Raw genomic sequence first — 56219 nt, forward strand, 5'->3', positions numbered from 1 at the left:
GGCCATGATCTCGCACCTCAGTAACTGTACGTAAGATCAGTATAGCTCGTGGTGACTGCTAATCATGGGTAATCAGGTAACCCTATGGTTTGTCCTCGCAAATGGGCAGGGAGTGAAAGTTGCAACTGCCACTGGGAACGACCGGTATCCATCCACCCCTGAGGCTTGGAGCGAACCACAGTCAAACTGGCGCCCGGTTTATTGACCAACAATTAGAAGCGAGCCAGTTCGTCTTCCGAGGACCAATTGGCAGGCTGCTTTCCCCTGGTGGATTGCAACAACCATTTCTCCAGATCTGAGCGTTTTAATGATATTGAGCAACATAGCCAATACAAACATTGAAATAATGAAAAATGACACTGTAATCGCACAGCGCCACCTGAGTCATTAGGTGTTAAGCTCATCAAATTTTCTTGGCACACCAACATCCAGAGAGCTATGGGGAGCCCTATTTAATGAGAAAACAGTTTTAAACTCTCTATACTCGCAGCAATTCAGCAACGATAACAAAGAAAAAAGAATCTTATTCAAGTCATTTTTATAACAATAGAAGTTTGCAAATCCAGAGTATCCAAAAGGAACAGTCTCAAATTGAACAAAAGCGGCTTTCCTAGCCACCTTTATTATATTTATTTTTTCTTTATTGAATCGTGTATATTCAACTATCTCTTCTTTCTTGAAGCCAGTGAAAAATACCGCAAAGAGCGCCATGCCACCTGCACCAACTAATGCTAACGGTCCCAATACAGCCATAGCCATCACGCAAACTACCACCCCCAACCAAGCCAACCCACGCACTATGGTGTAGGCCATTTCGGGAATGGCATCTTGATAAGTGGTGATTAAACCTTCTGTCGTTAGCCGATAATGGTAGTTTTTATCTGCTAGCCATAAGTAACGAGTAAAGGCTGCAACTATTGCCCCCATTATAATAGGAGCCCAACCTGAATCATCATCGCTATACACTAGCCATATACCAATAGACATCATAATACCAACTGGGATGGAAATGACTAGCCAAACAAAAGGTGTTTCTACCCTAATATTCCACTCATGTAGCGTAGGGGCTTCACGCACCATTTTCTGATTGGCATTAATTATACGTTGCTGCTCTTCCTGCGGCAGAAGATGAAAAGGGATGTCCTGCTCGCTCACCTCAATCTCCTCGTTCATGATTTATTCCCTTGCGTGCCAACTATTAGTGCAGGCATAGAGTTCACCTCACCACTGCGGGTATCCAATATAATGGGGCCGTTGCTATTACCGCTGCCCTTGAAGACAAGTTGCCGCTGTACCATACCACCCAGATAGCCCAATTCCAGTTTAATGGCCGAATTGGTATCAATCCCCAGCGGCAGGGTATAGACCATCTCATCCCAACGTCCGCGTTGTATCTCCAGCGTCCTGGGCCGCATGGCTTCCTGATAGCGCGCCAGATCCTCTTTGGAGCGCACCGGTACCATTTGACCGGCGCGAGCAATTGGCTGGCCGATGACCTTCAGCCCTATGGTCTGCCCTCGCAAGTGCGCAGGGAGCGAGAGTTGCAACTGCCACTGGGGGCGACCGGTGTCCATCCACCCCTGGGGCGCGGAGCGCACCACCGTCAGGCTGGCGCCCGGTTTATTGACCAGCAATTCAAAGCGAGCCAGCTCGTCTTCAGAGGACCAATTGGCGGGCTGTTTGCCCCAGGTGGATTGCAGCAACCATTTCTCCAGATCCGAGCGCTTAAAGATATTAAGCAACACTGTCAGTACCAGATAGGCGATACCCAGCACAAAGAGCCCGATAACCATCCAGGGGGCAAACACGGTACCAATTGCGAATCCCCCAACACCGCGACTCACCAGCGTAAGTAATACTTGGACCCCAAAAATGCCCGTTTGTCCCCAAAGAACATATTCCTTCGAAACCAGCAAAGTTCTTTCCATCTCGCTAATTAAAGGGTCTTTGCTAGCCAATGAGGCATCCCACGCTTCCAGTCCTGCTGCCACAGCACCTAACCCAGCAAACGCCAACATCCGTAGAGAAAAGGCTTTAACCCAGACAGCATGTTCACCGATTTTTGCATTCTTGATAGGTATGGACGTAAGAGCTTTTTCTCCCGCCTGTAATTTTTTAAGCTCTCCCCACACAGCCCCCTGATAGAGCGCGGCGATGGCATTACACGTCCAGGCGAAGGCCGAGCCCAACTGCATATTTGCCCGTTCCCGACCGATGGACTGGGCGTTTTGCGCCGTCCCTGCGATGACCACTGTCAGATTCCAGAGGTTGAGCAGGGCAACCAGCCCGCCAAAGGTCGCCAGATTGGGAATTCTCTCGTTCATGGCCGTGATGCGTTGATTCACGCCGCTACGTACGCTCGCCAGATAGTCACCAACATATTGTCTGGCTTGTTGCTGGTAGAGATCGCCTTTCAGTTTCACCAGCAGGGGCATTTCGCTGGCAATCAGGGTATCAAGCTGTTGCTGCAAGGTTTTTAGCTGACCGTTGATGGCCTTCACCGTGGTGCTGCGCCCGGGAGGGGGGGAGCTGATGGCCGACATCTCCTTGACTATGATCCAGACCTTCTGCTGGAAGCGGTTGTGGAGCATCCGATAGTCTCGGTTGACCTGCAGCGGCTGGTCGCCGAGCAGGGATTCCAGCAGTACCAGTCTGAGGTTGCCCGCCAGGCTGTTCTTCCAGGCATGGGGCAAGATGGCCGCCATGATCTGGGCGTGAGCCCCCTTGGCCATGGACTTTCCAGCCATTTTCATGGCTTCAATGACGGCTTCGATCGTCTGGAACCAGGACTTTTGCTTGAATCTCTCGTCCCCCAATAGCGTCTCCAGATCAGCCGTTCTGCCATAGAGGGCTGTCATATCCCCAGAGGAGGTGCTGAGCCAGACATTGTCTACCGTCAGCTCGCTCAATCCCTTGTGCAACGCGACATCAAAGCCATAAGGGGCCAGCGCCAGCAAGTTGTCGCGGCTCTTTTCGCCCAGCAGTTTCTCCAGCGCTTTCTTCCTCTCCTCCGTGCGGCAGCTAAGAGAGAGAACCGGCCCGGCCTCGGCAAACAGGGTCTGCAGATAGGCTTGTCCCTTGGGTGTTCTGTTGTCCAGACCAAAGGGCAGCGGATCGGCCTTGAGGCGGGTCACACCGTTGAACAGGTCTTCATGAGCCCGCGTCAGGGCCAGATCCAGCTCATTGAGTGGCACCTGATACTGCTTGATAAAGGCATTGAGCCCGCTCCAGTTGACCTCATCCTGGAAGGCTGCGCGCTCTTTCCATTGGGAAACCTGTTTTTGAGATGGATTGAAACCATATTGTTCCCGCAAGATTTTCAGCTTCTCATCAGCCCGTTTCTCCATGGGGGAGTTGAACCGCACCATCCCGGGCTCTGCCGTCATGCTCTCCATGTCGGCGAGGTAGCGATCCCCAAGATAATCATCCAGCGCCTCTTCAAAGGCCTGGGTCCTGGCGACATTGCCCCTGACGGAGGCGGGCAACTCCTTCTCGTCGAGCCGCACCCTGGCCAGGTTGCGCGTGACCTCCGCCATCATCAGCTTGTGGCTGTTGACCTTGATGGTGGCATCATCTTTCCCCAGCAGTGCTTCGCGCTTTGCGAGCAGTTGATTGACCTTCATGGAAAGGTCGGCAAGGTCGGCCAGCGGGTCCTCCAGAGCGACCACCATGGCGCTCTTGGGATCTGGTATGCCCGCCTTGTAGGCAGTCGGCGAACTCGCAGGTTTGTGAGCCAGCAACTTGATCCCCTGCTCGTCCTCTTCAGCAGGCTTGGCAAGAGGGGTAGAAGAGAGCACAAATCCCTTGTTGGACATCCCCAAGTCAGCAACCTTGTCGAGCACATCTGGCAGACCGCAATGAGGGGCTTTCATGGTGCTGGCAAAACTGCCCAGTTTCACCTGCCGCATCCAGGTGGTGCGCAAACCGCCGCTCTTTTCCATCTCATGCTTGATGCGCCCCGTCCAGCGCTGGGGAGAATAAGCGAGGGAGAGGGTATGGCTCGCCGGGTAGAGCAGATGCCCCTTGCTTCCCTTGCTCTGGCTGATGAAGGTCGCTCCCTTTATCTCGTACTCATCAAATGTCTTGGTCTTTTCGTCATAGACATAGAGCCAGCCATCGCGCAGTTGGCGCAAGGCATAACCGCTCTCTTTCAACTTGAGAGGCACCACAAAGCCTGCTCCGGCGGGGACTGGGTGAGGCTGCTTTTGTGGCGGGGAGAACGGCTCATCCAGGGCATAACGCACCGGGATGATGGCAATCTTCTTGTTCTTGAGCGGACAGACTCCTGCCGGGCTCTTGCTGTCGGTCGTGTTTGCACACTGGGCGGCTTGATTGGGCGTACTCATGCGTCTTGATCCTTGTTGCTCAATGCGGCAGCAAGCTCGGCGGCCTGCTCGATACGTTGCGAAGGGGTCTGGGGCGAACGCTGGGTAATCAACGCCTTGATCCGGGGATGCTCATCTTCATCAAACCAGCCACTGCCGAGATACCCCATCACATTGAAAAACAGCAGCAGATCCCGCTCGCTCTCGAATCCCTGGGCATAGGCGTAATCAGCCCAATGGGCAATCCAGGCCATGGGTTCTTGCAGCGTCAGCATGCGAGCCCCAAACCAGGTGTGCATGTGTGCTCTTATCCCATCGAGGGTGTTCAACCAGCTCACCTCTCCCAGACGGCACCACTGCACGTCGGAAAGTCGCAGACGTTCCCCCATGGGGGACCCCATTCCAGGCGCGGCAACCTTGTGCTGCCACACCTGCTCCTCCCCCTGCCGGGTCGGGATCCAGACTTGAGCCACCCCCTGCCAGAGCCAGGGTTCATCATCCATAAACAGCCGCCACATGGTCTCCGGCATGGCCAGCTTGAGCAAAATCCTGCTGCCATAGGGACTCTCCACCTCGATAAGCCCACGCAGTCGCTCGGCCAACGGCAACAGAGAAAGAGGGGACGATAACAGGTAACCCCATGATGCATTGCGGTTTTGCATAAACCAATCCAGCAGATTGGGCGTTGCACAGACCAGACAGGGGCTCACTTCTCGCAAGCTGTCCCAGGGGGCGTGAAGGTAAACGGGCTGATAGGAAGGCGATGGGTCCTGCTCGAACAACGCGCGTTCCAGCGCGGGAATGCGCGCCCCATCGAGCAACAGATAGAGTTGCTCTCCACTGTTCAGCTCGATGTCGGGACGCTCTGCGACGAAAGCCATGGCCATCAGCCACCCCCCTCCTGTCTGGCCAGTTGCTCACAGATCTCGCACACAGGTTCGGCAGACTTGAGCGTCGCAATCTGACGTGCGGGGTCCATGGGAGGCGGGGGCGCCACCACTTCAACCGCTCCGGGTTGGATCGGCATCTGGCCACCCCAGCCAGAGCCAGAACCCGGGCTGCCGCCTGAGTTCATCTTGATGGAGCCGCCCGAGAGGGTGACACCGCTCGGGTCGATTTTGACAAAACTCCCCCCCACCTTGAGTGTCAGCTCGGCACCCGCCTCCATCACTATCTTCATGCCCGCCTTGTGATGTACCTCGCTTCCAGCCTCAACCAGCAGGGATTGGCCGAGCTTCTGGTGCAGGCTGACATCCACGGTCAGGGAATAGTCGGCCTTGATGTGATCGCGTTTCTCTCCATTGACGGTGAGATAGTCATTGGCCTTGATGCGGGTCACCCGCTCATTGTCGATGTCCCTGTGTTCGTCGTGCTTGATATGCCAGGCGGCGTCGTTTTCGATAAGCACATTCAGGTCTTTCTGACCGTGGATGTAAATCTCTTCCTTGCCCGCCTGGTCTTCAAAGCGCAGCTCGTTGAAACCCTCCCCCTGGTGGGTTTCGGTGCGCAGCACGGTGCGGGTCTTGTTGGCCGGCAGCTCGTAGGGCGGCCGGTTGGTGGCGTGATAGGTGCGACCAGTCACGATGGGCTGGTCCGGGTCCCCTTCCAGAAAGCTCACGATGACCTCGTGGCCGATGCGCGGGATGGCCATCATGCCGTACTGACCGCCAGCCCAGCCTTGCGAGACTCGCACCCAGCAGGAGCTCTGGTCGTTGCTCGAACCATAGCGGTCCCACGGGAATTGCAGCTTCACCCGGCCGTGCTCGTCGCAGTAAATCTCCTCCCCCTCGGGACCCACCACCGTGGCTATTTGCGGGCCATCCACCATGGGCTTGTGGGGGGCTTCGGGGCTGCCGATGCGGGCCCGCCAGGTGGTGCTGGCTTTCACCACCCCGAACTCATTGTGATAGACGGTGGGGCCACTGCCCCCCTCCTCTTCCAGCGCCTGCGGCTGCAGGCCGGTGTGCTGGATGCGCACAATTTGCCAGTCGGTGTTGAGGCTACCGTTGGGATGTTCGGTGAGCGAGAAGCTCTGCCCCGGCATAAGGGCTGTGCTATTCGACTTGCCACTGCCCGCCACAGCATCATTGCGCAGGGCATCCAGCCGATGCTGGGCAAACGCCTTGCCGCTCTGGTCCGCTTTGTAGCGGCCCGGGTAGTCGAAGTGCTGGTAGGTGTCGCGCTGGTGGGTCAGCTCCGCCCCCACCTTTTTGTGGGAGAGGCCATAAGCCGGGGTCTTGAAGCTGTAGTCCTTGAGCTCTACATCCGAGGGGCGCACCGCCTCGCGGTAGTGGAACTGCCGCACATAGGGGCCTTGCTCGAGGGAACGATTGCCTAGGTTGAAGAAGAGTTCGGGGCCTTGAGTCAATGCCGCCGCGTCGTCGGCAAAGACGATGCGGTGCTTGCCCGCTTCAAACTCGTGGAAGTAGAACATCCCCTCTTCGGCGGCGAGGCGGTTCACGAAATCGAGGTCGCTCTCCCGATACTGGACGCAATATTCACGCTTGGCGTGCTCGTTTTTCAGGGCAAAGGCGTAGTCGGTGATGCCGTGCTCTTGCAAGAGGATACTGAGGATTTCATCGGGCTTCTGCGCCTGGAAGATGCGGGAGTTGTGGCGAAGTGACAGCCGCCACAGGGCTGGCTGCACCATGAGCTGATAGCGGGTGCGGCGAAAGCCGCGGTCCCCTTGCGCGAAGTCACTGACCACCCCGCACACCCGGCGTTGCAGCTCGCCGTTGTACCACACCAGCAGCTCGCACGGCTGGTCCAGCACGGCGCCAACGTCGATGTCGGGCTGGACACTTGCGAGCTCCAGGCGCAGGTTGAACGGCCGGTTGAGCGCTTCATCCAGCGCAAACTCGGCCACCACGAAGGTGCTCTCGGGCAGAGCCCCGACCTTGACGGTGAATTGTAATCCTGTGCTGTCTGCCATGAGGGCTCCTTAACCTGCCAGTTCGCAGCCCCGGGAGCTGCACGGATGACGTCTGAGATCAGGCGCGTCGCAAGATGGGTCACCATCGCCATCAGCATCGCGAGGGAAGGCACGGTGCAAACTGAGAAGCGCCGCTTTCATCTGACAAGGCAATCGTGGGAGGTGGCGCGACCGGCCTTCGTTGTGCTTTGCCATCCAGCCGCCATGCAGCCGGATGGCAAAACACAAAAGCTCCGACCACATCCGGTTGAATGGGTCGGAGAAAGCTTGCACAGGTCTGGTGACGGCTAACACGGCAGTCATCAGACCCTGGGGTGCACTACAAGGAACAACGGCAATCAATAAATCGGTGATCAGGCCTCGATCGGCGCGCGCCAGTCATCAGCACCAGAGGTGCCGGCAACGGTGTGCTCCCAGTCGATCTTGCGGTAGGCCATGGAGACCTGGATCAGCTGGGTGAAGTCGGACTTCGCCGGATCCTGGCAGTGGGGCATCTGGCAGTCGATGTCGACGATGGTGGCATCGGTCAGCACAGTGCTGAAGAAGTGCTCCTGCTTGCCCTCGACGGAGGTGCGGTACCATTTCAGGGTCACTTTCGGCAGCATCTCGCCGGAGGCCAGGGAGTTGTACATCAGCGGCACGGCCTTGTTCAGGGCAACGGTGAACTTGAACGGCTTGTGGACACGCTGACCCGCCGGCTGGCCGGATTGCGGATCGGTCGGCACGGTGACGACGTGCTGGAACTCTTGTACCAGCATCTCGTCTTCGTGGCCCTGCACGAAGATGTTGCCGACGGAATCGGAGGTGAAGGCACCGGCGGTGATGTTGCCCTGGGTTTTACCTTCGATGCTGATATAACATGGGGTTGGCATGGAATTGCTCCTGATGGTTGAACGGTTATGACACTCGCCCGAATCCGTTAGCAGCGTCCATGCCACTCTTTTTACCCATTACATTTCAATCAGTTATAAAAAAATCCCCCACAAGGCAGTACGCTCGGCGCAATAAGTTGTACTTTTCAACACGTTTGACCATCAGTCATTGCACTGGCAGTTCAATCTTCTGGTATGTGCGCAATTTTTTGCGCCAATCCGACGGGAACACTACTGTTCGTCCACATTGGCGACGGCGGCCAGCTCTACATTCAACCTCACCACCCCCTGTTTCAGCGCCCAGGAGATCGCCTGGCACTTGCTGCTGGCCCCCAGCTTGGTGACCACATTGTTCAGATGAAAGGTCACCGTGCGCGGGGTGATCCCCAGGATCTGCGCAATATCGCTCGTCTGCTTCCCTTCCGCCGCCCAACGGCACACCTCCAGCTCGCGCAGGCTCAGGGCATCATGAGAGGACTCCCCTACCAGGCAGACTCTCACCACCGCCTCGAAGATATGCATGGATAGCCAGCTGAGAAAAGGCACCGCAGAGAGCCACTGCGCTCTGGTGCGAGGTGTGCTGGTGATCAGGGAGAGCAGGCCCACATGACCGTTGGCCCCGTGCCAGGGAAACGTAATGCCGTCGCGCAATCCCGCCTGCTGCGCGAGCGTCATCACCGCAAGGCGCTCATCGTCACAGACCCCCTGCACCATGAGATCCGCCCACAGGATGGGTGTGCTCTGCTCCATGCCGCGCTGGACGACGGGATCGATGGCAAAGAAGTTGGCCTGGGTATAGGCGTCAACCCACTCCTGAGGACAACCATTGAAGATGGTGACATCCGTTCGCTGTATGGTGCTGGGAGACATCAGGGCCAATCTGAAGTAGTCAAATCCCGCCTGTGTCGTCAACTGGCGCAGCAACGCCACTATGGTGTGCTCATCGTCGGCCTGTTCGAACCGGGAGATGAGATCTAACGCGTAGCTTGTATCCATGTTGTCGAATTGTTTTCAAATGGTGTCAGCATTGTTTTTCATGAAACCCAATGGGAGCTGAATCACGTGCCAACAAATAGAAACGGAACCCGTGAAACCCTGATCTCAGGGCCCGCCACTAGCCTCGAGGGCTCGCTCTCGGCGGGATGGAGGGCATGACACAGAGCGAAATACCAATAACCAGAACTTAACTGCATTAAAATCACGAGTTTTTCCAAAAAACATCGCAATCATATAGCAGCACTCGGCGAGGAAGAGATAATAAACTTCCCAGATGAGACCTTGGTCACTGACAGGCCAATCGTTTTGTGTCCCGTCCCCCGTTTCTGGCCCTTTACGGGCTTCCCCGGCCTGGCACCGGCTGTTAACATGCGCCCCTTATGCCTGTTATGTGCTCTGGGGTGGCCGTCACGCCGCCCTGACCCTGCCCTGTGCGGCCTCTGCCGCCTGACTCCGGTTATGCCGACCGGCCGGTTTACCCGGCCACCAACAGCCAATGCAACCCTGTGATCCCCGCCATTTCCCCTGATTTGCGGGCCTGTGGCCATGGACCCTCAACGAGCGAGAAAATCCCCATGCTGGAACGTGCAAGACAAGAGTGGTTCTCCAACATACGGGGCGATCTGCTGTCGGGCATCGTCGTCGCCCTGGCGCTGATCCCGGAGGCCATCGCCTTCTCCATCATTGCGGGCGTCGACCCCAAGGTCGGCCTCTATGCCTCCTTCTGCATCGCCGTGGTCATTGCCTTCGTTGGCGGTCGTCCCGGCATGATTTCCGCCGCCACCGGCGCCATGGCGCTCCTGATGGTGACCCTGGTCAGGGAACATGGCCTGCAGTATCTGCTGGCGGCCACCCTGCTCACCGGCCTCTTTCAGATAGCGGCGGGCTACCTCAGGCTTGGCAGCCTGATGCGATTCGTCTCCCGCTCCGTGGTGACCGGCTTCGTCAACGCCCTGGCCATCCTTATCTTCATGGCCCAGCTGCCCGAGCTCACCAACGTCACCTGGCAGGTCTACGCCATGACCGCGGCCGGGCTTGGCATCATCTATCTGTTCCCCCTCGTTCCCGTGGTGGGCAAACTGCTCCCCTCCCCCCTGCTGTGCATCGTCGTCCTGACGGCGGTGGCCATCACCCTGGGCATCGACATCCGCACCGTGGGCGACATGGGCGAGCTGCCCGATACCCTGCCGGTCTTCCTCTGGCCCGACGTACCCCTCAATCTGGAGACCCTGGCCATCATCTTCCCCTACTCAGCGGGGCTGGCGGTGGTGGGACTGCTCGAGTCCATGATGACGGCAGCCATCGTCGACGAGATGACCGACACCCCAAGCGATCGCAACCGCGAGTGCAAGGGTCAGGGGATCGCCAACATTGGCGCCGGTCTGCTGGGAGGCATGGCGGGGTGCGCCATGATTGGCCAGTCCGTCATCAACATCAAATCCGGTGGCCGCGGCCGCCTCTCCACCTTCGTGGCGGGGACCCTGCTCATCCTGATGGTGGTCTTCATGGATGAGTGGATCCGTCAGATCCCCATGGCCGCCCTGGTGGCCGTGATGATCATGGTCTCCATCGGCACGTTTTCCTGGGAGTCGGTACGCAACCTGAAGAGCCACCCCCTCTCCACCAACCTGGTGATGGTGACCACTGTCGCCGTGGTGGTCGCGACCCACAACCTGGCACTTGGGGTCTTCGTGGGGGTGCTGCTCGCCTCTCTCTTCTTCGCCCACAAGGTTGCCCGCGTCATGCTGGTCAAGAGCGACAGCGAGCGCAGCGGCGCCGTGCGTACCTATCTGGTGCGGGGCCAGGTCTTCTTTGCCGGCGCCGAGCAGTTCCTGGCCGGTTTCGATTTCAGGGAGGAAGTGGAGAAGGTGGTCATCGACCTGACGCACGCCCACTTCTGGGACATCACCGCCATCACGGCCCTCGACAAGGTGGTCATCAAGTTCCGCCGCGAGGGGAAAGAGGTGGCGGTCATCGGCCTGAACGACGCCAGTGCCACCCTGGTCGATCGCTTTGCCATCCACGACAAATGCCAGGAGGGAGAGCCCCTGCTGGCCGAGCATTGATCCCGGCGCCCCATGAGAGCGCTGCTTGCAAGCCATAAAAAAAAGCCCGTCTCTCCCCATGAGATGGGCTTTTTTTGGGCTGTTGGATCACAGTCAACACACGCGCCTCGGCTCGCCCATCCTCAACCGATGCGGCAATGCGGGGTCATGACCTGCCGTCAGGGTGCAAGAGGGGCCAGGAAAGCAGGAACAGGGTGCCGCCCCGCCCGCCGGATTGGCAGACCGCACTGCCGCCGTGGGCCTCGGCAATCGCCTTGACCACCGCCAGCCCGAGCCCGCTGCCGCCACTCTTGCGCGAGCGTGACGGATCCCCCCGGCGAAACGCCTCGAAGATATGGGCGGCGACCTCCTCGCTGATGCCGGGCCCTTCGTCTTCCACGCTCAGGATGCACTGGGGGCCCGAACGATGCAGGCGCACGGTCAGCATGCCCGGCACCGCGTGCTTCTGGGCATTTTCCAGCAGCGCCATCAGGGCCTGACGGATGCGAAGAGCATCACAACAGACCCAGAGCTCGGCATCGAGCTCCCGCTTGAGGGTGAAACCGCTCGCGGCCAGAGGGGTGGCAAACGCCTCAAGCACCACGGCAAGCTCGTCGGCCAGCCTGATCTCCTCTCGTTGCAGCTCCAGGTGGCCGCTGTCGTTGAGACTGAGTACCCGCAAGTCTTCGATCAGGTGGGTCAATCCCTCCACCTGGCGCAACAAGCCTTCAAAGAGCGCACGCTCTGGCGGAAATACCCCTTCGGCCAGCCCCTGCAAGCGGCCACGCAAGATGGTCACCGGGGTGCGCAATTCGTGGGCGATGGCGGCATTCCAGAACTCCCGCTCGCGGGTCATGCTTTGCAGTCGCTCGGCCATGGTGTTGAAGTCCCGCACCAGTTGCGCCGTCTCCCCGATCGCCTGTTCATCCAGCGGCACGCGCGCATCGAGTTTGCCCTCTGCCACCTCGCGCAGGCTGTTCGCCACCGAATTGAGCGGGGTCAGGATGCGCCGAGAGAGGCGCACCGCCACGTACAGCGCCATCCCCAATGCAATGAGAATGGTCGAGCCGATCCAGATCATCTCGACCCTGGAGGGCATCCAGCTCTCGGAAATGCTGCCAGGCACATAGGTCACGGCAATGGCGTAGAACACATAGGTGCCGATCACCGCGAGGCAGATGATGCCGAGCGCCATCAGCCCCAGGGAGCGGATGATCTGCCTGCGCAGGCCGGGTGCCGATGTCACGCATCGCCCCCGAAGCGATAGCCGACGCCCCAGACACTGGCGGGCACCCCCTGGATGCCCTGTGCCTCCAGCTTCTTGCGCAGCTTGCTGATGTGGCTGTCCACCGTGCGCTCCTGGGTATCCCCCTCCGGCAGGCAGTGGGTCAGCAGTTCGGCGCGGCTGAACACCCGCTTGGGTGCCCGCATCAGAGAGGCGAGTAACTTGAACTCGGTCAGGGTCAGATCCAGCATCTGCTGCCCCTCATCGCGGCAAAGGCTGGCCTCGTGGCTCTCCAGATCGATCTGGAAGGGGCCGACCCGCAGCACCCGGGCCGTGGTCTGTTTCGCAGCCTGGCTGCGTCTGAGCACCGCCTGTACCCGAGCCACCACTTCGGCCGGGTTGAAGGGTTTGACCACATAGTCATCCGCCCCCATGCGCAGCCCCATCAGCTTGTCGAGGTCCTGATCCAGGGCGGTCAGCATGATCACCGGCGTGTCGCCACGGGCCCGGATCTCGCTGAGCACCTGCCAGCCATCGAGCTGCGGCATCTGCACATCCAGCAACAGGAGATCGGGTTTGCATGTCTGGTGCATGGCCAGGGCTTCGCGGCCATCGGCGGCATGCAGGGTGCGCAATCCGTGGCGTTGCAGGTAAGCGGCAAGGATGTCGGCAATCTCGGCTTCATCCTCTGCAATCAGTACCAGTGACTGGGCCGCCAGGTTGGCGGAAGCAGGAAGATACGACATGGTCGGACTCGAAAATGGTGGGCTTGAACTTTATCACCGCCTCCATGGATTCTCCACAAAGCCTCGAATCATTCGCAATAGCCCCTCTCCATAATGCCCGTTCGATGTGCTCTCGCGGCAGCACCATGCCCGGGAGACGGTTTAACGAGGTGAGTATGATGTTTGTCAAACAGCGGTATGCGGGCACCCTGCTCGCCGTCATTGCCGTATTCGGATTGGCAGGTTGCGATGGGGGGTCGCAAGCGCAAGATGCGCCGACCCTTCCTCAGGTGTCGGTGATGACGCTGGCAGGGCAGGACCTGGTCATCAGCGAGGATCTGCCCGCCCGGGTAGCCGCGCTGCGCAGCGCCGAAATTCGGGCCCAAATCAGCGGCATCGTGCAGCGCCGCCTGTTCGAGCAGGGCGCCGAAATCGGCGCAGGTACCGTGCTGTTCCAGATAAATCCGGCCCCCTTCAAGGCGGATGTCGACAGCGCCGCCGCCGCATTGCAGCGCGCGGAGGCCGTGCTGGCCCGCGCCCGTATCCAGATTGACCGTCTGGTGCCGCTGCTGCGCACCGAGGCCATCAGCCGCCAGACCTATGACGATGCCGTCTCCCAGCGGGATCAGGCGGCCGCCGACGTGGCTCAGGCCAGGGCGACCCTGGCCCGACACCAGCTGAGCCTGCAATTTGCCAGCGTGGAGGCCCCCATCGCCGGGCGCATCGATCAGGCGCTGGTGAGCGAAGGAGCCCTGGTGTCGCCCACCGATACCACCCCCATGGCCAGGATCCAGCAGATCGATCAGGTCTACGTCGATGTGCGCCAACCTGCCTCGGTACTGGAAGCCCTGCGCCAGCAGGCAGGGTCGACGGCGCCTGAACTGGCGGTGGACATCCTCGGCAGCGACGGCAAGCCGCTCGGCATGCAGGGGCACATCCTCTTCTCCGGCATCGAGGTGGATGCCGGGACCGGCGACGTACTGCTGCGGGTACTGGTGGACAACCCGGAGCGGCGGCTCTTGCCCGGCCTCTACGTGCAGGCGCGCATTCCCCGGGCTCACTATGCCAACGCCCTGAGCGTGCCTCAGCAGGCGGTGGTGCGCACATCGGGCCAGACCAGCGTGTGGGTGGTGGATGGCCAGGGGCAGGCACAACTGGTTCCGGTCAACACCGCTGAGCTGATGAATAGCCATTACCGCATCACGTCCGGACTCAGCGCCGGACAGCGGGTGGTGATCGAGGGGATCGACCGCCTGACCCCGGGGACGCAAGTCATTGCCCATCCCTGGCAATCCCCCGCCGTCAGCCAGCAGGCTGACGGCGGTAACCGTTGAATCGGAGACATTTTCATGCCGCAGTTTTTCATTCATCGCCCGGTGTTTGCCTGGGTGATCGCCCTCTTCATCGTGCTGGCGGGGGTCATCGCCATCCCCAAGCTGCCCATCTCCCGCTATCCCTCGGTGGCGCCGGTGTCGGTGACCCTCTATGCCACCTATCCGGGCGCCACGCCGCAGACCCTGAACGATGCGGTGGTGAGCCTTATCGAGCGCGAGCTGTCTGGGGTGAAGAACCTGCTCTACTTCGAGTCGTCGGTAGATGCCTCCGGCAGCGCGCAGATCACCGCCACCTTCAAGCCGGGCACCGATCCGGAGCTGGCCCAGATGGACGTGCAAAACCGCATCAAGGCGGTCGAGCCTCGCTTGCCACAGGCGGTGCGGCAAACCGGCCTGCAGGTGGAGTCCGCCTCGTCCGGCTTTCTGATGATGGTCGGCATGACTTCACCGGATGGCCGCTTCGATGAGGTCGCGCTGAACGACTACATGGCCCGCAATATCGTGCAGGAGCTGCGCCGCATCGACGGCGTGGGGCGAGTGCAGCTGTTCGGCGCCGAGCAGGCCATGCGCATCTGGGTGGATCCGGGCAAGCTCGCCGCCTACGGGTTGACCATCAGCGAGGTGGCGCAGGCCATCGAGCAGCAGAACGTGCAGATTGCACCGGGGCGCCTCGGCGACGAACCCGCCCTGCCTGGCCAGCGACTGACGGTTCCCCTCACGGTACAGGGGCAGCTGACCACTCCCGAGGCATTCGCCGCCATCGTACTGCGGGCAGGTGCCGATGGCGCCAAGCTGGTGCTGGGTGACGTGGCCTGGGTCGAGCTGGGGGCGCAATCCTACGCCTTTTCCAACCGCGAGAACGGCGTGGCCGCCACCAGCGCTGCCATTCAGCTCTCCCCCGGCGCCAACGCCGTGCGCACCGCCGATGCGGTGCGCACCCGTCTCGCTCAGCTCGCCCCCACTCTGCCGGCGGGCATGGCCTATTCGATCCCGTTCGACTCGGCCCCCTTCGTCAAGGTCTCCATCGACAAGGTGATCCACACCCTGCTGGAAGCCATGGTGCTGGTGTTCCTGGTGATGTTTCTCTTCCTGCAGAACCTGCGCTACACCCTGATCCCGGCCATCGTCGCCCCCATCGCCCTGCTTGGCACCTTCGCGGTGATGCTGCTGGCCGGTTTTTCGATCAACTCCCTCACCATGTTCGGCATGGTGCTGGCCATCGGCATCATCGTCGACGACGCCATCGTGGTGGTGGAGAACGTCGAGCGCCTGATGGCCACCCAGGGGCTATCGCCCAGGGAGGCGACATCGCGGGCCATGAAGGAGATCAGCGGGGCGGTGATCGGCATCACCCTGGGGCTCACGGCGGTGTTCATCCCCATGGCGTTCGGCAGCGGCTCCGTGGGGGTCATCTACCAGCAGTTCACCCTGTCGATGGCGGTGTCGATCCTGATTTCCGCCTTCCTCGCCCTGACCCTGACGCCGGCGCTCTGCGCCACCCTGCTGCGTCCGGTCAGCCCGAGTCACCATGAGAAGCGCGGCTTCTTCGGCGCCTTCAACCGGGGCGTCGAGCGACTCACCGCAGGCTACGGCGTTCGGGTCACCCGGCTGGTCGGGCGCAGCGGACGCGTGATGGCTATCTTCGCCGCCCTCTGCGCCGTGCTGGCCATTGTGGCCACCCAGCTGCCCTCCTCTTTCCTGCCGGACGAGGATCAGGGTTATTTCATGACCTCCATCCAGTTGCCGACCGGCGCCACCAGCGAGCGCACCCTGGCCGTCATCAAGGAGTTCGAGGCCCATGTGGCCTCTCGCGAGGCGCTCGACACCAATCTGGTGGTGCAAGGCTTCAGCTTCTCCGGCGCCGGCCCCAATGCGGCCATGGCCTTCACCATGCTCAAAGACTGGGACCAGCGTCATGGCGCCACGGCTGCCGAAGAGGCTGAGCTGGCACAGGCCGCCATGGCCAACAGCAAGGAAGGCACCGTGATGAGCCTGCTGCCGCCCGCCATCGACGAACTGGGCACCTCTTCGGGTTTCACGCTCTTCCTGCAAGACAGGGCTAACCGGGGGGACGCCGCGCTGCTGGCCGCCCAGGCGCAACTGCTGGCACTGGCGGCCCAAAGCGAAGTGGTGAGCGATGTCTATCCGGACAGCCTGCCCCCCGGCGAGAGCATTCACCTCGAGATCAACCGGCAGAAGGCCGAGGCCATGGGACTCTCGTTCACCAGCGTGAGCAGCACCCTGTCGGCGGCGATGGGATCGCTCTATATCAACGATTTCCCCAACGGCGGGTACATGCAGCAGGTCATACTGCAGGCCGACGCGTCGGCGCGCATGCAGCTCGATGACGTACTCGGCCTGCGGGTGCGCAATGCCAGCGGCGGCATGGTGCCCCTGCGGGAGGTGGTGACGCCGACCTGGCGCCAGTCGCCGCAACAGATGATGCGCTTCGAGGGCTTCCCCGCCGTGCGTCTCTCCGGGAGTGCCGCCCCCGGGGTGTCCAGTGGCGCCGCGATGGCGGAAATGGATCGCCTGGTGGCGCAACTGCCGCCAGGCTTTGCCCTGGCCTGGACGGGACAGTCGCTGCAGGAGCGCCAGTCGGCGGCCGAGGCCCCCCTGCTGATGCTGCTGTCGGGACTGGTGGTGTTCCTGGTGCTGGCCGCGCTCTACGAGAGCTGGTCCATCCCGCTCTCGGTGATGCTGGTGGTACCGCTGGGTCTGCTCGGCGCCGTGGCGGCGGTGATGCTGCGCGGCATGCCCAACGACGTCTTCTTCAAGGTGGGCATGATCACCATCATCGGCCTGTCGGCCAAAAACGCCATCCTCATCGTGGAGTTTGCCCGCCAGTTGCATGGCGAAGGACGCTCGCTGCTTGATGCCGCTGTGACCGCCGCCCGCCTGCGCCTGCGCCCCATCCTGATGACGTCGCTCGCCTTCACCCTCGGCGTGGTGCCGCTGATGCTTGCCAGTGGTGCCAGCGCCGAGACCCAGCATGCCATCGGCACCGGCGTGTTCGGCGGCATGATCAGCGGCACCCTGCTGGCTATCTTCTTCGTGCCGGTCTTTTTTGTCTTCGTCATCGGCACCCAGACGCGTATTCAGGCCTGGCGGGCCAGACGAGCCACGCAGCGGAGAGCGTCATGATGTTGCCCCCTGATGTCTGGCGCTCGGCAATGCCGGCAGGGGGCTGCAGGGAGTGGCTCTCAGCCCTCACTTCCAGTGTCATCACGGGCGCTGTGGTGGCGGCCAAGGTGAGAAGGCATGGGCTGGCAGGAGAGCACGGGAGGCGGGATTATCGTCACTGGCGGCAGCAATCTAACGGCCCAGACAATGACAGCGTTCAGACAACAGAGGCCATCGAGACCGTGAAAGAGACAGGCTCGGCGTTCGAGCCAGACAACCACCGGACTGACGGGCAGCCTGGCCGTGCTCGTCCGCATCTTGTTGGCCACCATTGTAGGAACTGACGGGTGGGAGAGCCCCGCTCAGGTTGTCACTCAATGGCACCTGCATGTAGGTGCGCGAATACGAAAAAGCCCAACTGAATAAATCAGTTGGGCTATATATATGGCGGAGGAGGTGCCCGCCGTAATTAAGTCCAATCAACTCCACACCAATCCAGCAAGCCATTTACTATCAGTATATTAGAAACAAACACAGTCCAATCCATCCCAATCACATATTACCACTGCGCATGCTTGGTGGCATACTGAGTGGCATATTCAATTCTCAAGGAGGTTACCTGATGGCAATCCTCACCGATACCAAAGCCCGCAACATCAAGCCTGAAGATAAGCCCCTTGCTCATGGTGGCGTCACCGGGTTGACGCTACACCCCTCTACCATCAAGGGCAGAGGAAAGTGGGTGTTCCGCTATGTCAGCCCACTGACGAAGAAACGACGTAACGCTGGCCTCGGGACTTACCCCGAGATCTCTATCGCTGACGCTGCTCGAGACGCCCAGGCAATGCGGGAACAGCTGGCGAATAATCTGGACCCACTAGAGATCCGGCTGCAGGAGCAGAACAAGCCGAAGATCCCGACGTTGGAAGCATCCGCCAGACTCGTCTACGAAAGCTTGTTACCTGGTTGGAAGAACCCAAAACACGGCAAGCAATGGATCACCACATTGGAACAGTATGCCTTTCCTGCAATTGGCACTATCTCCATTGATACCATCACCCCAGCTCATATCGCTTCCGTTTTGCAACCGATATGGCTGACGATCCCGGAAACGGCAAGCCGTGTTAAACAGAGGCTACACGCAGTCATGGCTTGGGCATGGGCCCATGGCTATACCTCTGCAAACCCAGTGGATGTGGTAAGCCACCTATTACCGGCTCAACCCAGCAAATCTGTGCGTGTAGAACACCAGCCTGCAATGCCTTGGCGTGATATCCCTGCATTTGTGCAAAAACATCTGAGAACAACGCAACAGTACGATGTAACCCGCTCCATGCTGGAGTTCTTGATCCTGGCTGCTTGCCGTTCAGGTGAAGTCAGAGCCATGAAGTGGTCAGAAGTCGATTTGGAGGCAAGGGTCTGGACTTTGCCTGCCGAGCGTATGAAAGCCAAACAACAACATCGTGTTCCGTTATCTCTTCGTGCCGTCGAAATCCTGAAAGGGTTAAGGGGATTACATGACGAGTTGGTATTCCCATCCCCCAGAGACCAAGTACCGCTCTCAGACACAGTGTTGACGATGTTTCTGAGAAGAGCCAAAGCAGGGAGTTGCACACCTGGCCGAATGGCCACTGCTCATGGCTTTCGTTCTAGCTTTCGAGACTGGTGCAGCGAGCAGGGCTATGCGCGGGATCTCGCTGAACGAGCATTAGCTCACACAGTGCAGAACAAGGTAGAAGCCGCCTACCACCGCACGGACTTGCTGGATCAGCGGCGTCCAATGATGGATGCGTGGGCTGAGTTTGTATCCGGTAATTCACCAACTGAATAAGAAGGAAGCGGCCCACCAAGGCCGCTTCCTTCTATGTTCTTTTTTTTAGCTTTTCTTAGCCGTTGATGACATCTTGCCAAACCAGTGCTCAGAGAGTTTCTGCGCTTGTTTGACTTCCGGCTTGGTCATCGCGGCCTCGAGTTCATCACGGGCCCGTACAGCCTCAGGCATTCCTTCTGTCGCCGCCAGTGACAGCCAAGCATAAGCATGCACCCGGTTACGAGGTGCCCCCAAGCCTTCCTCACGCAATGTCCCCATTCGGTATTGGGCTTGGCGGTCGCCCTGCTGGGCCGCTAGGCGATACTGCTTGAGAGCAAGCGCGTAATCCTCTTTTCCCCCTTGTCCCAGACGCAGCATTTCACCGTAGGTGTACTGGGCGAGAATGTGTCCTTGTTGGGCGGCCTTGGCATAACTGGCTCTGGCCTGCGCCAGTTCACCTTATTTATGCTGTAAATCCACCAGCTCGAACAACGCCTTGGGTACGCCACCGTCAGCAGCCTTCCCTAACCAATAGATCTGCTGTTTCCGGTCTACCTGCAGCACCCGCAGTAGATACTGCTGCCCACCCTTGCTGGGTACTCGTTGCTCATCGAACACAACGATCCCGGACAACGCTCGAACCCTGGCAAAATCTCGCTCTATGGACCAAGGCGAGACGCCAAACACGTCTGCGGCTTCACGGGCGCTGATTGCTCGCGGCTGTTCGTGCAGCCAATGTGCTTACTTGCAAGTAACGCGGCAAAGGTGGATTCGGATTGATAGACATGTAATTCCGTCATTACGCTGGGTGATGGGTAGGCACATTGGACTACCCATGGAGCAATTTGTTCAGGTAATCACAATAAACTTCCTGGCTAACTACTTGTCAGCAAGGCTTGGGCTTCGTCGCGTATCGCACAATATCGCTGTGTGAGGAGTGATCGTTTTTCAACTCGCCAACCGCCATATTTAGCTAGCCAGCGCCTGGGGCAACGTGGATCCCAACTATCAATGGCTTCGCGTAATCGCGCATCCAAATCGGTACGCTCTGCGTCTAAGTCTTTTATGGCTGGCATCAGGATCGGCTATGAGGAACTCGGTGGTTATCGTAGTGCTGACGAGAGGAATTGAACTGGTGACCTACTGAGCTAAGCCAGCATCATGCGCATGCTAAAGGATGTTTTGAATAATGTCATTAGAGCTGGCCTCTGTCATGCGACAGATCATTACCTAGTATTCCTGGTTCGTCACAACGAGAGCTGGCACTAATTAGCCACGAAGCACGTAAAAAGGAAGGCCACACCGTGAGGGCATGGCCTTGTCTATTTAGATGAGGAAGTCATCCAGCTGACGACCTTGCTCGAGTTGCTCAGCCAAGAACTTGGGTGTACGGCCCTGACCGGTCCAGGTTTTCTCTACGCCATTCTCAACGTAACGGTATTTCGGGGGCCGAGGTGCTCGTTTCGCTTTAGCCGCAGTCGCTGCTGCTGGGGCACAGCCTACCAACTCAGTCGGGTCAATACCAGCCTGAGCCAACATCGCTTGGAACTCAGCCAGCTTTTGCTGACGTTCTGCATTGGCTGCTTGCTCTTTCTCTGCGTGCTCCAGACGCTCCAGATAAATCGATTCAATCTTCTCGTGGGCTTCTTGGAGTTGTTCCAGAGACAACTCACGCATTGCTGCACGTAGACTACGGATGTTCAACAGCACTTTCAGAAATTCACTCATAGATATCCTTAAATTAAATACGCAGGGATTGTTCTATAGCATACTAATGAGCACTGACGTGCTCAAGCGTCTTATCGTACTTGACTGCAACCGAAGTTGCGTTGTCCATCAGCAACCTTCGTTCTTTGTTTACTCAGATAAGCCATACGAAATAAAAATGCACTGAAATTTTCATCTAAGTTTCGCGCTGAATTACGGTCAAACCTGTATTGTGGATTTGCAGGGAAGTTAACCAGCGTTGCATTATCAGGGTATGGGAGACCCAACGCGCTGCACCACGCCTTCTGGATCCGAGTCCCCATGTTGTTGGCATCATAATCCCGATAATCTCCCAAGAAGGCATAAACATCTTTGTTAAACAGCAGCATCAGGTGGTAATGAGGTGATGCCGATGACTCCTGCTCCCGACACCAGATAAAGGCCGGTAGAGATGGAGTACCACGTCGCTTCTGACGATAATGGTCCGCACGTAGTTGGCTTTTCAGGGACTCCATAAAGCGAGTGATCACTGATGAATCTGAACGCTGTAAACAAGTCAGCGTATCCGTATCATCTTCAGGCGACTCACTAGCAAAACGCAGATCCACACGTAGAGCATAAACACGAGGATACCTAGCCAGGGTACCGGAAACAACATCTAAGCTACGCCTCAAATAAGCACTATTCATAGGGCCGTAACTATCTGTGTATAATCTAGTAAGCGCTTTCATCTTCAATACTGAATTTTTTAAGTGATTCAACATAGGAGTCCCTACCTTGGTGAATAGACACGGAGGTATAGTTATTGAATTAAATAAATAGATGTGCTTTTTGCTTAAGTAAATACACCATGCTCTGGATGCTATCCATAGTGGTACATGCTTAGAGGCATGTAGTCTTCATGCTCCTCTCATCGTTAGATTGCATAGCGTATGCTGCTGAACGTTAGTAGTGTGCATGGCTATGGATGTATATAATGGAGTATGTATTGTTATATATAATACATATACCGTGCTATACATTATTTAATCAGACTGACACACAACCTGAACATATCTATACATACACTGAAATATAAATATATGGTTCCTAATTCAGATGCAGTAATGACACATCCATATATAACAACACTCTTAAGTTACTTAAGGTGAGGTATCGCAATAGTTAATGCTGCATCTTACTGCATGGGTATGGGATATACTCTTATCATCGTAATTGACTTCTCATGTCCATCAACGGTCTTTCAAAAAGTTCAACTGATGGTATCCCTAAATGGCGTCTTCCACGATACTCTACAAGTTCGTTAACATAAATCCTATCTTGAGTGCGTACTGAAGAGCGCCTAACAAGCCTAGGGTATTTCTTCCAAGATAAAGAAATATAGATTGACTGTTTCTTTTTAAAGCAAATGATATCTCCTCGAGCAATAAGAACTTCTATTGCATCTTCTAGCTTATTCAAATTACGAACGCAATGTGGCCCACTTCGTCTAATGTCACCTTTCAGAAGCAGCTCATTATTCCAGTTATGAATAATCCACTCCAGTAACTTATTCACATGTGTCTCGTCCACGAACTCCCGAGCCTCGGGCGATCTAAAGATTATTAATGCTTGATGCAAATATATTTCAGCCAGTTCAATGGCAGTCTGCATAGTCTCATGAGTCACAAGTGCGTTTCTGTAGTCTCTATTTTTAAACACATGAAGTGCCGCCGCGATTCTCGAAGCCTGCTCCATAAACTTTGAACCAAAATCTTTATAGTGTTCCAAATATTCCCCGCCCCTCATTGCGTATTCAATGTCATTAAACTTGTCATTCCAAATTTTCTTAGCACTCTCTGTTAAATTCAGGCAATGGCGTTCCTTGCCTTGTGCTCTCATCTCGAGCCCTTCTTGCAGTAATGCATCAATCCTTGAGCTAAATCTACCTAATTTAATTTTATCATCTAGTGATGCGCTATCATCCCTATCTTCTTGACGATAGCCAATCTCTGACTCAGGCTCACACAGTAGAATTCGAGCGTCTAATCCAGAGCTTCTCATCGCATCACCATTACTATCTCTGAATATTCTATATATATCAGGCTGGATTTGCATGCTCAAAGTCAAACGAGCACCTTCAATATGAACTTCAGGGGCATTGGCTCTGTCAACACGTATAGTTTGACCTGACCATAGTGAGTTAAACAATGCATTATCTTTCATCAAGTCACTCGACAGTAGTGTCCCAGCTTCATCGGACACCAGAGCTAATGACGTATTCTTCTCAGCTAACATCGACTTCAGTTTTGCGACTGTTATATCCTCAGCTAAAATCCTCTTAACTACCGGAGCTATAGGCATATTTGAATGATGAGTGTGCCATGCCTCTATTATAATGGGCTGCTCATCACCTTTTTTATGCATCTCATCTAATTCCTTCCTTAACACTTTTTTCTTTATATTCCACAATTCCAGTTCGATCTGATATTTCTGCTGTGCAGCATCTACCTGCTCAGCTAAGCATTTTTCAAATTCACGAACTGGTTTCATCAGTAGCTTATCGACCGTGCTTTTTCTCTCGCCAGAAGCAGCTAGAATTAGAGTGTAAAGTGATGCCGGTATTTTCATCTCACTTTTGGGGCTAATATCTACCAACTGCTGCGATGCGATAGCTATAACAGACAACATTTGAGTCAAGATCATAAATCTCGGGGCCTTTGTTCTATAGGCGACGACATCCAGTGGATCCCAAAGGGACTGATCTAACCGCTCAATGACAGTTTCAATGGCTCTGTGTTGATTCATTTTTGACCTCCATTGTTTGACTACTTTGTGACCTGGTTGCGATCCATTGATTGACCTCGCTCTGACGCCAGCCGATCGCTGACTTGCCAAGTTTTATCGCCCTGGGAAAGCTGGGGTCATGCCGAGCAGACTTGGCGTTTAGCTTGTCATAAATTGTTGATCTAGCGAGGCTAATCATCTTTGTAAGCTCAGGCATCCTAATGATGCGGTCTATTGCTTCTTGCATTATGTGATGTCCTTCTAACGTCTGATTGAATGAGCTCGCATTATGGCGAGCCTATCGGGTAACGTCATGGGGGCAAACTACGGCTACAAAAGGTAAATCATGAAAAAACATCTCTTCGCAGCACTTATCTACTCTGTAGAAAAAACTCTTGGACTCAGAAGCAAGGCCCGCCCAACCGAGGAAGCCAGCAAAGCTAGCTTTGATTCACATCGTAAAGAATTACAAACAGAAACTGCCCCAAATGATTCCACTCGAAGACTAGAAAAGATATTCAAGCTGCTGCATATTGGTTGCGATTTGCCACCAAAAATGGATGTAAATCATTTTGATATAATGGAAAGCGTGTACTACGCTCTAGCTAGACAGCCTAATGTTCTTGATGTCCTATACGAGGACCCCATCCAAAATTATATTAGCAACGCATTAATCCCTTTAATTTGCGTTGACATTTATATTTTAAAAGGTTACTCAAATGAAAACTCAATCTATTATCATCTTGACCGCATCCTTGCAATGGATAATTTAGCTACCTTTGATGGCAATAAACAAGAACTCAGAAAAACCACAGCTCAAAAATATGTGCGCGAATATATAAATCATCACTTCAATAAGCATGCAGATATACTTAACAAAACCAATTTCAAGAATAAAGAACAGTTAATTCCTGAATTGCTCAATTATTTGGGTGTGTTTTATAAAAAAGACAATCAAACATGTGCAAAACTACATGAGAAACTTGAACCTTGTAATGAAAGGCTTTTTAGTACAAAAATTGACAATTCGTCATTTAGCATCCAGCCAATAATCGCCGCTTATACTGCCATCATAATTCTGCAGGATATCGCGAATAAAACCAGCATGATTGCTCATTTTTATAATACATATAACCTTCTTATCGAAAAACAAAGCCCAATACTTAACGACTTATATTTAAGCCTACACGCAGCACTGAGTGAAAACTATGAGGACTTAAACCTTAATGAATCATCCATTTACTTACATGATGGAAATGAACCAGAAATAATATTAAGCAGCAAAAAACTGATGTATTTAGAAAAAATAACCTCTTACATATTTGAAATGTTTGGGATTTGCACTCTATCTGATTCAGAGCTAGATTTGATGCCACTACTAGTAGAAGAATCATATCTAGGTAAAATGGTCTCGCTTCCTCCTCAATTTAGTATACCTATGGCTATTGTTGACAAGGATGCATCATTAGAGAATAAGGCAAACCATCTTGAAATGCATGTGATTTCATTTGATCATTCTAAGGTCGCTACTATTGCAGGGTTAATGTATAAAGAGACCAATAAATTTCAAAAGTTCTTCATGCAATATATACCTCTTATTGAAGCACTCGACTGCATAAAACATAACGAACCAGATGCAGCATTAGATATAATTAATAATGTGCAACATGAAGATCGTTTATCGTTTGGGTTTATTAAGCATTCACTAGCCGTGCTTAAAATAGGGTTGATGTACATCTTAAAGCCAAACAGCATTAAACACCAGTCATTAAACGAACAGGTTACTGACATAATAAACCATCAAGGCATTATTTCTATTCCTGTCCTTGCATCACCCAATTTATTAGAAATTAATAATGCCGGATGGCTTTCTATACCTGAATATGAAGAATGTTCTATTGTTTCTGGCGGCAACACATATAACTCGGTCGTAGCACAAGCCATCTATATTTATAATTTCACCGTCGCACGACACACCCCCTCGCGCAATCCAACGACAAACGAACCTATCAAAAACACGTCATCATTGACTCATCCAAATCTCAATTACTCTTCGTCATTGATTATCCGTAACCTGCTTAAAGACCTGAATGAGGTCTCAGGAAAAATATTAGCCGGACTTGATAAAGTCAGCATCGATGTAGATCCTAAAGTTCCTGAGGGCCCTGCAACATTTGCAAACGAATTGGTTAGAGAAAATGTTGTTTCTAGAGAAGAATTAAATGACAATCTAATCCAAGGAATTACAGGATCTTCTCTCGGTGTTTGTCTCTTGGACTATTCAACCATCATATTGTTCTTGTTTGTTCCTGGGGATGATGTTGCTAATATTATAGCGTTAGGTGAAAAGACTAATGTTGTAGAGTTATTGTTCAGGTATAGACATCCTTTACCTAAGGAAGGTGAGAATAATTCACTAAACACAAAAAATGCATCTGTAATCAGTTGAACTGAAAGAACTGAAATTTTCAGTTTCTTTGAAGGGGTACTTATTCGTACCCTCTCTAGTGAATAATTACTTGTTGATATACATTAATTTCAAATATACCTGCGAGAATTGTTTGAATACGTTTTTATTTTAATGTATTGTTTTCAGGGATGGAGTAGGTTGCCAAAACGTGGATTGAGGCACTGGTGACATTACAGCGCCACAATCCCACAGCATCAATTCAGGTGTATGGTTACTTCTTCTCCCACCTGTCATCATGACTCCAACAACTAATCAAGTAAGCTCTATCCAGATACTTTCAGATACGAATATCAAAAATATCTGGAATATCAAAAGTTGCGCACACTAATGAGTCTCAACAATGTTACTGGCAGCCGTCGTGTAATCTCATATGGCACCGCTTGGTTTTTAATCTCTATAAATGGTGTGTTGCGGCTATATGGCATTCCCTCTGCCTCCATTCAAATAAATTTCAGATATATATTCTCTCCGTGAACATACCTCTGGGATTGCGCTATGCAGTCCCATTTTCATTGGAGATTGATATATGGCTCACCTCATCGATAGCATTGCCTACACTGGCCAGACGCCTTGGCACGGCCTCGGCAATATCTTGCCCCCACAACAATCCTTGGAGATCTGGCTTAAAGCTGCCGGAATGGACTGGACCATCGAGCAGAGCGACGTAATGTTTAATGTTGCTTCCGATGCCCTTCATATTCGCCCCTATCGTGATAGTAAGGTGCTCTTCCGCTCCGATACACTCGAACCGCTCTCGGTGGTCTCCCAACGCTATAACGTGGTACAGCCCCATGAGGTGCTGCACTTCTATCAGGATTTAGTGGAAATCGGCGGCTTTGAATTAGAAACCGCAGGCTCACTTAAAGGCGGTCGAAAACTATGGGCGCTGGCCCGTACCGGCCAAGACTTGAAACTCAAAGGCAATGACCTGGTGAAGTCCTATCTGCTGCTGGCGACCAGCTGTGACGGCACGCTTTGCACCACGGCGCAATTTACCTCATTGCGAGTGGTCTGTAATAACACCCTTCAGATGGCGTTGCGTAATAGCACTGGCGCAGTCAAAGTTTCTCACTCGACGACATTTGACCCAGCTATTGTCAAAGAGGAATTAGGGTTGGGACTTTCCCACTGGGATGAATTCAAAACCCAGACCAAAGCATTGGCTGCCCGTCCTGTCGCCTCAGAAGAGGCGCTACGTTTCTTTAGCGATCTGCTGGCCCAGCCATTAGATGCCGACAATCAAATTATCCTCACCCGACCAGTCCAACAGCTCCACGAGCTATATCAAGGCGCAGGCATGGGCTCGGAGTTAGCCAGTTCCCAGAATACCGCTTGGGGTTTAGTTAATGCGGTGACCGAATACGTCGACCATCACCGCCGTGCCCGCAGTCAGGACTATCGCCTGGACTCTGCCTGGTTCGGTCAGGGTGCTCAGCTAAAGTCTCAGGCCCTCAACCAGGCCCTTACTCTGCTGCAGTAATCCCCGCTCTACCGATTCATCTCATTTACCCGTCATAGACCCCTACCCAGCCATCAGGCCGGGCAGGGACGTTTATGCCGTCAAGCAGGAGTCACGATGAAAGCAAAAGCCAAATACGGTCAGGCCATTCGTTTAGCCTCCACCACCGACCTCTCTCGCGAACAGTGGCTGGCGATCCGCAAGCTGGGGCTAGGCTCGTCCGATGCCGCCGTGGCGGTGGGCCTCTCACCCTATAAATGCCCGCTGTCGCTATGGCTGGAAAAGACTGGTCGCAAGGAGCCGGACGATATCTCTCAGAAAGAAGCTGTGTTGTGGGGCATCGAGCTCGAACCGGTGTTGGCACAGGTCTATGCCAAGCGCACCGGCTACCGGGTGCGCCGGGTCAATGCGGTACTCCAGCACCCCGAACACACCTTTATGCTCGCCAATCTCGACCGGGAGGTGGTGGGCCACCCCGACGGCCCTGGCATCCTCGAAATCAAGACCGCCAGCTATCACAGTGCCCCGCAGTGGGAAGAAGGTGTGCCGGTCGCCTACCAGTGTCAGGTACTGCATCAGCTTGCCATCACTGGCCATGCTTGGGCAGAAGTGGCGGTACTCATCGGTGGTCAAGATTTTCGGATTTACCGCATCGAGCGCGACGAGGAGAAGATCCGGGATCTCACCGAGCGAGAAGCGCAGTTCTGGCATCAGGTCATCAGCGGTCAGCAGCCCGAACCCGATGGCTCCGAGGATGCGGGCTCGGCGTTGGCCTGGCTATTTCCCCGCGATGACGGGGAGACCGTCGATCTCTCCGATTCTCCCGAGTTCAACCAGCTGTTCGGGGAGTTGCTGCATCTGCGTGAACATAAGGAAGAAGTGGAGTTGCGCGAATCGCAGATCAAGCAGCGCCTACAGGCCACGCTAGGCGAGGCCACGGCAGGACTCTTTGCCGACGGCAAGATCACTTGGAAACGCAGCAAGGATCGGCTGGCCCCGGACTTGGAACGGCTCGGCCAGGATCACCCCGACCTGCTCAGCCACTATGTCAAACCGGTGCCCGGCTCACGCCGTTTCACCATTCAAGCAGTTCACGCTGTCAGGAGACACACACCATGATCAAAGGACTGGCGATTACCCCGCCCGTGATTGGGCGGATCTGTATTGGCAAGCTGGTACAGAAAGAGGGGAAATGGGTACCGGAGAAGGACGACAGTTTCACCCTCACCACCCAGGTACAGCAGAAAGGGGGATGGTTGCTCCATCCCTTGCATCAACAGTTCGCTCAAGGGCATGAGCAGGCCAAGATCCGCGCCATTCCGGTACGGGTGCTGTTCAATGACAGCGATCTGAACCTGCGGGCAGAGTACAGCGCCTTTGACCGCCAAACCGGACGGCCGCTTTGTGTCGGCAATGGAGAGGTGGCAAAACGGGTGGGGGCGCAAGGGATGGAGGAGGTCAGTTGCCCCGGTCCGGAGCGCTGCCCTTATGGCCAGCAGCAGGGCTGCAAGCTGTACGGACGACTGAACCTGTTTGTGGAGGGACAGGGGGATGAACTCGGCAGCTTTATCTTTCGCACCACCGGCTATAACTCGGTACGGACCCTGGCGGCACGGCTCAAGTACTTTGAGGCGGTGAGTGGTGGCCTGACTCGCTACCTGCCGCTGACCTTACGGCTGCGGGCCAAGAGCACCACCCAGTCCTACCGTACCCCGGTCTACTACGTGGATTTGACCCTGCGCGATGAACTGACCCTGACTGAGGCAGTCTGTCAGGCACGGCAGGAAGCGTTGCTGGATGATGAGGCGGGACTGACGATTAGCGAGATGGAAGCCGTGGCGCGGGCGCTACTGCGCAATGGTCAGTTCGAGGAAGTGGATGAAGAGGTGCCAATGCTGCTGGAAGAGTTTTACCCCCAGGTGGAGGAAGGGGAGCATTCGACTGCCGAACCAGCACCGCAAACAGTGGCCCAGCCACGGGGAACGCGAGCACGGGCATCCCCGTTAACCAACAAGCTAGGCAAGGACGCCACACCGGCACCCGGTACACCCTAACTCAGGATTTGGCCAGGCGCTCGACCAACCGCTCAAATGTCTCCAGCAGCAATGCCCGGTCGTCGCTGTCCAGCCGGGCGAGTTTCTGCCCCAAGACGATACCCTGCTCAGTTGGGCGCGGGCTGGTTTCGCGCAAGAAATCGGCCAGCTCGCACCCAAACAGCTGAGCCAGTTCAGCCAGCCGGGCAATGGTCGGCACCACGATACCGCGCTCCATCCGAGAGACGGCTTCCATCCCGATATTAAGGTGCTCTGCCACCTGATCCTGGGTCAATCCCGCCTGCTGGCGCTGCCGCCCGATCGCCTTGCCCACGCTTTTAGCCAATAGCTCACCTGGGCCTGGGATTCCCGTACCCTGACGTTACACAAATAGAATCGTCACTTTTCCACACTGATAACAGGGCACCCACGAGGTGCCCTGCTTCGTTTTTATGTCTGACCACAAGGAGTTAACTTCATGTCTCGATTCACCCCAGGCGATCATCTGGTGACCGCTCACCTCGGTTATACCCACCATGGCCTCTATGTCGGGGGCGACCTTGTCATCCACTATCAGGGGCCTAATCTCGGCCTACCCGGTGAAATCGTGATGACCTCTTTGGATGAGTTTTCCGATGGTAAGCCGGTCTGGTGCAAATTTTGCCCTGTCAGGCGGTATGACCGAACAGAGAGCCTCGAACGTGCCCGTACACGGCTGGGCGAGCATCGATACGATGTGTTGTTCAGTAACTGTGAACACTTCGTGATGTGGTGCATCCACGGTATCCACCACTCGACACAGGTTAGTCAGGTAGCAACGGCGGTGGCGAAAGCGGCCCTTCGTACTCCACAGACTACTATCATTCCCCCAGCTATGACCGTGTTGAGCCGCGAGCGCACAACGTCTGATTACATAACGCTCGCCACCTCTGCTATCACCCTGACCACCCTCGCGACATCGCCAAGCTGGGTCCCCCTGGCAACCGGCGCATTAGCCGTTCACGCAGTCAGCCGCCTCTGGTCCTGGCTCACCGACTGATCCACTACCGCTACCTCACACTTTCAAGGAACACTACCATGACGATTCCCTTTCACCGGGACGGCTTTGCCCTGCCTGCTTGTCAGGCTTTGCTGGCCCTGCTCAGCCAAGAAGCCGAACATACCGATCTCGATCTGGGGCGCTGCACCCAGCTAACCTTCAACTTCCGCAATCCCGGCTACAGTGTCGAACAAGGTGGCGTGCACCCGGTCGAGATCCGCCTGATCCGTGGGCTAGATGGCTGGCTGTTCGATTACGTCACCGACTTCAGCTACCAGGGGCTCGGCCATGATGCCGAGCTCTGCAAGGAGATCGACTTCAACTTCCTCGATGGGGAACACACCATGTTGGGCTGGGGACCGCTGCGGCTGGCCGAAGCGCGGGAATTGTTCGATATCTGGCAAAGCAACTTCATTGCCTACTGCCGGTTGGAATGCTTCAGCGTCACGGTCGCAGGAGATTAGGAGGTCACGATGACCCAAGAATTAGCTCTATCCCACTACTCACGTCAGTGGTTGGGCCTGGTCGCGGCCAAAGCCAAACTGCAGCCGACTCACCAGGGCGAGCGCTGGTTGCTGCATCTGACTCCTGGTAGCCCAAACGCTCGCACCGTTACACTGCACCTGCGCTGGTATGGGGGGCAGTGGCAACTGCTCTCCCTCACCAATGCCGAGGACTGGCGCACCATGAGTCAGCCCGTGGATGAAATCTGCGTGGACCCCAAGCGCCAATGTTTCTGGCGCTGCCAAGCAGGCCCCATCCCGCTCTCTGAACAGCCTCGTGTACTGGGCAGCTTTCTGGCCGACTTGCAGCGTACCTGCATTCATCTCGGCTATCGCGTGGAGAGTGACTCCTTACCTCAAGAGGAGACACACGATGCCCAACCAACCGATCGCCGTTGAGCTTGAAGCGATTAATCGAGATGGCGAGACGCAGGTGGTGCGCGACAGTGGCCTGACAGTTCAAGGCTACAGCGTCTACCTACGGGCGGTAGAGACCAGCGGGCTGGCACTGGCTACCTGGGTAGCTGACTACGACACTATCGGCCCAGCTTACGAACTGGCAGAGCGCTTGAGCCTGGCGCTGGCCGTCCCGCTCACCATGCTGGTCCCCGAATCGCTGATGCCGGTGAAGCGAGAGCCCACAGCTACAACAGGCCCCACCACGGTCAACTGACCCCCCTCAAAGAGAACCAACAACCTTTCTATCTTTGACCCCGACATGCTTCCTGCGTGCCGGGGTTTTGCTTATTTGGAGACCCAATATGCGTTACCACAAACTCAAAGCCGGAGAATGCCCCGGCACTTATGTCGTCACCGAACCGGTGACCGAGCAAGACCTGTTGCGTATTGCCAATCAGATTGCCCGTAAACGCCTGGCCAAAGGCACTGCCATTACCAGTACCACTGAGGCCGCCGAGCGGCTGCAAACCCTGCTGCAGGACCGGGAGCATGAAGTGTTTGGGGCACTGTTCCTCGACTCCCAGCATCGCGTACTGGCTTTTGAGGAGCTGTTTCGTGGCACCTTGGACAGTGCCAGCATCTACCCACGGGAAGTGGTCAAGCGGGCCTTGCTGCTTAACAGCGGGGCCATTATCGCGGTCCACAATCACCCCAGTGGTAACCCGGAACCCAGCTACTCTGACCGGGTCTTTACCCAAGCCCTCAAAGAGGCCTTGGCGCTGGTGGATGTCCGGTTGCTTGACCATCTGGTGGTCGGTGCTGAGGGCTTAGTCTCGATGGCCGAAAGAGGTCAGCTATGAACCAGACCCCAGGCAAAACCCACCTCACCGCCCTCGATATCCTCATCGAGTTGCGCTGTTGGCTGGCAGACAACGTCGAGATGCAGACCGAGCCCGCCATCGTGGCTCACCTGCCTAACGGCTCCCTGCTCACCCAGGCCGATAGTATCGAGGCTATTGATGCGCTGCTGCATCAGCTGCGCCATTAGTCCGTTCCAAAAGAGAAATGAGCGATGCGATTACCTAACCCCTATTCCCTTGAGGAAACCCTGAGCAAGCTGCGCCATCGTCTGGCTACTGCCTGCAACGAGGAGGCGCTGGCATTACTGGAAAAAGCCGTCACCAAGGCGCGTGATGACGAGGGTTATGCCAGGCAGCTTGAAGAGGCCTTGCTGCGGGGATCCACCATCGAGATCCGCGAATGCCTCAGCTGCTTTGGCGACTACTTCGAGTGCTCCCGAGACGCACCGCCCTATTACCTGCATCACGATGCCGTCAACGGCATTGATTGTGCGCTCTACGCCATCCTGTTTGATGCGGCTTACCCAGACGCAGAGCAGGCGCACGAATAACGCCAGCATCCCCAAACCCGGATCATCCGCGCCAACACCATGATCCGGATATTCCGATCCCCCCAGCAAGGCCACCTCACTACAGGTGGCCTTGTTCATTTCAAGGAGTCACTCAATGTCTGCCTTCATGATTGACCGCAAGGATTACCTAGCCTTTGCCGTGCAGCTACATCGCTTTTGCAATGCCCCCATGCCACCGCACTACACCCTGGAGCTACTGCGCACCCTCTGGTGGCAGCCGCCAGCAGACACGACCAGCACCTGGACGTGGCGGGTTGACCGGCTGGTACGGTTGATGATGCTCGCCAATCGCCGTGCTGTTTGGCATCGCTATCAGCTTGGGCGTCAGCAGGGCCACAAGGAACCACATCAGCACCGCTCGAACAAGCTGGGGCCGCTTAAACCTGCCCATCGTTACCACCAGGCACCACTCACCGATGCCGAACTGGTAGCCCTCTACAAATTCACCTGCTGCGCCCTGTACCAGTCGAGCGAATGGAGCGGGAGTCCTGAGCAGGCCCCACGGCTGGTGAAGGTAATACAGCCGTTGCAGCAGGCGCTGGCGCAAGACGTGCTGACCCGGCTGTCACTGTGGGAGCAAGCACCCTGGGGAGAGATGTGATGGATCTCTACATCACCCTGACAGTGGCAAGCTCGCCACCGAGTTCAATGGCCCACCTAGCCCAACGTGTCGCCGATGACATGGCACACCTGCATCACCGTCTAGGGGATGGGGTGAGCGATGAACTGGGTATCAGTATCAGCTATCTGGTCGAACAGTTTGCGCTGCTGGCAGCTGCTTACCGTTCACCGGAGGAAAAGGAGAAACATCAATGATTGAGTTCAATGACAGCTTTAGCCAGGCCGCCGTCGCGGAGGCCATGTGTGCTCACTCAGGGCTTGCCAAGCTCATCAGTCAGCAGTTGATGCTGCCGGGCTTTGCCTATGCCCACGATGTGGAGGGGCGACGTATTGGTGGCCCGCTGGTGGCCCCCAACCCTGTGTTGCACAAGACCACGCTCTTTGTCAGTCCACGGGATATGCGTGAGCACCTGCCACGAGAGATTAACTTCACCCGCTTTCGCTGCGCCTGTAATGCAGTGGGTCAGCCGGTCGGCGAGTGGCAACGGGTAATTGTCGGGGCCTACGTCAACCATGGTAGTAATGACAAGCCGGATTGGAGTAGTCACACCTGAGCCACGGCCACCAGCACACACAAGACCTCTCACAGCCCCTCACGCCGAGGGGCTGTTTGCATTTGAAGGAAGCCCAACCATGCATGACTTACGTGATTACAAGACTCTGTCCGCCCGACAACTCACCGCCGCTATCGGCCAGCTCAACCACAACACCGCACCGAAGATAATGACCCATCTGGTATTGCGGGCCAGGCAGTCGCAACCGCTCGGTAATGGCCGTAGCAGAGCCAAGGCCCTCAAGCTGCTGCGCCGGGTCAAGAAAGCACACAAGGCGGGGCGTATCCCGTTTGAGCTCACCGTGACGGGTTGCCGCATCGACCGTGGCAGCCATCAGGCTGACCGTTACTACTACGACCGGACGCTGCTGGCCCAGGGCTGGCAACAATACGATACCGAGGAAGACGCCTGGTATTTCGGCATCTGGATTCACACAGAGAAGTTGGAGACCTTTACCTACGCCGAAGGGGATACCAGCCATGTGATTGCGCCAAACGTTGAGGCGTTTCGTGCCGAACTGGCGCGGCTCTATCAGTACCACCCGCAAGCCCCGGCGTTTATCAGCATCGACCCGGAAGCGGGCACGGTGACCCACCACTTTGAAGCCAAGCCGGAGGTGTGAGATGGCGAAGAACATCACCATCAAGGTGCCGGGCAAGCATCCACAGACCGGCGAGCTCACCACCTTTGAGCTCAAGGGCCAGCGCATGGATATCGACCTCGGTGGGCAGGCCGTGCCTTTCCTTATTCATGGGAGGGGGATAGGCACCTCGCTCACCCACATCCCGAGCGGCTACCGCATAGCCCTGCTCGGTGGCTGGCTGACCGCGCGTTACGCCATGCCTGAGAATAAGCCCAGCAGAGCGGCCTGCGCCCAGATGGCCATAGACCGGCTGGTAGCCCAATACGGCTCGCGGCACCTGCTGGACCGACTCAACTGCAAGCCGATTATCAATCAGATGTAACAACGCACAGCTCAAGTGCTCACGCTCATCAATGCTCAGAGGGAGCGACAGCCCAGACAACAAGGAACGATGCAATGACCAACACCCTACCTACAACACCTAATCCACTGGCAAGCCATTCGGTGATGCAGATGCTGGATGTCGCCATGAGTTCCATCATCGGCGACTACGATGACGCAGACCTGGTACCAGAATGGCAATGGGTCAAGCAAATGGCCTCCCATGAACATGTCGGCGTGAAGGATGACTCCGCCTACGAGTACACCCTGAACCTTGCCATGGATCTCGATACGATCCCGCCAGCGCTGCAACCCTTGATCACTGCAGCCCAGCAGGCAGGAGTGAACTACATCCTGTTTTACAACGGCTAACCACCGCGACCATCTCATCGCTCATCCACAAACAACATAAAGGGCCAGCCCTCACAGGCTGGCCCCTTGCATCATTGGAGTCACCGAACATGACCCGTCTTATCACCGGACTCGAGGTGCATCGCTATGCCCCCGAGCTCAACAAACTGCACCTGCGAAACCGTCAGACACTACCCGCTCCCGGCATCACCACCATCAAGCAAGCCAAAGCCCGCCTGTTTGGCCGCTGGCAGCCAGGGCATCAGGTGACCATCACCGTGAGCCATCCCGACTACATCAATCTCTCCCGGCTCTACCGGGGGCGACTGGCAAACTTGACCGAACTCCCAGAACACCTGACCAAGCTGCGCCAGCGCCACAACGTGCCTGGCACTATCATCCACACCCAGTTGAGGTATCGCTAATTATGACCACAACCCATCCCACATGCTCTGCTACACAGCAACCTGAGGTCCCAGCTCTCACACCGCTCCCCAGCAGATGCTGGGGTCTGCCGCGTGATATCTCTCCATGCTTTGGCGCTCGTCTGATACAGAGTCGCTACCGACTCGATTTTCTACCCGATCGAGCCAGTCTGAGCGGTGAGTGGAGTGAGGTGCAGATAGCCAAGCTCGACCTGGCTTTCCCGGAAATCATCAAGGCACTGGAAGCCAAGCTGCTGACCGGCGAACTGGATGCCCAACGTCAGCACTGTATCACTATCCAGCACGGCGGTTTCTCCTGCGAAGCCGATACCTTGGGTAGCCACGGCTATGTCTATGTGGCGCTTTACTCCGCCCTCACTATTTAGGAGGAAGTGGGAAGGCTGTGCAAGCAGCCTTCTCACATTTTCGATGTTAATCAGATGGCGTCAGTTACCTGAACGTGGGTCATTTTTCCGGTATGATGCACATCATTTTCATTAGAAGTTCCGCCTCCTAACTTGCGAGGCGACACACAGGAATCACAGCATGACAAGCATTCAACAACGCGCCGCCCTGCAACGTCAGATCTGGGCCATTGCCAACGAGGTACGCGGTGCTGTCGATGGATGGGATTTTAAGCAGTATGTACTGGGTGCCCTGTTCTATCGCTTTATCAGCGAGAACTTTGCCAGTTACATCGAAGGCGGTGATGACAGCGTCAACTACGCAGAAATACCCGATAGCGTGATCACTCCGGAAATCAAAGAGGATGCCATCAAGACCAAGGGCTACTTTATCCGCCCCAGCGATCTTTTCGTGAATGTGGCCAAAAATGCCAATAGCAACGACAGCCTCAATACCGATCTTGCCCACATCTTTGCTGACATTGAAGCATCGGCTAACGGTTACCCGTCAGAGCGAGACATCAAAGGACTGTTCGCTGACTTCGATACCACAAGCAACCGCTTGGGTAACACGGTAAAAGATAAAAACGCCCGTTTGGCTGCTGTGCTTAATGGCGTGGCCAAGCTGGATCTTGGTGATTTTGAAGAGAATGATATCGATCTCTTCGGCGATGCCTACGAGTTCCTTATTTCCAACTATGCTGCCAACGCCGGTAAATCCGGTGGTGAGTTCTTCACCCCCCAGCATGTATCCAAGTTAATCGCTCAGCTTGCCATGCATGGCCAAAGTAGCGTCAACAAAATTTACGACCCGGCTTGCGGCTCCGGCTCGCTGCTCTTGCAAGCCAAAAAGCACTTTGACGCCCATATCATCGAAGATGGCTTCTTCGGGCAAGAGCTCAACCACACTACCTACAACTTGGCGCGGATGAACATGTTCTTGCACAACATCAACTACGACAAGTTCAACATCCAACTCGGCGATACGCTGCGCGAACCCCACTTTGGCGACGACAAGCCGTTTGATGCCATCGTTTCCAATCCTCCCTATTCGGTGAAGTGGATAGGTTCGGATGACCCGACACTGATCAACGATGACCGTTTTGCCCCCGCTGGCGTGCTCGCCCCCAAATCCAAAGCCGATTTTGCCTTCGTGCTGCATGCGCTCAGCTACCTCTCCGCCAAAGGCCGCGCCGCCATCGTCTGCTTCCCCGGCATCTTCTACCGTGGCGGGGCCGAGCAAAAGATCCGGCAATATCTGGTGGACAACAACTATGTGGAAACGGTGGTCTCGCTGGCACCCAATCTGTTTTACGGCACCACCATCGCCGTGAACATTCTGGTATTGGCCAAAAACAAAAAAGAGACAACCATCCAGTTTATAGATGCTAGCGGTCCGGACTATTTCAAAAAAGAGACTAATAACAACGTGCTGCTGGACAGGCACATCGAGCAAATCATGGAGGTGTTCGACAGCAAGGCCAATGTCGATCACTTCGCCAAATCGGTGCCCCTTGAGCAAGTTGCCACCAACGATTACAACCTCTCCGTCAGCAGCTATGTGGAAGCGAAAGACAACCGTGAAGTGGTGGATATCAGCCAGCTCAATATCGAACTGAAAACCACGGTTGCCAACATTGATAAACTGCGCAAAGAAATTGATACCATTGTTGCCAAAATCGAAGGGACGACGATTGAAGAAACACCGACCGAGGGCATGGAAAGCGAAGGAGAGGTAGCATGATGTTAGAAAATAAATTAAACATCACCAATCAGGTTGAACTTGCCAAAGCTGAGGAGAAAATCAGTAAGCAAAAGGCTAAGCTACTTTTCGACTCTGGCGACATTAACAAGGCTGATGTTGGAACGTTTTCCGGGCTTAGCTTTATTCATGGCTATCTGTTTGGTGACATCTATCACTTCGCTGGTAACATCCGTGACGTCAATATCGCCAAGGGTAATTTTCGTTTTGCACCACTGATGTATTTGGACGTATCGCTAAAGCATATCGATGGCATGCCACAAAGTACCTTTGATGAAATTATCGAAAAATATGTCGAAATGAACATCGCCCACCCATTTCGTGAAGGCAATGGCCGTGCTACGCGTATCTGGCTAGACCTGATGCTCAAAGCCGCGCTTAAACAAGTAGTGGATTGGAACTTGGTGGATAAGGAAGAGTATCTTTCTGCGATGCAGCGCAGCGTAGTGAAAGACCTGGAAATAAAGGCGCTGCTTAAACAAGCGCTCACCAGTCAGATTGATGACCGCGCCTTGTTCATGAAGGGTATTGATGTCAGCTATTACTACGAAGGTTATAGCGAATTCAAGACAGAGGAGCTGTAATCATGAGCCATGTGGACTTTATCGAAAAGTTGCTAAATGGTGTTAATGTTGAATGGAAAACACTAGGAGATATTGGCGAGCTAATTCGTGGCAATGGATTGCCAAAATCGGATTTTACAGCCTCAGGGGTCCCTGCCATTCATTACGGGCAAATTTACACTCTCTACGGGCTTTCAACAGAAACGACTAAATCCTTTGTTTCTCATGAGACAGCAAAAAAACTAAAAATAGTAAATGATGGAGATGTTGTAATTACCAACACTAGTGAAAATTTTACTGATGTGGGTAAGGCATTAGTCTATTTAGGTAAAAAACCAGCTGTTACTGGTGGTCATGCAACTATTTTCAAACCAAGTAATGGTATCCTCGGGAAATATTTTGCTTATTTTACTCAAACGGCTACATTTGCAAACGAAAAAAGAAAGTATGCAAAAGGAACAAAAGTAATTGACGTATCAGCCACTGACATGGCAAAAATTCAAGTTCCCATCCCTTGCCCAGACAACCCGAAAAAATCGCTGAAAATCCAAACTGAAATCGTGCATATTTTGGACGCATTTACTGCGCTTACCACCGAGCTTACCACCGAGCTTACCACCGAGCTTACTGCACGGAAAAAGCAATACAGCCACTACCGCGACCAGTTGTTAAGTTTTGAAGAGGGTGAGGTGGAGTGGAAGACGTTGGGGGATGTGTGCGACTTCAAAAATGGATTCGCTTTTAAAAGCAATCTATTCAAAGAAACAGGACTGCCAATCGTAAGAATAACCAACATAAATGGTTCAGGCGTCGACATGGCGGATGTTAAGTATTTCGATCCGTCTGACTATAAAGAAAACACCCTAAGCTACGTGATCGACAGTGGTGACATTTTGATAGCAATGTCTGGCGCAACCACTGGGAAAATCGGCTGCTTTAACAGCAATAGAACTGCCTACCTGAACCAGCGAGTAGGGAAATTCATATCCAAAAGCAACGCTCTAAACAATCGCTATTTGTATCATTTTTTACTTTCAAAGACCGATGCAATATATGTTCTAGCTGGCGGTGGCGCACAGCCAAATCTAAGCTCCAAGGCGCTTATGGAAAAGATTTTGATTCCAATACCGTATGCAAACGATTCCACCAAGTCGACTGCGGAACAGAAAAGAATCGCAAACATCCTGGATAAGCTAGACACGCTGACAAACTCCATCACGGAAGGTTTGCCGCGTGAAATCGAGCTGCGCCAGAAGCAATACGAATACTATCGCGATTTGCTGTTAAGTTTCCCCAAGACAACAGCAGAGCCCGCACCTGCTGCTGTGGAGAAATAACATGGACAAGATAGCTCAAGTCAAGCAACTGGTCAGCGAGATCAACCGCTTGCATCGTGATTTTTCGAATGACTTTTTCGAGACCGGAAAAATCGAAAAGATCAAGCTGTCCAGAACCATCAAGCATGTGCCGCCCGCGCATATTTACCGCTACCGCCTCGCCCTGCACGAGAGCGTCAACGATTACCTGATGACGGCGGAGATCGACATCAAGTACTTTTACCGCGTGAAGACGCGGGAAAGCATTGACGACAAGATCGGGCGTTTCGCCAGCCGCGAAGACCAATACCCGGTCAACAACTGGCTGAATGATATTTTTGGCGCCAGGATCATTCTGTCCGCCACTGAAATCGAAACCGTACTGGATTTACTGGATGCATGGCAGGATGAACTAGGCCTGAAAAACTGGTATTTGCGCGACAAGGCCGGCTATCGCGGCCTGCATGTGTACTTCAAGAACAAGAGCAATTACTTTTTCCCGTGGGAGCTGCAAATCTGGGATGCGGCAGATATTCAAAGCAATATCGACAACCACGAGAAGTTCAAGCGCCTGTTCATGTGATTTTTTGCCACGGCCATTCAAAAACCAACAAGCTGTGGCGCATCGAATCCGGCTTTAACCATGAAGCCCACAAGGCCGGCAAAACAAGGGTGAAACAGCATGAGCGACTACAAGACCATCGCCGAATCGAAAAATTTTATTGTGCTTGAGAAGTACAGCAAGGACTGGAAGGTGGCAGACAGCTACCAGAGCGAGAACGATCTGGAGTGCGAGCTGATTCAGGATCTGCAAAACCAGGGCTATGAATACCTGGCCGGCCTGAATTCTGCACAAGCCTTGCTGGCCAATGTGCGCGTGCAGCTGCAAACCCTCAATCACGTGCAGTTTCTTGATGCCGAGTGGCAGCGCTTTGTGGAAACCTTTCTGGATACACCCAGCGACAGCATTGTCGACAAGACCCGCAAGATTCACGACAACTATATCCACGACTTTGTGTTCGACGATGGCCGTATCCAGAACATCTACTTGCTGGACAAAAAGAACATCGCCCGCAACAAGGTACAGGTGATCCGCCAGTTCGAGCAGACCGGCAGCCACGCCAACCGCTACGACGTGACGATTCTGGTCAACGGCCTGCCGCTGGTGCAGGTGGAGCTAAAAAAGCGCGGCGTAGCGATCCGCGAGGCCTTTAATCAGGTACACCGCTACAGCAAAGAAAGCTTCAACAGCCAGCACTCCTTGTTCAAGTATCTGCAGCTGTTTGTGATCTCCAACGGCACTGACAGCCGCTATTTCGCCAATACCACCGTGCGCAACAAGCACAGCTTCGACTTCACCATGAACTGGGCGAAGGCGGATAACAGCCTGATCAAGGATCTGAAAGACTTTACCGCCACCTTCTTCCAGAAGCACACCCTGCTGAATGTGCTGCTGCACTATTCGGTGTTTGATGTCAGCCATACGCTGCTGGTGATGCGCCCCTACCAGATTGCCGCTACCGAACGCATTTTGTGGAAAATCAAAAGCAGCCACCAGGCTAAAAACTGGAGCAATACCGACAGCGGCGGCTTTATCTGGCACACCACCGGCTCGGGCAAGACGCTGACCAGCTTCAAGGCGGCGCGGCTGGCGACCGAACTGGACTTTATCGACAAAGTGTTTTTCGTGGTGGACCGCAAGGATCTGGATTACCAGACCATGAAGGAATACCAGCGCTTTTCGCCGGACAGCGTGAATGGCTCGGACAGTACCGCCGGCCTTAAGCGCAACCTGGAGAAAGACGACAACAAGATCGTCGTCACCACCATCCAGAAGCTCAACAACCTGATGAAGAGCGAGGCGGACTTGCCCATCTACGGCAAGCAAGTGGTGTTCATCTTCGACGAGTGTCACCGCAGCCAGTTTGGCGAGGCGCAGAAGAACCTGAAGAAGAAGTTCAAGAAGTTCTGCCAGTTTGGTTTCACCGGCACGCCCATCTTCCCCGAGAACGCCTTGGGCGCAGAGACCACGGCCAGCGTGTTTGGCCACGAGCTGCATTCGTACGTGATCACCGATGCGATCCGCGACGAGAAGGTGTTGAAGTTCAAGGTGGACTACAACGATGTGCGCCCGCAGTTCAAGGCCATCGAGACCGAGCAGGACGAGAAGAAGATCAGTGCAGCCGAGAACAAGCAAGCCCTGCTGCACCCGCAACGTATCCGCGAGATCAGCCAGTACATCCTGACCAACTTCCGGCAAAAGACCCACCGCCTGCACGCTGGCAACAAGGGTTTCAACGCGATGTTTGCCGTCAGCAGTGTGGATGCTGCCAAGCTCTACTACGAGTGTTTCAGGGAACTGCAGAAGAACAGCGACAAGCCGCTTAAAGTGGCGACCATCTTCTCGTTCGCCGCCAACGAGGAACAGGACGCGATTGGCGACATCCAGGACGAGGGCTTTGACGTGTCTGCCATGAACAGCAGCGCCAAGGAGTTCCTGAGTGCGGCCATCGACGACTACAACGCGCTGTTCAAGACCAACTTCAGCGTGGACAGCAACGGCTTTCAGAACTACTACCGCGACCTGGCCAAGCAGGTGAAGGCCAAGGAAATTGACTTGCTCATCGTGGTGGGCATGTTCCTGACCGGCTTTGATGCCCCCACGCTGAACACTCTGTTTGTAGACAAGAACCTGCGCTACCACGGACTGATGCAGGCTTACTCCCGCACCAACCGCATTTTTGACGCTACCAAAACCTTCGGCAACATCGTTACCTTCCGCGACCTTGAGCAGGCAACCATCGATGCCATCACCCTGTTCGGAGACAAGAACACCAGGAACGTGGTGCTGGAGAAAAGCTACAAGGAGTACATGGAGGGGTTCACCGATGTGGCGACCGGTGAGGCGCGGCGTGGCTTCATGGAGGTGGTGAAGGAACTGGAAGAGCGCTTCCCCGATCCGGCGGCAATTGAAAAGGAAGCCGACAAGAAGGCCTTTGCCAAGCTGTTTGGCGAGTACCTGCGTATCGAGAACGTCCTGCAGAACTATGACGAGTTCGCCAGTCTGAAAGAGCTTCAGAGTGTTGACCTGACGGATGCCGCTGCGGTGGAGGAGTTCAAGGCCAAGCACTATTTGAGTGATGAAGATCTGACGGCACTGCAAGCCATCACGCTCCCCGCAGAACGGAAAATTCAAGACTATCGCTCCACCTACAACGACGTGCGCGACTGGCTGCGCCGCGAGAAGTCAGGGGCCGAAAAGGAAAAGACGACCATCGACTGGGACGACGTGGTCTTTGAGGTGGATCTGCTCAAGTCGCAGGAAATCAACCTGGACTACATCCTGGAGTTGATCTTCGAGCACAACAAGAAGACCAAGAGTAAGTCAGCGCTGGTGGATGAGGTGCGGCGCGTGATTCGTGCCAGCCTTGGCAACCGCGCCAAGGAGGGCCTGGTGGTCGATTTCATCAATCAGACCGACCTGGACCAGATTGGCGACAAGGCCAGCGTGATCGACGCATTCTTCACCTTTGCCCAAGCGGAACAGCAGCGTGAAGCGCAGGAATTGATCACCACCGAGGAGCTCAACGTTGATGCCGCCAAGCGCTACATAGCCACCTCACTCAAGCGCGAGTTCGCCAGCGAGAACGGAACCGAACTCAACGCAGTCCTGCCCAAGATGAGCCCGCTAAACCCGCAATATCTGACCAAAAAACAGAGCGTTTTCCAGAAAATCTCGGCGTTTATTGAGAAATTCAAAGGGGTTGGTGGTGACATTTAGTCAATATTCTACTCCATGCCCAAACGGATGGATTACTGGAGTTGGTAAAAATGCAATCGTTTGAAATTTTGAGTGATGAAGAGTTCGATGAGCTGGAAGCGCTGTTGGAGCGCTACGGCAGTGAAAACAGCATAGCCTCCATGTCGATGCTCGATGGCTTTTTGACAGCTGTGGTCTCTGGCCCTCACCTCATCATGCCGAGCACCTGGCTCCACGCGATCTGGGGTGGTGAGCAGGATCAACCCGAGTGGCAAAGCGAAGCTGAGCTGGAGCGCTTTATCGACCTAGTGATGCGCCACAGCAACGACATTGCGACCACTCTGACCTATGCGGCAGAAGACTATTTCCCGGTGGCACCGGAGTTTGAACGACACGGTGAGTGGGTTCCGCTGATCCACGACTGGTGTGGGGGTTACCTGGGGGCGATTGAATTGGCACCATGGCCAACGCTACCGGCTCCGGAAGCTGCTGCACTGGCGATGATAGCTGAACCGCTGGAGAAGATGCCTACATCGTTGGAAGCGCTCAGCAATGAACACTTGCAAGAGCAAGCCACCAAGGCCCGCTTTGCTGCTCGTATCCTGCACGCCCACTTTTTGGCGCAACGAAGTGAACGCCCGGCACGTTCTCAACCAGTGGTGGCACCCATCAAGATTGGCCGCAACGAGCCGTGCCCCTGTGGCAGCGGCAAGAAGTACAAGCAGTGCTGTTTGCACTGACCAACACAATAGATAGCAAGAGAGGGCCATTGGCCCTCTCTTGCTTTGGTTAAACTGAAAGGAGTAACGACGATGACCTGTCCAAAGAAATGCTATCGAGGAGCAGGACAGCCAACACCTAATGGCATACTCACTGGCATACCAAAAATCACAGATACAAAAAAGCCCAACCGAATCAATCAGTTGGGCCATATAGATGGCGGAGGAGGTGGGATTTGAACCCACGGATGGTCGCCCATCGCCGGTTTTCAAGACCGGTGCATTCAGCCGCTCTGCCACCCCTCCGCAGCAGTGCGACGCATATTACCCATGCCCCCAGCCCTTGTAAATCCCCACTCCGTTTGTTTGCCCATTTATTGGGCTATCTGGCGCACAAAACCGGCAAAACCGCTGCAAACCGTGCTTTTTCAAGCGGATGGCTTGACTTGAAAACAGACTCACCCACTATAGGGGCCACCACCACATCCCCAGCAAGATGGACTTATGAGAATCAAACATGCCCTGTTCGCCGCCCTGACCGGCGCGACCCTGCTTGCGGCGCCCGTGCAGGCGAGCGAGCTGACCAAGAGCGATGTCGAGCAGATCGTGCGCGACTATCTGGTCAAGAATCCGGAGATCCTGGTCGAGATGTCCAACGCCCTGCGTGCCAAGCAGGAGAGCCAGCAGGCCGAGAACGACAAGACGCTGATAGAAGCCCATGCCAAGCAGCTCTTCGCCAACCAGGATCCCGAGAGCGGCAATCCCAAGGGCAGCCTGACGGTGGTGGAGTTCTTCGACTACAACTGCGGCTACTGCAAGCGCGCTCATCCCCTCATTCAGCAACTGCTCTCTGAGGACAAGGAGATCCGCTACATCTACAAGCAGTTCCCCATCCTGAGCGAAACCTCCTACTACGCCGCCCGCGCGGCGCTGGCGGTGAAGCTCGGCCAGCCCGACAAATACCAGGCCTTCCACGACAAGCTGTACGCCCATCAGGGGCCCCTCTCCGATGAAGCCCAGGTGAAAGACGTCGCCAGGGCCGCCGGCGTGGACTGGAGCAAGGTAGAGGCGAAGATCAAGGACGGCAGCATCGATCAGAATCTGGGTACCAACCGGGCGCTGGCCGAAGCCATGGCCATTTCCGGCACCCCGGCCTTCATCATCGGCGATCAGATCCTGCGCGGCGCACCGCGGGATCTGGCCAGCCTCAAGGCCATCATCAAGGATGTCCGCGCCGGCAAGAGCATCCAGTAACCCGCGCGTTGTTCATGAAAAAACGCCCCGGCATGCCGGGGCGTTTTGCTATTCAGGCTGCAAACCATCAGGTCGCGAGAAGCTGTCAGCAAGGCGAAGAGCAGCGCATGACCCTTGATCACGGCTTCGCAGCAGGGCCATAACCGTTCGGGTTCTGGCTTTGCCAGCGCCAGGTATCGATCATCATCTGCTCCAGCCCCCGCTCGGCCTGCCAGCCCAGCTCATCACGGGCCAGAGCCGGTTCAGCCCAGCACTCGGCGATGTCGCCGGGGCGACGGGGCTTGATCTGGTAGGGAATGGCACGGCCGCTGGCCGCCTCGAACGCCTTGATCATCTCCAGCACCGAGTAGCCCTGACCGGTGCCGAGGTTATAGGTGAAGACCCCGGTGTCGCCCTCGATGCGGGCCAGCGCCTTGAGGTGGCCGATGGCGAGATCCACCACGTGGATGTAGTCGCGCACCCCGGTGCCGTCCGGCGTCGGATAGTCGTTGCCAAAGACCCCCAGCTCCTTGAGCTTGCCCACTCCCACCTGACTGATGTAAGGCAGCAGGTTGTTGGGGATGCCGTTGGGATCTTCACCGATGAGGCCGCTCTCATGAGCCCCCACCGGGTTGAAGTAGCGTAGCAGCACGATGGCCCAGCGGGGATCGGATTTGGAGAGGTCACGCAGGATCTCTTCGACCATCAGCTTGGAGCGGCCATAGGGGTTGGTGGCGCTGGTGGGGAAATCTTCCCGCAGGGGTACCGAGGCCGGATCCCCATAAACGGTGGCCGAGGAGCTGAACACCAGCCGGAACACGCCGGCCCTGGCCATCTCTTCGCACAGCACCAGGGTGCCGGTCACGTTGTTCTGATAGTAGGTGAGCGGGATCTGGCCGGATTCCCCCACCGCCTTGAGGCCGGCGAAGTGGATCACGGATGCTATCCTGTGTTCGGCAAACAGCCGTTGCAGGCAGGCTCTGTCCAGAATGTCCCCTTCCACGAAGGTGACCGGCTTGCCGGTAATCCGCTCTACCCGCTTGAGAGACTCGGGGGAAGCGTTGGAGAGGTTGTCCAGTACTACGACCTGCTGCCCGACGTTCAAGAGTTCAACCAGGGTATGGGAGCCGATATAGCCGGCGCCCCCTGTGACCAGAATTGTCATTTTGTATCCCGTGTTCGACTGAAACTGGAGCTGAGTCTACCCGCCCGGCCCCGTTGCGAAAAGAGCGGGATGCTCATGGCCCCCTCAATAGTCGACGCTGACATCCCCGCTGGCGGTGCAGGAACAGGCCAGCGCCACCCCGTTCTCGAGATCTTGCGCGCTCAAGGTCATCACGCTCTGGCGCTCGATTTCGCCTTCCGTGGTGCAGCGACAGGCGCCGCACACCCCGGCGCGGCAAGCGGCCATCATGGTTTCCCCCGCCCCCTCCAGCGCCGCCAGCAGGGTCTGGCCAGGCAGTATCTTCACCTTCTTGCCGCTCTTTTTGAGGGTCAGCCAGAAGTGGTCGCTATCGGCCGCAACTGGCGCCGCACCCGATGTAACAGCAGGCAGGCCGAACGACTCCTGATGCAACTGCGCTGCCGGCAATCCCAGCTCCGCCAGCATGGTACAGACTGCGGTCATGTAGGGGGCAGGCCCGCACAGATAGACATGGCGGCTCAAGAGATCCGGCGCCAATTCCTTGAGCATCCCCGGTGTGAGCCGGCCAACCCAGGGATGAGCCGTTGGCGCCTCTTCCCCTACTTTCTCCAGCACTAAAGCATGGCGCACACCGGCATGAGCCTCAGCCAGCGAAGCCAGTTCCCTTGCGAAGATCACATCCCCGGGGGTTCTGGCGCTGTGAATAAAGCGGATGTCTGCATCCGGCCGTTCGGCCAGCTCGTCCCGCAGCATGGCCCACATGGGGGTGATGCCGGAGCCGGCGCTGAGCAGCAGCGGCCGCTCGCAGGGGAGAGCGGTCAGGTGAAAATCGCCGAAGGGGCCGTCTACCCGGATCTCGTCCCCCACTTGCAGGCTCTGATGCAGATGGTGAGAGACCAGCCCCACATCCTTGATGGTGACCTGCCAGAAAGGATCCTGCGGGCTGGAGGAGAGGGTGTAGGCGCGGCAGTGAGGCTGGCCGTCAATCATCGTGTGCAGGGTGACGCACTGGCCAGCCAGCACGGAGGGCAGGTCGCCAGCCAGGGGTTCAAATTGCCAGCTCGCCACGTCGTGGGTCTCTGCCCGGCGGGCTATACAGCGCAGGCTCAAAGAGGTGGAGGTCATCGCAAGGCTCCTCTTGCTCGGAAATAGCGTTGAAAAAAGGCGAGCCATCAGGCTCGCCAAAGGCTTACAACATGCTGAGCGTGTAAGGCTGTATCTTTGCTCAGGCCGCCAGGATCTCGGCGAGATCCGCGTCTGCCGTGGTGGTTCCTTTCAGGCCGAACTGCTCCTCCAGCACCTTGAGCAGGGCCGGGGTGAGGAAGGCCGGGGCGGTCGGGCCGGTGCGGATGTCCTTCACGCCGAGCGCCAGCAGGGTGAGCAAAATGACGATGGCTTTTTGCTCGAACCAGGAGAGCACCAGGGTCAGCGGCAGATCGTTGACGCCGCACTCGAACGCGTCGGCGAGCGCCAGGGCCAGTTGGATGGCGGAGTAGGCATCGTTGCACTGACCCACATCCAGCAGACGGGGAATGCCGCCGATGTCGCCGAAGTCGAGCTTGTTGAACTTGTACTTGCCGCAGCCCAGGGTCAGCAGCAGGCTATCCTGCGGGATCGCCCTGGCAAACTCGGTGTAGTAGGCGCGCTCGGCACGGTCACCGTCACATCCCCCCACCAGGAAGAAGTGGCTGATTTCGCCAGCCTTGACCTTGTCGATCACCGCCGGGGCAGCCTGCATCAGGGCGTTGCGGGCAAAACCGATGGTGATGAAGTGCTCCAGCTCAACGTGCTTGAAGCCTTCCAGCGCTTGTGCCTTGGCGATCACGGCAGAGAAATCTTCCCCTTCCAGGTGGATCACGCCCGGCCAGCCGACGATGGAGCGGGTGAAGATGCGATCGCTGTAGTTGCCCACGTTCGGGTCGATGATGCAGTTGGAGGTCATCACCACGGCGCCCGGGAAGTTGGCAAACTCCTTCTGCTGGTTCTGCCAGGCGGAGCCGTAGTTGCCCACCAGGTGCGGGTACTGCTTGAAGAAGGGGTAGGCCAGGGCCGGCAGCATCTCGCCATGGGTGTAGACGTTGATGCCAGTGCCCCTGGTCTGCTCCAGGATGAGCTTGAGATCCACCATGTCGTGGCCGGAGACCAGAATGCACTTGCCCGGTACCGGAGTGACGCGTACCTGGGTCGGCTCGGGGTGGCCGAAGGCGGTGGTTTCACCGAGATCCAGCATCTCCATGATCTTGAAGTTGAGCAGGCCAATGTCCATGGCGCACTTGAACAGGGGATCCAGATCGCAGGGATCCGTACCGAGCCAGCTCATGATGCGATGGAATTCGGCGGCTACCCCGGCATCCTGCTGATCCAGCACCCGGGCGTGCTCCATGTAGGCGGCGGCACCCTTGAGGCCGTAGAGGCAGAGCAGGCGCAGCCCCATGATGTCTTCGTTGACTTCGTTCTTGCCGCGGTTGACCGCGGTCTGCGGCGCCTGGGCCAGCTGGGCCAGCAGATCGGCACCCGGCTCGAAACGGGCGGCAGCGGGCAGTGCATCGGCCTGCACCGCCAGCGGTGCCAGCTTGGCGGCCAGCTGCTGACGATAGCTCAGCGCCTGGTTGACGTAGGCGACGATGCGAGCGGAGTCGAAGTTGACGTTGGTGAGGGTGGCAAAGAACGCCTTGGGCACGAAAGCGTCTATTTCGCTGTCGACGATGCCGTGCTCGCGGGCCGCCAGGGCCCAGGCGCTGAGCCCTTGCAGGGTATAGATCAGCACATCCTGCAGATCAGAAGTTTCAGCCGTCTTGCCGCACATGCCTTGTGCATAGGCGCAGCCGTTGCCTGCCGGGGTACGAATTGTCTGTTCACATTGCACACAAAACATCATGCCTCTCCTAATTGGACATTTCAGTTGTCTGTTTTGTGGCGATTCTATTCCCCTCCTGGAAAACTTAATAGGCATTCAATTTACCAATTAACATTTCATTGATGTAGATCAAATAGAAAAAAGCCGCCCAAATCGGGCGGCAAGCGGGTGGGAAATCAAGGAGAGACAACTCGGGTTTGCAACAACAGGGGCAATGATACGGGCCGGGGCATGGGCAGCTGGCCCCAGGTTTATCAGGCCAGATAGGCGCGCAGCATCCAGACCAGTTTCTCCTGCTGCTGCACATAGTCGGAGAGGATGGATGCAGTCCCTTCATCACCGGCATCGGCGGCCTGACCCAGGATGCGGCGCTGGGCAACCAGCAGTTCGCGGAAGCTCGCCAGCAGGGATTCCACGCAGGCACGACCGTCATGCAGCCCCTTCTGCTCGGGGATGGCGGACACCTGGATGTAGTCGCTGAAACTGTGCAGGGGCACCCCATCCAGGGTCAGAATGCGTTCGGCCAGGGCATCGACTTTCAGCAGCAGGTCGTTGTAGATCTCTTCGAATTTCAGGTGCAGCTCGAAGAACTGGTTGCCGCGGATGTTCCAGTGGAAGCCACGGACGTTCATGTAGAGGATCTGGTAGCTGGCCAGCAGCTTGTTGAGCTCGGCGGCCAGGGCTTGTGATTGTACGGTATCAAGACCAATGGGGCTCTTCATGATTCACCTCCAGGTGGTAAGCATTATCGGGAACGGAGCCAGCTTATCCAGAAGCAGACTCAAAGGACAATTGTTTGTGCCTTGCCGATCCATAGCCAATGGCTATTGTCGGCAAAAAATGCACCGGCTTTCATTGCTCAAGCCGTTCGATATAGAGGATCACCTCGCCGAGGTGAATGCCGAACTTGCTGATCTTCGCGCGGTTGATCAGGCGATCGTCGTCCAGCAGATACATCCAGTCATCGAAGCTCACCCTCACCACGCTCTCATCCGGCAGTGCCAGATCGAGTTGATAACGCCAATTGAGGGCAAAGCCCTCTGTCTTGCCTACCGCCTCCCCCACCACGTCTGAAGCCGTGCCGCGCCAGTGGCCATCCGCCCCCTTGCTCAAAAACCAGGTGCGGGTCTGCCGACGGCCATCATCGAAGTAAAACTGCTCGAACAGCTCCCCCTTGCCCTCTCGCCAGTGCCCCTGCATCTCGACCCGAAAGCGACTGGTCACTTCGCCGCTGCGGTCCGTCACCAGGCCGTGGGCCACCAGCTTGCCATTGAAGAAACGGGCGAGATCCCAGCCCGGCCGGGAGCCGCGATAATCGTCAAGACCCGCGCCGCAACCAGAAAGCCACAGCAGGGGCAGCAACCAGGCAAGACGCCACCAGGAAGAGAACTTCATGGAATACTCCATCAGGATTGGCCGCGCAGGCGGCGGGTCAGAGCGGGATCCCGGCTGTCGTCAGTCAGCCAGATAGCAAGAAACGCGGGGGCGAAGGCGGGATCATCAAGAGAGCCAAGGAGGCGATCTCGCAACCAGAAGTGGCCCGTGCCTTGCTCGTCCACATAAAAAACCAGCTTGTCGCCGGGGGCGACATCCGGCCAGAACGTGGCCAGTCGAGCCAGCCAGCGTTGGCGCTCACTCTCGCTGCCAAGGCCGAGCCGCTGCCACTCGGCGGCGGTCGCCTCCAGCAGATCCTGGCGCTCGATGGCCCTCGCGTAGGTAATGCTGAGGGCCTGCGGGTAGCGCCCCGGCTGATAGCGGCCGCTCTCGCTGTAGAGGGTGGCGTCATAGAGCTTGAACCAGAGCCAGCGCATCTCCCCCTGTCCCACGGTTCGCAGCCCCTGCCAGGGGGCGGCAACACTCTGGGCGGTCGCAAGCAGTGGCAGGCTCAAGGCCGCCAGCAGCAGGCTAGTTCCACCCCATGTGCCAACGGGCGGGATCCTCCAGTTCATGCCAGTCCATCTCCTGTTCCTGCAGGGTGTTGATATCCTGCATCACCACGCTCGCCAGATGCCCCTGGGCATCGCGCTGGCAGGCCACCACCAGGTAGAAACGCTCGGCCAGCTCGCACTGGCCATCCCTGGTCCACTTGGAAAACAACAAGGTGTCGGTCGAAAAGGTGTTCATCTCGTCTCACCCTCCAGCTTGACCGTTACCCACAGGAGTACGGGTAACCACCACATCCAGATCACCGCCAGCAGCACTGCGCTTGTCCAGATGCCCCAGGGTAAGTTTACTGCCCCCATGGCGGCCCCCGCCATATAGGAGGAGGCGCCCCCTACCATGCCGAACAGCCCCTGTTGCCAGCGCGGCAAGAGGCGAAGCCAGGGAAGGCCGTGGGAGAGGGTCAGGGCGAAACCGCACCAGAGCAGCAACAGCCAGAGCGGAAAACCGGACGGAAAGTGAAACAGGCCGAGGCGCCAGAGCAGGATGTCGAGCAGGCAGCCTGCCAGGGCGACCGGGATGATGCGCCAGTCCTGCCCGCGGCGGGGGGAGAAGATGAAATGGAGCAGCAGCATCCCGAGCAGCGGGCCCGGTTGCTGCCATCTCACCGCCAGCAACCAGTAGAGGTTGAATCCCAGCAGGTGGGCCCACTGCCACATGATCAGCGACCGTGTGCCGGCAAGTCCCCGGACCAGCCATGGGGCCCCGGCTTGGCGGCCTCCAGTTGCACCAGGCTGATGGCCCGCTCCCAGAATCCCCCTTCACAGTAGGCGAAATAGAAGTGCCAGAGCCGGATGAAATCCTGGCTGTAACCGAGCTTGGGCAGCTCTGGGGCCAGCGCCAGGAAGCGTTCGCACCAGTGGGCCAGGGTACGGGCATAGTGGTGGCCGTGATCGTGCAGCCGTACCAGCTGCATGTCGGTCTCCCGCGCCAGCAGACCCGCCATCTGGGAGACGCAGGGCAGGCAGCCTCCCGGGAAGATGTAGCGCTGGATGAAGTCCACCCCGCGCAGATACTGGGCGTGACGCTGATCGGCGATGGTGATGGCCTGGATCAGCAGGCGTCCGCCGGGCTTGAGCAGGCGCGACAACTGGCGGAAATAGTCTGGCAGGAAGGCGTGCCCCACCGCCTCGATCATCTCGATGGAGACCAGCTTGTCATAGCGTCCCTCCAGCTTGCGGTAATCCTCCAGCAGCAAGGTGATGCGATCCCCCAGCCCCTCCCGCTCGATCCACGCCTTGGCATAGTCGTGCTGGGCCCGGGAGATGGTCGTGGTGGTGACCCGGCAGCCGTAGTGACGGGCCGCATAGACGGCGAGACCGCCCCAGCCGGTGCCTATCTCCAGCAGGTGGTCGTCCGGCCCAAGCTCAAGCCGCTCACAGATGGTGCGCAGCTTGGCCTGCTGCCCCTCCTCCAGGGTGGCATCCGGGTGGGGATAGATGGCGCTCGAATACTGCATGTGATCGTCGAGAAAGCCCTGATAGAGGGTGTTGCCAAGGTCATAGTGGGCGGCGATGTTGGCACGCGAACCGGTCAGGGTATTGCGATTGAACCAGTGGCGCACCTTGTTGAACGGGAAGCTGAGCCAGCCGAGGCGCCGTTCCAGGGCGTCGAGCAGCGGCAGATTGCGGGCCAGCAGGCGCACCAGTGCCACCGGCTCCGGGCTGGTCCAGAGACCCTCCACCCAGGTCTCTCCTGCGGCGATGCTGCCCCCCAGCAGCAGGCGGCGATAAAACGCCGGATCCTGCACCACCAGCTCGGCATGCAGGTCGCTGCCCGCCTTGCCGAAGCGGTGGCACTCGCTGCCGTCGTGAAGCACCAGTTGACCCTGCTCAAGGCGTGCCAGCAATTTGAGCAGCAGTTGCTTGGCCCCCTTGTCGATGAAAGAGGCAGAGAGGGTTGATTGAGCAAGTTCCATTAGCGGCTCTCCGAATGGGTCAAGAGTGGGGTCGTTCGGTTGGGATGAACCCGCACCATGGGCTGCTGACAACACCAGGAAGCGGAATTAAACGGGTGTGTCGGCGTCATGGGCGGCTCTCCGGATGGGTGAAGACGGGGGTGCGTTTGATAAAAAGGCGCAGGGCCTGCCAGTAGATCCCGAGCAGCACCTTCAGGGTCATCCAGGGCCAGCGAGCCAGCAGCGCCGCCAGCCCCTTGCGCGACAGCGGCGCGCGGCGCAGGGCCAGGGTGGCGTCAAACAGCTTGCTCTCACCGGATACGGGGTGGCTCTCGATATGGATCAGCGCCTCCTCTTTCGGCGCCCGGATGCGCCAGTGGTAGCGCATCCCTAGTCCCATGAAGGGGGAGACATGAAAATCCTTGTCATGGGGGGAGAGCGCCGCCAGATCCAGCAGGTAGTAGTGGCGCTCGTTCCAGGGGGTATTGGAGACCTCCGCCAGCAGGTAGCGGGTCTCCCCCGCCCGATCGCAGAAGTAGAAATTGACCGGGCTGAAATAAAACCCGAGGCAGCGCACGTTGCCAAGGAGCAGCACCCGCCCGCCGGGCTCCGCATCCCCCCCAAGGGCCGCCACCTTGTCCCAGACCGCCTGCTTGAGGGGCCCTTCGCTGCCCCGCAGATAGTCCTCGCGGCGAAACGAGAGCAGTCCGGCCCGCTCCACGGCAAACCAGCGCCCCTGCTCAAGCCCGGGCAGTTCGTCCAGATCCAGCCCCAGCATGAAGAGGCTGTATGAAAAAGCGTGGGCCCTGGGGGCGAAGCGGCGATGGCGCACCGAGCCTTGCCAGATGGCGCTGATCCCCTCCCCCATTCCCTCGTCCCCTTGCGTCAAGGCCGCGGCGCCGCTCATAGCTCGGCCCCGAAGCGTCTGGCCACGTCCAGGGCGCTGCGCACCCCGTCCTCGTGAAAACCGTTGTACCAGTAAGCCCCGCAGAAGTGGGTGCGCTGATGGCCACAGATCTCGCCCCGTCGCTGCTGGGCGACGATGGAGCCCTGATTGAATACCGGATGATGATAGACGAAACGGCGCAACACCTTGCTCTCGTCCACCCGTCCACGGGGATTGAGGCTGACGCAGAAGGGCGCGGGGGAGCTCACCCCCTGCAGGATGTTCATGTTGTAGCTCACCAGGGGGCGCGCCCCGTCATCCTCACCGAGCTGGTAGTTCCAGCTCGCCCACGCCTTGCGGCGCATCGGCAGGCAGGAGGCGTCGGTGTGCAGCCAGACGTCGTTGGCCTGATAGGGCATGTTCCCGAGGATGGCCCTCTCTGCGTCGCTCGCATCCGCCAGCAGGGCCAGGGCCTGATCGCTGTGACAGGCGAAGATCACCTCGTCAAAATGGGCCTCCTGCCCCTGGCTGGTGACCACGACGCCATCCGCCACCCGGCGCACCGCCTCCACCGGGGTAGCGAGGCGGATGCGCGACTGCCAGCCCGCCGTGAGCGGCCCTATGTACTCTCGCGAGCCTCCCGGGATCACATACCACTGGGGCCGGTTCGCCACCTCCAGCAGCCCGTGGTTGGCGAAAAACCGCAGGAAGAAGCTCAAGGGGAAGGCACGCATGTCCGCTAGGGTGGAGGACCAGATGGCCGCTCCCATGGGCAGGATGTAGTGGCGGGCGAAATAGTCGCTGAATTTCCCCGCCAGCAGGAAGTCCCCCAGGGTCAGCTCGGGGGTCAGCTCCCGCTGGCGATGCGCGGCCAGCCAGGCCCGCGCCTCCCGGTTGAAGCGCAGTATCTCAGCGACGAAGCGATAGAAGCGCGGGCTCAGCAGATTGCGGCGCCGGGCGAACAGGGTATCGAGGTTGTGGCCGTTGTACTCCATCCCCTCGGGACTCTTGACCGAGAAGCTCATCTCGGCGGGTTGGCGCCCTACCCCGATGCGCTCCAGCAATTTGAGGAAGTTGGGATAGGTGCGGTCATTGAAGACGATGAAGCCGGTGTCGATGGCATAGTGGCGCCCAGCCTGTTCCACCTCCACGGTGGCGGTGTGGCCTCCCAGGGTCGGCGCCGCCTCGAACAGGGTGATGTCATGCAGCTTGTGGAGCAGAAAACCGGCGGTGAGACCGGAGATACCGGAGCCGACGATGGCGATCTTTTTCTTCATGAAGGGCGTCCTTTCGAAACGAGTGTGCGGCCAAGGCGCAGCCAGAGCCCCGTCGGCAGAGCGCCGAGCAGGCGCAGCAGCCAGATGAAGCGACGGGGAAAGTGGATCTGATGGCGACCGGCGGCAAGCCCCGTCATGATGGCGCGGGAAGCCTCTTCCACCGTCACCAGGCAGGGCATGGGAAAATCATTCTTGTCGGTGAGCGGCGTCTGCACGAAGCCCGGGCGGATCAGGGTCACCCCGATGCCCTTGCTGGCCAGATCCAGGCGCAACGTATCCGCCAGATAATCGAGGGCCGCCTTGGAGGCGCCATAGGCCTCCGCCCGTGGCAGGGGCAGCCAGCTCACCGA

56 protein-coding genes, 1 tRNA gene and 1 pseudogene (1 of these 58 running past the window's edge) are annotated in these 56219 nt (G+C 56.6%); 31 read left to right on the top strand and 27 right to left on the bottom strand.

All coding sequences use genetic code 11. The features are described from left to right. Positions 1 to 387: 387 nt before the first annotated feature. Genes PG887_RS02620 through PG887_RS02635 form a run of 4 tightly spaced genes read right to left on the bottom strand, consistent with a single transcriptional unit; the run spans position 388 to position 7257 of the window. Complete coding sequence (locus PG887_RS02620) at positions 388 to 1173, bottom strand: hypothetical protein (RefSeq protein ID WP_270821109.1); 786 nt, start codon at positions 1171 to 1173, stop codon at positions 388 to 390. Then, positions 1170 to 4346 (bottom strand): T6SS effector BTH_I2691 family protein, encoded by a 3177-nt coding sequence (locus tag PG887_RS02625; protein ID WP_270821110.1) that lies wholly within the window; start codon positions 4344 to 4346, stop codon positions 1170 to 1172. The genes PG887_RS02620 and PG887_RS02625 overlap by 4 nt, the downstream gene beginning before the upstream one ends. Next, the gene (locus PG887_RS02630) at positions 4343 to 5212 is read right to left on the bottom strand and encodes a DUF4123 domain-containing protein (protein ID WP_270821111.1); all 870 of its coding nucleotides are present in this window, start codon (positions 5210 to 5212) and stop codon (positions 4343 to 4345) included. The genes PG887_RS02625 and PG887_RS02630 overlap by 4 nt, the downstream gene beginning before the upstream one ends. Then, positions 5212 to 7257: a type VI secretion system Vgr family protein gene (locus PG887_RS02635; RefSeq protein WP_270821112.1), complete on the bottom strand. Its 2046-nt coding sequence runs from the start codon at positions 7255 to 7257 to the stop codon at positions 5212 to 5214. The genes PG887_RS02630 and PG887_RS02635 overlap by 1 nt, the downstream gene beginning before the upstream one ends. Positions 7258 to 7302: 45 nt before the next feature. Between PG887_RS02635 and PG887_RS02640 the strand changes: the two genes are divergently transcribed. Continuing rightward, positions 7303 to 7548, top strand: coding sequence for a hypothetical protein (locus PG887_RS02640; protein ID WP_270821113.1), 246 nt, complete (start codon positions 7303 to 7305; stop codon positions 7546 to 7548). Between the two features lie 62 nt (positions 7549 to 7610). Here the strand turns inward: PG887_RS02640 and hcp1 are convergent, their stop codons facing one another. Together hcp1 and PG887_RS02650 are read right to left on the bottom strand one after the other, a co-directional pair. Continuing rightward, entirely contained in the window at positions 7611 to 8129 is a 519-nt protein-coding gene (gene hcp1, locus PG887_RS02645) for a type VI secretion system effector Hcp1 (protein WP_005332563.1), read from the bottom strand. Between the two features lie 231 nt (positions 8130 to 8360). After that, on the bottom strand, positions 8361 to 9125 hold the full coding sequence (locus PG887_RS02650; RefSeq protein ID WP_270821114.1) for a LuxR family transcriptional regulator: 765 nt from the start codon (positions 9123 to 9125) through the stop codon (positions 8361 to 8363). Between the two features lie 575 nt (positions 9126 to 9700). On the opposite strand from PG887_RS02650, the gene PG887_RS02655 reads away from it, so the two are divergent. Then, on the top strand, positions 9701 to 11191 hold the full coding sequence (locus PG887_RS02655; protein WP_270821115.1) for a SulP family inorganic anion transporter: 1491 nt from the start codon (positions 9701 to 9703) through the stop codon (positions 11189 to 11191). A 145-nt stretch (positions 11192 to 11336) separates the two neighbouring features. Here the strand turns inward: PG887_RS02655 and PG887_RS02660 are convergent, their stop codons facing one another. Together PG887_RS02660 and PG887_RS02665 are read right to left on the bottom strand one after the other, a co-directional pair. Next, positions 11337 to 12416, bottom strand: coding sequence for an ATP-binding protein (locus tag PG887_RS02660; protein WP_270821116.1), 1080 nt, complete (start codon positions 12414 to 12416; stop codon positions 11337 to 11339). Continuing rightward, entirely contained in the window at positions 12413 to 13141 is a 729-nt protein-coding gene (locus PG887_RS02665) for a response regulator (RefSeq protein ID WP_270821117.1), read from the bottom strand. The genes PG887_RS02660 and PG887_RS02665 overlap by 4 nt, the downstream gene beginning before the upstream one ends. Positions 13142 to 13296: 155 nt before the next feature. Between PG887_RS02665 and PG887_RS02670 the strand changes: the two genes are divergently transcribed. The 3 genes from PG887_RS02670 to PG887_RS02680 all read left to right on the top strand — a co-directional run bounded on the left by PG887_RS02670 (position 13297) and on the right by PG887_RS02680 (position 19408). After that, entirely contained in the window at positions 13297 to 14454 is a 1158-nt protein-coding gene (locus PG887_RS02670; RefSeq protein WP_270821118.1) for an efflux RND transporter periplasmic adaptor subunit, read from the top strand. Positions 14455 to 14469: 15 nt separating this feature from the next. Then, positions 14470 to 17598: a multidrug efflux RND transporter permease subunit gene (locus PG887_RS02675; protein WP_270821120.1), complete on the top strand. Its 3129-nt coding sequence runs from the start codon at positions 14470 to 14472 to the stop codon at positions 17596 to 17598. Positions 17599 to 18199: 601 nt separating this feature from the next. Next, on the top strand, positions 18200 to 19408 hold the full coding sequence (locus PG887_RS02680) for a tyrosine-type recombinase/integrase (protein ID WP_103859016.1): 1209 nt from the start codon (positions 18200 to 18202) through the stop codon (positions 19406 to 19408). A gap of 45 nt (positions 19409 to 19453) precedes the next feature. On the opposite strand, the pseudogene PG887_RS02685 reads toward PG887_RS02680, so the two are convergent. From PG887_RS02685 to PG887_RS02705, 5 genes and pseudogenes are all read right to left on the bottom strand, one after another. Continuing rightward, positions 19454 to 19957 (bottom strand): annotated as a pseudogene (locus PG887_RS02685) (tetratricopeptide repeat protein); the annotation flags it as partial. A gap of 756 nt (positions 19958 to 20713) precedes the next feature. After that, complete coding sequence (locus tag PG887_RS02690; protein ID WP_113070549.1) at positions 20714 to 21115, bottom strand: H-NS family histone-like protein; 402 nt, start codon at positions 21113 to 21115, stop codon at positions 20714 to 20716. 71 nt (positions 21116 to 21186) lie between these two features. Next, the gene (locus PG887_RS02695; RefSeq protein ID WP_270821122.1) at positions 21187 to 21858 is read right to left on the bottom strand and encodes an inovirus Gp2 family protein; all 672 of its coding nucleotides are present in this window, start codon (positions 21856 to 21858) and stop codon (positions 21187 to 21189) included. Between the two features lie 442 nt (positions 21859 to 22300). After that, positions 22301 to 23881, bottom strand: coding sequence for a YfjI family protein (locus PG887_RS02700; RefSeq protein WP_270821124.1), 1581 nt, complete (start codon positions 23879 to 23881; stop codon positions 22301 to 22303). Next, positions 23859 to 24107, bottom strand: coding sequence for a helix-turn-helix transcriptional regulator (locus PG887_RS02705; protein WP_081000947.1), 249 nt, complete (start codon positions 24105 to 24107; stop codon positions 23859 to 23861). The genes PG887_RS02700 and PG887_RS02705 overlap by 23 nt, the downstream gene beginning before the upstream one ends. Positions 24108 to 24206: 99 nt before the next feature. On the opposite strand from PG887_RS02705, the gene PG887_RS02710 reads away from it, so the two are divergent. The 4 genes from PG887_RS02710 (at position 24207) to PG887_RS02725 (ending at position 29843) form a co-directional block, all read left to right on the top strand. Next, on the top strand, positions 24207 to 26309 hold the full coding sequence (locus tag PG887_RS02710; RefSeq protein ID WP_270682023.1) for a hypothetical protein: 2103 nt from the start codon (positions 24207 to 24209) through the stop codon (positions 26307 to 26309). A 547-nt stretch (positions 26310 to 26856) separates the two neighbouring features. After that, positions 26857 to 27810 (top strand): DUF932 domain-containing protein, encoded by a 954-nt coding sequence (locus PG887_RS02715; RefSeq protein ID WP_268453322.1) that lies wholly within the window; start codon positions 26857 to 26859, stop codon positions 27808 to 27810. A 96-nt stretch (positions 27811 to 27906) separates the two neighbouring features. Continuing rightward, positions 27907 to 28908, top strand: coding sequence for a YqaJ viral recombinase family nuclease (locus tag PG887_RS02720; RefSeq protein ID WP_268453323.1), 1002 nt, complete (start codon positions 27907 to 27909; stop codon positions 28906 to 28908). Then, on the top strand, positions 28905 to 29843 hold the full coding sequence (locus PG887_RS02725; protein WP_268453324.1) for a recombination directionality factor: 939 nt from the start codon (positions 28905 to 28907) through the stop codon (positions 29841 to 29843). Before PG887_RS02720 ends, PG887_RS02725 begins: the two co-directional genes overlap by 4 nt. Before the next feature lies 1 nt (position 29844). On the opposite strand, the gene PG887_RS02730 is transcribed toward PG887_RS02725, so the two are convergent. Further along, complete coding sequence (locus PG887_RS02730) at positions 29845 to 30189, bottom strand: helix-turn-helix domain-containing protein (RefSeq protein ID WP_043170874.1); 345 nt, start codon at positions 30187 to 30189, stop codon at positions 29845 to 29847. A gap of 111 nt (positions 30190 to 30300) precedes the next feature. On the opposite strand from PG887_RS02730, the gene PG887_RS02735 reads away from it, so the two are divergent. The 21 genes from PG887_RS02735 to PG887_RS02835 all read left to right on the top strand — a co-directional run bounded on the left by PG887_RS02735 (position 30301) and on the right by PG887_RS02835 (position 44655). Next, positions 30301 to 30861 (top strand): lecithin retinol acyltransferase family protein, encoded by a 561-nt coding sequence (locus tag PG887_RS02735; protein ID WP_270821125.1) that lies wholly within the window; start codon positions 30301 to 30303, stop codon positions 30859 to 30861. A 38-nt stretch (positions 30862 to 30899) separates the two neighbouring features. Then, a complete protein-coding gene (locus PG887_RS02740; RefSeq protein ID WP_103859009.1) occupies positions 30900 to 31325 on the top strand; it encodes a DUF2787 domain-containing protein in 426 nt (141 codons plus the stop codon). 9 nt (positions 31326 to 31334) lie between these two features. After that, the gene (locus PG887_RS02745; RefSeq protein WP_270821126.1) at positions 31335 to 31763 is read left to right on the top strand and encodes a hypothetical protein; all 429 of its coding nucleotides are present in this window, start codon (positions 31335 to 31337) and stop codon (positions 31761 to 31763) included. Continuing rightward, on the top strand, positions 31738 to 32037 hold the full coding sequence (locus PG887_RS02750) for a hypothetical protein (protein WP_171276707.1): 300 nt from the start codon (positions 31738 to 31740) through the stop codon (positions 32035 to 32037). The genes PG887_RS02745 and PG887_RS02750 overlap by 26 nt, the downstream gene beginning before the upstream one ends. 88 nt (positions 32038 to 32125) lie before the next feature. Continuing rightward, entirely contained in the window at positions 32126 to 32623 is a 498-nt protein-coding gene (gene radC / locus PG887_RS02755) for a RadC family protein (RefSeq protein ID WP_270821127.1), read from the top strand. Then, positions 32620 to 32811 carry a hypothetical protein gene (locus PG887_RS02760; RefSeq protein ID WP_077098430.1) on the top strand — a complete coding sequence of 64 codons (192 nt, stop codon included), beginning with the start codon at positions 32620 to 32622 and terminating at the stop codon, positions 32809 to 32811. The genes radC and PG887_RS02760 overlap by 4 nt, the downstream gene beginning before the upstream one ends. Before the next feature lie 24 nt (positions 32812 to 32835). Then, entirely contained in the window at positions 32836 to 33174 is a 339-nt protein-coding gene (locus tag PG887_RS02765) for a hypothetical protein (protein ID WP_174218935.1), read from the top strand. A 115-nt stretch (positions 33175 to 33289) separates the two neighbouring features. After that, positions 33290 to 33796, top strand: a complete 507-nt coding sequence (locus PG887_RS02770) for a hypothetical protein (protein ID WP_113721837.1) — start codon at positions 33290 to 33292, stop codon at positions 33794 to 33796. Continuing rightward, complete coding sequence (locus PG887_RS02775; protein WP_016349977.1) at positions 33796 to 34011, top strand: hypothetical protein; 216 nt, start codon at positions 33796 to 33798, stop codon at positions 34009 to 34011. Before PG887_RS02770 ends, PG887_RS02775 begins: the two co-directional genes overlap by 1 nt. Further along, a complete protein-coding gene (locus tag PG887_RS02780) occupies positions 34008 to 34370 on the top strand; it encodes a hypothetical protein (protein ID WP_270821128.1) in 363 nt (120 codons plus the stop codon). Before PG887_RS02775 ends, PG887_RS02780 begins: the two co-directional genes overlap by 4 nt. Positions 34371 to 34449: 79 nt before the next feature. Continuing rightward, the gene (locus PG887_RS02785) at positions 34450 to 34992 is read left to right on the top strand and encodes a hypothetical protein (RefSeq protein ID WP_029303521.1); all 543 of its coding nucleotides are present in this window, start codon (positions 34450 to 34452) and stop codon (positions 34990 to 34992) included. 1 nt (position 34993) lies between these two features. Beyond that, the gene (locus PG887_RS02790) at positions 34994 to 35335 is read left to right on the top strand and encodes a hypothetical protein (RefSeq protein ID WP_077098440.1); all 342 of its coding nucleotides are present in this window, start codon (positions 34994 to 34996) and stop codon (positions 35333 to 35335) included. Positions 35336 to 35409: 74 nt separating this feature from the next. Next, positions 35410 to 35706 (top strand): hypothetical protein, encoded by a 297-nt coding sequence (locus PG887_RS02795; protein ID WP_125596618.1) that lies wholly within the window; start codon positions 35410 to 35412, stop codon positions 35704 to 35706. An 89-nt stretch (positions 35707 to 35795) separates the two neighbouring features. After that, complete coding sequence (locus tag PG887_RS02800) at positions 35796 to 36110, top strand: hypothetical protein (RefSeq protein ID WP_270821129.1); 315 nt, start codon at positions 35796 to 35798, stop codon at positions 36108 to 36110. A gap of 2 nt (positions 36111 to 36112) precedes the next feature. Continuing rightward, the gene (locus PG887_RS02805) at positions 36113 to 36496 is read left to right on the top strand and encodes a type IV toxin-antitoxin system YeeU family antitoxin (protein ID WP_270821130.1); all 384 of its coding nucleotides are present in this window, start codon (positions 36113 to 36115) and stop codon (positions 36494 to 36496) included. Positions 36497 to 36656: 160 nt separating this feature from the next. Beyond that, positions 36657 to 38258: a type I restriction-modification system subunit M gene (locus tag PG887_RS02810; RefSeq protein ID WP_257712151.1), complete on the top strand. Its 1602-nt coding sequence runs from the start codon at positions 36657 to 36659 to the stop codon at positions 38256 to 38258. Beyond that, a complete protein-coding gene (fic, locus tag PG887_RS02815) occupies positions 38255 to 38860 on the top strand; it encodes a protein adenylyltransferase Fic (protein ID WP_270821131.1) in 606 nt (201 codons plus the stop codon). Before PG887_RS02810 ends, fic begins: the two co-directional genes overlap by 4 nt. Before the next feature lie 2 nt (positions 38861 to 38862). After that, positions 38863 to 40176, top strand: a complete 1314-nt coding sequence (locus tag PG887_RS02820; protein WP_270821132.1) for a restriction endonuclease subunit S — start codon at positions 38863 to 38865, stop codon at positions 40174 to 40176. Between the two features lies 1 nt (position 40177). Then, positions 40178 to 40738 (top strand): hypothetical protein, encoded by a 561-nt coding sequence (locus PG887_RS02825; protein ID WP_270670164.1) that lies wholly within the window; start codon positions 40178 to 40180, stop codon positions 40736 to 40738. A gap of 99 nt (positions 40739 to 40837) precedes the next feature. Further along, the gene (locus PG887_RS02830) at positions 40838 to 43936 is read left to right on the top strand and encodes a type I restriction endonuclease subunit R (RefSeq protein ID WP_270670165.1); all 3099 of its coding nucleotides are present in this window, start codon (positions 40838 to 40840) and stop codon (positions 43934 to 43936) included. Between the two features lie 50 nt (positions 43937 to 43986). Further along, on the top strand, positions 43987 to 44655 hold the full coding sequence (locus PG887_RS02835) for a UPF0149 family protein (protein WP_270670166.1): 669 nt from the start codon (positions 43987 to 43989) through the stop codon (positions 44653 to 44655). A 197-nt stretch (positions 44656 to 44852) separates the two neighbouring features. Here PG887_RS02835 and PG887_RS02840 read toward each other — a convergent pair. Next, positions 44853 to 44940, bottom strand: a tRNA-Ser gene (locus PG887_RS02840). Positions 44941 to 45138: 198 nt separating this feature from the next. Here PG887_RS02840 and PG887_RS02845 point away from each other — a divergent pair. Next, complete coding sequence (locus PG887_RS02845) at positions 45139 to 45888, top strand: DsbA family protein (RefSeq protein WP_039041345.1); 750 nt, start codon at positions 45139 to 45141, stop codon at positions 45886 to 45888. A 118-nt stretch (positions 45889 to 46006) separates the two neighbouring features. On the opposite strand, the gene galE is transcribed toward PG887_RS02845, so the two are convergent. The 12 genes from galE to PG887_RS02905 all read right to left on the bottom strand — a co-directional run. Further along, positions 46007 to 47032, bottom strand: a complete 1026-nt coding sequence (galE, locus tag PG887_RS02850) for a UDP-glucose 4-epimerase GalE (RefSeq protein WP_270821133.1) — start codon at positions 47030 to 47032, stop codon at positions 46007 to 46009. Positions 47033 to 47116: 84 nt separating this feature from the next. Beyond that, positions 47117 to 48136: a hybrid-cluster NAD(P)-dependent oxidoreductase gene (locus PG887_RS02855; RefSeq protein ID WP_049637026.1), complete on the bottom strand. Its 1020-nt coding sequence runs from the start codon at positions 48134 to 48136 to the stop codon at positions 47117 to 47119. A gap of 100 nt (positions 48137 to 48236) precedes the next feature. After that, the gene (gene hcp, locus PG887_RS02860; RefSeq protein WP_270821156.1) at positions 48237 to 49886 is read right to left on the bottom strand and encodes a hydroxylamine reductase; all 1650 of its coding nucleotides are present in this window, start codon (positions 49884 to 49886) and stop codon (positions 48237 to 48239) included. Between the two features lie 236 nt (positions 49887 to 50122). Beyond that, complete coding sequence (locus PG887_RS02865) at positions 50123 to 50590, bottom strand: Dps family protein (RefSeq protein WP_010673329.1); 468 nt, start codon at positions 50588 to 50590, stop codon at positions 50123 to 50125. Between the two features lie 130 nt (positions 50591 to 50720). After that, on the bottom strand, positions 50721 to 51263 hold the full coding sequence (locus tag PG887_RS02870) for a DUF3833 domain-containing protein (RefSeq protein ID WP_080768134.1): 543 nt from the start codon (positions 51261 to 51263) through the stop codon (positions 50721 to 50723). An 11-nt stretch (positions 51264 to 51274) separates the two neighbouring features. Further along, on the bottom strand, positions 51275 to 51817 hold the full coding sequence (locus PG887_RS02875) for a chalcone isomerase family protein (RefSeq protein WP_270821134.1): 543 nt from the start codon (positions 51815 to 51817) through the stop codon (positions 51275 to 51277). Then, positions 51774 to 51992 carry a TIGR02450 family Trp-rich protein gene (locus PG887_RS02880; RefSeq protein ID WP_010673326.1) on the bottom strand — a complete coding sequence of 73 codons (219 nt, stop codon included), beginning with the start codon at positions 51990 to 51992 and terminating at the stop codon, positions 51774 to 51776. Before PG887_RS02880 ends, PG887_RS02875 begins: the two co-directional genes overlap by 44 nt. Next, positions 51989 to 52468, bottom strand: a complete 480-nt coding sequence (locus tag PG887_RS02885) for a DUF2878 domain-containing protein (protein ID WP_270821135.1) — start codon at positions 52466 to 52468, stop codon at positions 51989 to 51991. Before PG887_RS02885 ends, PG887_RS02880 begins: the two co-directional genes overlap by 4 nt. A gap of 2 nt (positions 52469 to 52470) precedes the next feature. Continuing rightward, a complete protein-coding gene (locus tag PG887_RS02890) occupies positions 52471 to 53727 on the bottom strand; it encodes an SAM-dependent methyltransferase (RefSeq protein WP_039041352.1) in 1257 nt (418 codons plus the stop codon). Positions 53728 to 53833: 106 nt separating this feature from the next. Beyond that, the gene (locus PG887_RS02895; RefSeq protein WP_042017709.1) at positions 53834 to 54613 is read right to left on the bottom strand and encodes a DUF1365 domain-containing protein; all 780 of its coding nucleotides are present in this window, start codon (positions 54611 to 54613) and stop codon (positions 53834 to 53836) included. Continuing rightward, a complete protein-coding gene (locus tag PG887_RS02900) occupies positions 54610 to 55869 on the bottom strand; it encodes an NAD(P)/FAD-dependent oxidoreductase (RefSeq protein WP_270821136.1) in 1260 nt (419 codons plus the stop codon). The genes PG887_RS02895 and PG887_RS02900 overlap by 4 nt, the downstream gene beginning before the upstream one ends. Next, a protein-coding gene (locus PG887_RS02905) for an SDR family NAD(P)-dependent oxidoreductase (protein ID WP_270821137.1) crosses the window boundary here: on the bottom strand, positions 55866 to 56219 show its 3' portion. Its footprint extends 381 nt past the window's final position; 354 of the gene's 735 nt are visible here — the last part of the coding sequence; its start codon lies beyond the right edge, outside the window; its stop codon occupies positions 55866 to 55868. Before PG887_RS02905 ends, PG887_RS02900 begins: the two co-directional genes overlap by 4 nt.

Origin of the sequence: Aeromonas sp. QDB14, from assembly GCF_027707845.1 — a bacterium.
GTDB lineage: Bacteria > Pseudomonadota > Gammaproteobacteria > Enterobacterales > Aeromonadaceae > Aeromonas > Aeromonas caviae.

What these genes read in the sequence shown, in the direction of transcription:
- PG887_RS02620 (WP_270821109.1), bottom strand. Translation starts at nt 1,173, where the DNA reads ATGAACGAGGAGATTGAGGTGAGCGAGCAGGACATCCCTTTTCATCTT.
- PG887_RS02625 (WP_270821110.1), bottom strand. Translation starts at nt 4,346, where the DNA reads ATGAGTACGCCCAATCAAGCCGCCCAGTGTGCAAACACGACCGACAGC.
- PG887_RS02630 (WP_270821111.1), bottom strand. Translation starts at nt 5,212, where the DNA reads ATGGCCATGGCTTTCGTCGCAGAGCGTCCCGACATCGAGCTGAACAGT.
- PG887_RS02635 (WP_270821112.1), bottom strand. Translation starts at nt 7,257, where the DNA reads ATGGCAGACAGCACAGGATTACAATTCACCGTCAAGGTCGGGGCTCTG.
- PG887_RS02640 (WP_270821113.1), top strand. Translation starts at nt 7,303, where the DNA reads ATGACGTCTGAGATCAGGCGCGTCGCAAGATGGGTCACCATCGCCATC.
- hcp1 (WP_005332563.1), bottom strand. Translation starts at nt 8,129, where the DNA reads ATGCCAACCCCATGTTATATCAGCATCGAAGGTAAAACCCAGGGCAAC.
- PG887_RS02650 (WP_270821114.1), bottom strand. Translation starts at nt 9,125, where the DNA reads ATGGATACAAGCTACGCGTTAGATCTCATCTCCCGGTTCGAACAGGCC.
- PG887_RS02655 (WP_270821115.1), top strand. Translation starts at nt 9,701, where the DNA reads ATGCTGGAACGTGCAAGACAAGAGTGGTTCTCCAACATACGGGGCGAT.
- PG887_RS02665 (WP_270821117.1), bottom strand. Translation starts at nt 13,141, where the DNA reads ATGTCGTATCTTCCTGCTTCCGCCAACCTGGCGGCCCAGTCACTGGTA.
- PG887_RS02670 (WP_270821118.1), top strand. Translation starts at nt 13,297, where the DNA reads ATGATGTTTGTCAAACAGCGGTATGCGGGCACCCTGCTCGCCGTCATT.
- PG887_RS02675 (WP_270821120.1), top strand. Translation starts at nt 14,470, where the DNA reads ATGCCGCAGTTTTTCATTCATCGCCCGGTGTTTGCCTGGGTGATCGCC.
- PG887_RS02680 (WP_103859016.1), top strand. Translation starts at nt 18,200, where the DNA reads ATGGCAATCCTCACCGATACCAAAGCCCGCAACATCAAGCCTGAAGAT.
- PG887_RS02690 (WP_113070549.1), bottom strand. Translation starts at nt 21,115, where the DNA reads ATGAGTGAATTTCTGAAAGTGCTGTTGAACATCCGTAGTCTACGTGCA.
- PG887_RS02695 (WP_270821122.1), bottom strand. Translation starts at nt 21,858, where the DNA reads ATGTTGAATCACTTAAAAAATTCAGTATTGAAGATGAAAGCGCTTACT.
- PG887_RS02700 (WP_270821124.1), bottom strand. Translation starts at nt 23,881, where the DNA reads ATGAATCAACACAGAGCCATTGAAACTGTCATTGAGCGGTTAGATCAG.
- PG887_RS02705 (WP_081000947.1), bottom strand. Translation starts at nt 24,107, where the DNA reads ATGCAAGAAGCAATAGACCGCATCATTAGGATGCCTGAGCTTACAAAG.
- PG887_RS02710 (WP_270682023.1), top strand. Translation starts at nt 24,207, where the DNA reads ATGAAAAAACATCTCTTCGCAGCACTTATCTACTCTGTAGAAAAAACT.
- PG887_RS02715 (WP_268453322.1), top strand. Translation starts at nt 26,857, where the DNA reads ATGGCTCACCTCATCGATAGCATTGCCTACACTGGCCAGACGCCTTGG.
- PG887_RS02720 (WP_268453323.1), top strand. Translation starts at nt 27,907, where the DNA reads ATGAAAGCAAAAGCCAAATACGGTCAGGCCATTCGTTTAGCCTCCACC.
- PG887_RS02725 (WP_268453324.1), top strand. Translation starts at nt 28,905, where the DNA reads ATGATCAAAGGACTGGCGATTACCCCGCCCGTGATTGGGCGGATCTGT.
- PG887_RS02735 (WP_270821125.1), top strand. Translation starts at nt 30,301, where the DNA reads ATGTCTCGATTCACCCCAGGCGATCATCTGGTGACCGCTCACCTCGGT.
- PG887_RS02740 (WP_103859009.1), top strand. Translation starts at nt 30,900, where the DNA reads ATGACGATTCCCTTTCACCGGGACGGCTTTGCCCTGCCTGCTTGTCAG.
- PG887_RS02745 (WP_270821126.1), top strand. Translation starts at nt 31,335, where the DNA reads ATGACCCAAGAATTAGCTCTATCCCACTACTCACGTCAGTGGTTGGGC.
- PG887_RS02750 (WP_171276707.1), top strand. Translation starts at nt 31,738, where the DNA reads ATGCCCAACCAACCGATCGCCGTTGAGCTTGAAGCGATTAATCGAGAT.
- radC (WP_270821127.1), top strand. Translation starts at nt 32,126, where the DNA reads ATGCGTTACCACAAACTCAAAGCCGGAGAATGCCCCGGCACTTATGTC.
- PG887_RS02760 (WP_077098430.1), top strand. Translation starts at nt 32,620, where the DNA reads ATGAACCAGACCCCAGGCAAAACCCACCTCACCGCCCTCGATATCCTC.
- PG887_RS02765 (WP_174218935.1), top strand. Translation starts at nt 32,836, where the DNA reads ATGCGATTACCTAACCCCTATTCCCTTGAGGAAACCCTGAGCAAGCTG.
- PG887_RS02770 (WP_113721837.1), top strand. Translation starts at nt 33,290, where the DNA reads ATGTCTGCCTTCATGATTGACCGCAAGGATTACCTAGCCTTTGCCGTG.
- PG887_RS02775 (WP_016349977.1), top strand. Translation starts at nt 33,796, where the DNA reads ATGGATCTCTACATCACCCTGACAGTGGCAAGCTCGCCACCGAGTTCA.
- PG887_RS02780 (WP_270821128.1), top strand. Translation starts at nt 34,008, where the DNA reads ATGATTGAGTTCAATGACAGCTTTAGCCAGGCCGCCGTCGCGGAGGCC.
- PG887_RS02785 (WP_029303521.1), top strand. Translation starts at nt 34,450, where the DNA reads ATGCATGACTTACGTGATTACAAGACTCTGTCCGCCCGACAACTCACC.
- PG887_RS02790 (WP_077098440.1), top strand. Translation starts at nt 34,994, where the DNA reads ATGGCGAAGAACATCACCATCAAGGTGCCGGGCAAGCATCCACAGACC.
- PG887_RS02795 (WP_125596618.1), top strand. Translation starts at nt 35,410, where the DNA reads ATGACCAACACCCTACCTACAACACCTAATCCACTGGCAAGCCATTCG.
- PG887_RS02800 (WP_270821129.1), top strand. Translation starts at nt 35,796, where the DNA reads ATGACCCGTCTTATCACCGGACTCGAGGTGCATCGCTATGCCCCCGAG.
- PG887_RS02805 (WP_270821130.1), top strand. Translation starts at nt 36,113, where the DNA reads ATGACCACAACCCATCCCACATGCTCTGCTACACAGCAACCTGAGGTC.
- PG887_RS02810 (WP_257712151.1), top strand. Translation starts at nt 36,657, where the DNA reads ATGACAAGCATTCAACAACGCGCCGCCCTGCAACGTCAGATCTGGGCC.
- fic (WP_270821131.1), top strand. Translation starts at nt 38,255, where the DNA reads ATGATGTTAGAAAATAAATTAAACATCACCAATCAGGTTGAACTTGCC.
- PG887_RS02820 (WP_270821132.1), top strand. Translation starts at nt 38,863, where the DNA reads ATGAGCCATGTGGACTTTATCGAAAAGTTGCTAAATGGTGTTAATGTT.
- PG887_RS02825 (WP_270670164.1), top strand. Translation starts at nt 40,178, where the DNA reads ATGGACAAGATAGCTCAAGTCAAGCAACTGGTCAGCGAGATCAACCGC.
- PG887_RS02830 (WP_270670165.1), top strand. Translation starts at nt 40,838, where the DNA reads ATGAGCGACTACAAGACCATCGCCGAATCGAAAAATTTTATTGTGCTT.
- PG887_RS02835 (WP_270670166.1), top strand. Translation starts at nt 43,987, where the DNA reads ATGCAATCGTTTGAAATTTTGAGTGATGAAGAGTTCGATGAGCTGGAA.
- PG887_RS02845 (WP_039041345.1), top strand. Translation starts at nt 45,139, where the DNA reads ATGAGAATCAAACATGCCCTGTTCGCCGCCCTGACCGGCGCGACCCTG.
- galE (WP_270821133.1), bottom strand. Translation starts at nt 47,032, where the DNA reads ATGACAATTCTGGTCACAGGGGGCGCCGGCTATATCGGCTCCCATACC.
- PG887_RS02855 (WP_049637026.1), bottom strand. Translation starts at nt 48,136, where the DNA reads ATGACCTCCACCTCTTTGAGCCTGCGCTGTATAGCCCGCCGGGCAGAG.
- hcp (WP_270821156.1), bottom strand. Translation starts at nt 49,886, where the DNA reads ATGTTTTGTGTGCAATGTGAACAGACAATTCGTACCCCGGCAGGCAAC.
- PG887_RS02865 (WP_010673329.1), bottom strand. Translation starts at nt 50,590, where the DNA reads ATGAAGAGCCCCATTGGTCTTGATACCGTACAATCACAAGCCCTGGCC.
- PG887_RS02870 (WP_080768134.1), bottom strand. Translation starts at nt 51,263, where the DNA reads ATGAAGTTCTCTTCCTGGTGGCGTCTTGCCTGGTTGCTGCCCCTGCTG.
- PG887_RS02875 (WP_270821134.1), bottom strand. Translation starts at nt 51,817, where the DNA reads ATGAACTGGAGGATCCCGCCCGTTGGCACATGGGGTGGAACTAGCCTG.
- PG887_RS02880 (WP_010673326.1), bottom strand. Translation starts at nt 51,992, where the DNA reads ATGAACACCTTTTCGACCGACACCTTGTTGTTTTCCAAGTGGACCAGG.
- PG887_RS02885 (WP_270821135.1), bottom strand. Translation starts at nt 52,468, where the DNA reads ATGTGGCAGTGGGCCCACCTGCTGGGATTCAACCTCTACTGGTTGCTG.
- PG887_RS02890 (WP_039041352.1), bottom strand. Translation starts at nt 53,727, where the DNA reads ATGGAACTTGCTCAATCAACCCTCTCTGCCTCTTTCATCGACAAGGGG.
- PG887_RS02895 (WP_042017709.1), bottom strand. Translation starts at nt 54,613, where the DNA reads ATGAGCGGCGCCGCGGCCTTGACGCAAGGGGACGAGGGAATGGGGGAG.
- PG887_RS02900 (WP_270821136.1), bottom strand. Translation starts at nt 55,869, where the DNA reads ATGAAGAAAAAGATCGCCATCGTCGGCTCCGGTATCTCCGGTCTCACC.